At 41.1% G+C, this 57,671-nt stretch carries 44 protein-coding genes, 1 tRNA gene and 1 pseudogene (1 of these 46 running past the window's edge); 19 read left to right on the top strand and 27 right to left on the bottom strand.

Translation table 11 applies throughout. The features are described 5' to 3' along the window. The 3 genes from PARA125_RS06285 to PARA125_RS06295 all read right to left on the bottom strand — a co-directional run. Window positions 1-1,167: hypothetical protein (locus PARA125_RS06285; protein WP_213157911.1), on the bottom strand; the 1,167-nt coding region annotated here is incomplete at its 3' end. 711 nt (window positions 1,168-1,878) lie between these two features. Continuing rightward, window positions 1,879-3,126: an IS256 family transposase gene (locus PARA125_RS06290; protein ID WP_213157913.1), complete on the bottom strand. Its 1,248-nt coding sequence runs from the start codon at window positions 3,124-3,126 to the stop codon at window positions 1,879-1,881. A gap of 264 nt (window positions 3,127-3,390) precedes the next feature. After that, window positions 3,391-4,230, bottom strand: a complete 840-nt coding sequence (locus tag PARA125_RS06295; RefSeq protein WP_349305692.1) for an inverse autotransporter beta domain-containing protein — start codon at window positions 4,228-4,230, stop codon at window positions 3,391-3,393. Between the two features lie 302 nt (window positions 4,231-4,532). On the opposite strand from PARA125_RS06295, the gene PARA125_RS06300 reads away from it, so the two are divergent. The 6 genes and pseudogenes from PARA125_RS06300 to PARA125_RS09815 all read left to right on the top strand — a co-directional run. Then, window positions 4,533-4,715 (top strand): hypothetical protein, encoded by a 183-nt coding sequence (locus PARA125_RS06300; RefSeq protein ID WP_213157914.1) that lies wholly within the window; start codon window positions 4,533-4,535, stop codon window positions 4,713-4,715. 570 nt (window positions 4,716-5,285) lie between these two features. Further along, window positions 5,286-6,647 carry a leucine-rich repeat domain-containing protein gene (locus PARA125_RS06305; protein ID WP_213157915.1) on the top strand — a complete coding sequence of 454 codons (1,362 nt, stop codon included), beginning with the start codon at window positions 5,286-5,288 and terminating at the stop codon, window positions 6,645-6,647. A 320-nt stretch (window positions 6,648-6,967) separates the two neighbouring features. After that, window positions 6,968-9,046: a leucine-rich repeat domain-containing protein gene (locus tag PARA125_RS06310; RefSeq protein ID WP_213157916.1), complete on the top strand. Its 2,079-nt coding sequence runs from the start codon at window positions 6,968-6,970 to the stop codon at window positions 9,044-9,046. A 390-nt stretch (window positions 9,047-9,436) separates the two neighbouring features. Beyond that, a complete protein-coding gene (locus PARA125_RS06315) occupies window positions 9,437-11,554 on the top strand; it encodes a leucine-rich repeat domain-containing protein (protein ID WP_213157918.1) in 2,118 nt (705 codons plus the stop codon). Between the two features lie 499 nt (window positions 11,555-12,053). Beyond that, the gene (locus tag PARA125_RS06320; protein ID WP_213157920.1) at window positions 12,054-13,904 is read left to right on the top strand and encodes a leucine-rich repeat domain-containing protein; all 1,851 of its coding nucleotides are present in this window, start codon (window positions 12,054-12,056) and stop codon (window positions 13,902-13,904) included. A gap of 152 nt (window positions 13,905-14,056) precedes the next feature. Further along, window positions 14,057-14,374: pseudogene (locus PARA125_RS09815) on the top strand (transposase family protein); the annotation flags it as partial. Window positions 14,375-14,414: 40 nt separating this feature from the next. On the opposite strand, the gene PARA125_RS06325 reads toward PARA125_RS09815, so the two are convergent. After that, complete coding sequence (locus PARA125_RS06325) at window positions 14,415-15,863, bottom strand: AlkA N-terminal domain-containing protein (protein ID WP_213157921.1); 1,449 nt, start codon at window positions 15,861-15,863, stop codon at window positions 14,415-14,417. A gap of 141 nt (window positions 15,864-16,004) precedes the next feature. On the opposite strand from PARA125_RS06325, the gene PARA125_RS06330 reads away from it, so the two are divergent. After that, window positions 16,005-16,535, top strand: coding sequence for a methylated-DNA--[protein]-cysteine S-methyltransferase (locus PARA125_RS06330; protein WP_213157923.1), 531 nt, complete (start codon window positions 16,005-16,007; stop codon window positions 16,533-16,535). Window positions 16,536-16,542: 7 nt separating this feature from the next. Here the strand turns inward: PARA125_RS06330 and PARA125_RS06335 are convergent, their stop codons facing one another. The 8 genes from PARA125_RS06335 to PARA125_RS06370 all read right to left on the bottom strand — a co-directional run bounded on the left by PARA125_RS06335 (window position 16,543) and on the right by PARA125_RS06370 (window position 28,893). Further along, window positions 16,543-17,934 carry an MATE family efflux transporter gene (locus PARA125_RS06335; RefSeq protein WP_213157925.1) on the bottom strand — a complete coding sequence of 464 codons (1,392 nt, stop codon included), beginning with the start codon at window positions 17,932-17,934 and terminating at the stop codon, window positions 16,543-16,545. Window positions 17,935-18,117: 183 nt separating this feature from the next. Further along, entirely contained in the window at window positions 18,118-18,669 is a 552-nt protein-coding gene (locus tag PARA125_RS06340; RefSeq protein WP_249274239.1) for a toxin-antitoxin system YwqK family antitoxin, read from the bottom strand. A 2-nt stretch (window positions 18,670-18,671) separates the two neighbouring features. Next, the gene (locus tag PARA125_RS06345) at window positions 18,672-20,531 is read right to left on the bottom strand and encodes a motility associated factor glycosyltransferase family protein (protein WP_213157927.1); all 1,860 of its coding nucleotides are present in this window, start codon (window positions 20,529-20,531) and stop codon (window positions 18,672-18,674) included. Then, the gene (locus PARA125_RS06350) at window positions 20,528-21,565 is read right to left on the bottom strand and encodes an aminoglycoside phosphotransferase family protein (RefSeq protein WP_213157929.1); all 1,038 of its coding nucleotides are present in this window, start codon (window positions 21,563-21,565) and stop codon (window positions 20,528-20,530) included. Before PARA125_RS06350 ends, PARA125_RS06345 begins: the two co-directional genes overlap by 4 nt. Further along, window positions 21,562-24,138: a 6-hydroxymethylpterin diphosphokinase MptE-like protein gene (locus PARA125_RS06355; RefSeq protein WP_213157931.1), complete on the bottom strand. Its 2,577-nt coding sequence runs from the start codon at window positions 24,136-24,138 to the stop codon at window positions 21,562-21,564. Before PARA125_RS06355 ends, PARA125_RS06350 begins: the two co-directional genes overlap by 4 nt. 75 nt (window positions 24,139-24,213) lie before the next feature. Then, complete coding sequence (locus PARA125_RS06360) at window positions 24,214-27,225, bottom strand: 6-hydroxymethylpterin diphosphokinase MptE-like protein (protein ID WP_213157932.1); 3,012 nt, start codon at window positions 27,223-27,225, stop codon at window positions 24,214-24,216. Between the two features lie 17 nt (window positions 27,226-27,242). Further along, window positions 27,243-27,686 (bottom strand): hypothetical protein, encoded by a 444-nt coding sequence (locus PARA125_RS06365; protein ID WP_213157934.1) that lies wholly within the window; start codon window positions 27,684-27,686, stop codon window positions 27,243-27,245. 439 nt (window positions 27,687-28,125) lie between these two features. After that, the gene (locus PARA125_RS06370; protein ID WP_213157936.1) at window positions 28,126-28,893 is read right to left on the bottom strand and encodes a hypothetical protein; all 768 of its coding nucleotides are present in this window, start codon (window positions 28,891-28,893) and stop codon (window positions 28,126-28,128) included. Between the two features lie 149 nt (window positions 28,894-29,042). On the opposite strand from PARA125_RS06370, the gene PARA125_RS06375 reads away from it, so the two are divergent. The 3 genes from PARA125_RS06375 to PARA125_RS06385 all read left to right on the top strand — a co-directional run bounded on the left by PARA125_RS06375 (window position 29,043) and on the right by PARA125_RS06385 (window position 32,176). Next, the gene (locus PARA125_RS06375) at window positions 29,043-30,626 is read left to right on the top strand and encodes a hypothetical protein (protein WP_213157938.1); all 1,584 of its coding nucleotides are present in this window, start codon (window positions 29,043-29,045) and stop codon (window positions 30,624-30,626) included. 377 nt (window positions 30,627-31,003) lie between these two features. Beyond that, window positions 31,004-31,156, top strand: a complete 153-nt coding sequence (locus PARA125_RS06380) for a hypothetical protein (protein WP_213157940.1) — start codon at window positions 31,004-31,006, stop codon at window positions 31,154-31,156. A 696-nt stretch (window positions 31,157-31,852) separates the two neighbouring features. Beyond that, window positions 31,853-32,176 carry a Rieske (2Fe-2S) protein gene (locus PARA125_RS06385; RefSeq protein ID WP_213157942.1) on the top strand — a complete coding sequence of 108 codons (324 nt, stop codon included), beginning with the start codon at window positions 31,853-31,855 and terminating at the stop codon, window positions 32,174-32,176. Here the strand turns inward: PARA125_RS06385 and PARA125_RS06390 are convergent. The 4 genes from PARA125_RS06390 to PARA125_RS06405 form a co-directional block, all read right to left on the bottom strand. Beyond that, window positions 32,173-32,634 (bottom strand): type I restriction enzyme HsdR N-terminal domain-containing protein, encoded by a 462-nt coding sequence (locus tag PARA125_RS06390; RefSeq protein ID WP_213157944.1) that lies wholly within the window; start codon window positions 32,632-32,634, stop codon window positions 32,173-32,175. The two genes, PARA125_RS06385 and PARA125_RS06390, sit on opposite strands and share 4 nt — an antisense overlap. Window positions 32,635-32,639: 5 nt before the next feature. Beyond that, the gene (gene hpf, locus PARA125_RS06395) at window positions 32,640-33,278 is read right to left on the bottom strand and encodes a ribosome hibernation-promoting factor, HPF/YfiA family (RefSeq protein WP_213157945.1); all 639 of its coding nucleotides are present in this window, start codon (window positions 33,276-33,278) and stop codon (window positions 32,640-32,642) included. 125 nt (window positions 33,279-33,403) lie between these two features. Beyond that, complete coding sequence (gene rlmN / locus PARA125_RS06400; RefSeq protein ID WP_349305693.1) at window positions 33,404-34,522, bottom strand: dual-specificity RNA methyltransferase RlmN; 1,119 nt, start codon at window positions 34,520-34,522, stop codon at window positions 33,404-33,406. Next, window positions 34,518-34,591 (bottom strand) — tRNA-Arg (locus PARA125_RS06405). The genes rlmN and PARA125_RS06405 overlap by 5 nt, the downstream gene beginning before the upstream one ends. Window positions 34,592-34,893: 302 nt before the next feature. Here PARA125_RS06405 and lysS point away from each other — a divergent pair. Beyond that, on the top strand, window positions 34,894-36,471 hold the full coding sequence (gene lysS / locus PARA125_RS06410) for a lysine--tRNA ligase (protein ID WP_213157946.1): 1,578 nt from the start codon (window positions 34,894-34,896) through the stop codon (window positions 36,469-36,471). Window positions 36,472-36,595: 124 nt separating this feature from the next. Here lysS and sctJ read toward each other — a convergent pair whose 3' ends face one another. Beyond that, window positions 36,596-37,477: a type III secretion system inner membrane ring lipoprotein SctJ gene (gene sctJ, locus PARA125_RS06415; RefSeq protein WP_213157947.1), complete on the bottom strand. Its 882-nt coding sequence runs from the start codon at window positions 37,475-37,477 to the stop codon at window positions 36,596-36,598. A 372-nt stretch (window positions 37,478-37,849) separates the two neighbouring features. Here sctJ and PARA125_RS06420 point away from each other — a divergent pair, with 372 nt between their 5' ends. Further along, window positions 37,850-38,068 carry a hypothetical protein gene (locus PARA125_RS06420; protein WP_213157948.1) on the top strand — a complete coding sequence of 73 codons (219 nt, stop codon included), beginning with the start codon at window positions 37,850-37,852 and terminating at the stop codon, window positions 38,066-38,068. Window positions 38,069-38,667: 599 nt separating this feature from the next. Here the strand turns inward: PARA125_RS06420 and PARA125_RS06425 are convergent. Continuing rightward, entirely contained in the window at window positions 38,668-39,705 is a 1,038-nt protein-coding gene (locus PARA125_RS06425) for a tetratricopeptide repeat protein (protein WP_213157950.1), read from the bottom strand. An 843-nt stretch (window positions 39,706-40,548) separates the two neighbouring features. Between PARA125_RS06425 and PARA125_RS06430 the strand changes: the two genes are divergently transcribed. After that, window positions 40,549-41,115 (top strand): HdeD family acid-resistance protein, encoded by a 567-nt coding sequence (locus tag PARA125_RS06430; RefSeq protein ID WP_213157951.1) that lies wholly within the window; start codon window positions 40,549-40,551, stop codon window positions 41,113-41,115. 90 nt (window positions 41,116-41,205) lie between these two features. Here the strand turns inward: PARA125_RS06430 and PARA125_RS06435 are convergent, their stop codons facing one another. From PARA125_RS06435 to PARA125_RS06460, 6 genes are all read right to left on the bottom strand, one after another. Next, window positions 41,206-42,513, bottom strand: coding sequence for a hypothetical protein (locus PARA125_RS06435; protein WP_213157953.1), 1,308 nt, complete (start codon window positions 42,511-42,513; stop codon window positions 41,206-41,208). 538 nt (window positions 42,514-43,051) lie between these two features. After that, a complete protein-coding gene (locus PARA125_RS06440) occupies window positions 43,052-43,294 on the bottom strand; it encodes a hypothetical protein (RefSeq protein ID WP_213157954.1) in 243 nt (80 codons plus the stop codon). Then, window positions 43,295-44,761, bottom strand: coding sequence for a cysteine--tRNA ligase (gene cysS, locus PARA125_RS06445; RefSeq protein WP_213157956.1), 1,467 nt, complete (start codon window positions 44,759-44,761; stop codon window positions 43,295-43,297). A gap of 6 nt (window positions 44,762-44,767) precedes the next feature. Continuing rightward, on the bottom strand, window positions 44,768-47,506 hold the full coding sequence (locus tag PARA125_RS06450; protein WP_213157957.1) for an AMP-binding protein: 2,739 nt from the start codon (window positions 47,504-47,506) through the stop codon (window positions 44,768-44,770). A 210-nt stretch (window positions 47,507-47,716) separates the two neighbouring features. After that, the gene (locus tag PARA125_RS06455; RefSeq protein ID WP_213157958.1) at window positions 47,717-48,046 is read right to left on the bottom strand and encodes a rhodanese-like domain-containing protein; all 330 of its coding nucleotides are present in this window, start codon (window positions 48,044-48,046) and stop codon (window positions 47,717-47,719) included. 125 nt (window positions 48,047-48,171) lie between these two features. After that, window positions 48,172-49,467, bottom strand: a complete 1,296-nt coding sequence (locus tag PARA125_RS06460) for a PhoH family protein (protein ID WP_213157959.1) — start codon at window positions 49,465-49,467, stop codon at window positions 48,172-48,174. Window positions 49,468-49,700: 233 nt separating this feature from the next. Between PARA125_RS06460 and PARA125_RS06465 the strand changes: the two genes are divergently transcribed. Then, the gene (locus tag PARA125_RS06465; protein ID WP_213157960.1) at window positions 49,701-50,417 is read left to right on the top strand and encodes a hypothetical protein; all 717 of its coding nucleotides are present in this window, start codon (window positions 49,701-49,703) and stop codon (window positions 50,415-50,417) included. A gap of 67 nt (window positions 50,418-50,484) precedes the next feature. Here the strand turns inward: PARA125_RS06465 and PARA125_RS06470 are convergent, their stop codons facing one another. Then, on the bottom strand, window positions 50,485-51,057 hold the full coding sequence (locus PARA125_RS06470) for an ankyrin repeat domain-containing protein (RefSeq protein WP_213157961.1): 573 nt from the start codon (window positions 51,055-51,057) through the stop codon (window positions 50,485-50,487). 489 nt (window positions 51,058-51,546) lie between these two features. On the opposite strand from PARA125_RS06470, the gene PARA125_RS06475 reads away from it, so the two are divergent. The 4 genes from PARA125_RS06475 to lexA are packed head-to-tail and all read left to right on the top strand — an operon-like array spanning window position 51,547 to window position 54,759. Continuing rightward, window positions 51,547-52,782: an SH3 domain-containing protein gene (locus PARA125_RS06475; RefSeq protein ID WP_213157962.1), complete on the top strand. Its 1,236-nt coding sequence runs from the start codon at window positions 51,547-51,549 to the stop codon at window positions 52,780-52,782. 29 nt (window positions 52,783-52,811) lie between these two features. After that, complete coding sequence (locus PARA125_RS06480) at window positions 52,812-53,468, top strand: queuosine precursor transporter (RefSeq protein ID WP_213157964.1); 657 nt, start codon at window positions 52,812-52,814, stop codon at window positions 53,466-53,468. Continuing rightward, entirely contained in the window at window positions 53,469-54,155 is a 687-nt protein-coding gene (locus PARA125_RS06485; RefSeq protein ID WP_213157966.1) for a phosphatase PAP2 family protein, read from the top strand. Further along, the gene (gene lexA / locus PARA125_RS06490; RefSeq protein WP_213157968.1) at window positions 54,139-54,759 is read left to right on the top strand and encodes a transcriptional repressor LexA; all 621 of its coding nucleotides are present in this window, start codon (window positions 54,139-54,141) and stop codon (window positions 54,757-54,759) included. The genes PARA125_RS06485 and lexA overlap by 17 nt, the downstream gene beginning before the upstream one ends. A 12-nt stretch (window positions 54,760-54,771) precedes the next feature. On the opposite strand, the gene PARA125_RS06495 is transcribed toward lexA, so the two are convergent. Next, window positions 54,772-55,617: a CDP-alcohol phosphatidyltransferase family protein gene (locus tag PARA125_RS06495; RefSeq protein WP_213157970.1), complete on the bottom strand. Its 846-nt coding sequence runs from the start codon at window positions 55,615-55,617 to the stop codon at window positions 54,772-54,774. A 103-nt stretch (window positions 55,618-55,720) separates the two neighbouring features. Continuing rightward, window positions 55,721-56,473, bottom strand: coding sequence for an ABC transporter ATP-binding protein (locus PARA125_RS06500; RefSeq protein ID WP_213157971.1), 753 nt, complete (start codon window positions 56,471-56,473; stop codon window positions 55,721-55,723). A 105-nt stretch (window positions 56,474-56,578) separates the two neighbouring features. On the opposite strand from PARA125_RS06500, the gene PARA125_RS06505 reads away from it, so the two are divergent. Then, a protein-coding gene (locus PARA125_RS06505) for a M24 family metallopeptidase (protein ID WP_213157972.1) crosses the window boundary here: on the top strand, window positions 56,579-57,671 show its 5' portion. 113 nt of this gene lie beyond the right edge of the window; only the first 1,093 of its 1,206 coding nucleotides appear in the window; the start codon lies at window positions 56,579-56,581; its stop codon lies beyond the right edge, outside the window.

Genomic DNA, 57,671 nt, shown 5'->3' on the forward strand with positions numbered 1-57,671 from the left:
TAAGACCGTTAGCTCCTTGTTTAATGCTTGTGTTTCTTTGTCTAGGCTATGGATTAAAGTCTGTTTCTGGCTTTTTAAATGGAGGATTTGCCCATGGCAGGTCGTGCATTCTTCCAAATACTCCACATAAAGTCTGTTAAGGGCCGCAATCGGAATGTCTTGCTTGCCTACTGGGACTACATCTGATAGGCGTAGCTCTTCAATTTTAGCTTTCAGCTTTGCTAAATGGGTGTTATGTATTTTTTCTACCTCTTGAAAAATGGCTTCGCAATCCCCTTGGCAGTGTGAAAGATGGTTTTCTAAGCCTTCTTCAGGCAATTCGGAGGTAAGTATTTTGCTTAGCTTTTTCTTAACTAGCGCTTTAAACTCCTGCCACTCTTCTATTTCCAAACTGCAGCGCAAAGAAAATAAACTCGCCGCCATTTCTTGCACGTGTTTTTTGTATTTAAACTCTTTAAATAGGGCGGTAAATTCTTCTGCTGAAAAAAGCCTTTTTCCTTGAATGGAGGGGTTATTTTCTTCGTCGTGCAGAAATTTGGGATAGTTTTCTTGATCATTTACTAGAGTGTCTAGATAGGCATTTGAATCTCGCTGCGCAGCAGAAGTCATTTTAAATAGTTCTTCGGAAATGGTATAAAAACCCTCAATCACCGCATTGCTGACCCTTCCTTCAAAGTCAGGCCCTTTTGCTTTAACTCTGGGGGCCGCACGCTCAAAAAAAGAGCTTTCGCCTTTAAAGGTAGTATGGATAGAAGTGTCAATATCTGAGGTTAATTTGCGACTTCCTGGAGCTTTGATCGCAACGATACACTTGGCAGGATTTGCTAAGCCTGTAGGCAAGTGAGTGGTTTTTTGCGTGACTATAAAATGATACCAAGTGGCCTTAAAGGTATACCCTCCCTGCGACGTTTTTGCTAGAACACCCGTGGGCTCGGCGGTTAAGTTAAAATAAGCGGCAGGAAAAATTCTTAAAATCGCTTCGCGGTAGCTGGCATAATCTACGATATCGCGATCCTCTATATGCTCTTGCATCTGCTGGGTAGCCAGCAGCTGAGCTCCTTCTTCCGGACGCAAGGTCATGACATAGGTTCTTTTAAGGGTTTCCCAATCGGTATCTCCTAACTTTTCAAACCGTTGGATCGCTGGAAAATCGTGTGGAATAGACATAATCAACTCTTTGGCTAAATACTACGTTTAATGAAAAAATATGCTTTAAAAATCTGAAACGAGGGTCTTCATTCATTCCCGCTCTCTTACTCATCAGAAGCTAAAACCTAATTAAATTTTTAGTTTTATGCAAGTTTTTTAGCTAAGTTTTAAAACTTTGATAAAGTGCCCTTAAAAAAGCTCACAAAAGTCTTTGTTGTTCCCTTATCATGCTGTATCTTGATAATAATACGCGTTCGCTTGATATTTGCAGCGCCAAACAGACCGCTCCAAAGCGCCTGCTTGGTAGTCTTTTGTATATAAACTAATAGATGTCTAGTTTCTTGTTTGATTAAAGGCTTGGCAGAAGCCAGGAAGATTAAAGCTAATAGGCACGGCGTCATATACGGCGTCATATATTGACACCAACCTGTATAGCTTCTGATTTTATATTGACCTAGATCAAATTCTCTTTATAGAAGCCTCCAAGCGCTCCTAAATAGCACAACGGCTGCCTATGCGGTTTAGCCCTCTCTTATAATGCCTACTAGCTTAATGCCTACTAGCTTGGCAAAAAGCGTTATTCTGAGAGATTGTGGAGTTGCTTTTCAATTAAAATGCTGCTATTGAAAAGCCTGAATTAAAAGGCTTAACCTTTTGCGCCATGTTTCAAAAGCAACAAGAGATATTATCAAATCTTGTGGATGAGCGTTCCCCAATTTCTTGAAATTTCTAGGCTACCTGTTCTTTTTCTTTGACTTCTTCGCCATCCTTAAACTTGGTTCCATGGATAACCTTTTCTATTAATTCATGTCCTCTAAGTCTTCTCCAATGTTTTTCAGCGGTTGTAGCTAGCTTGTATACCATGGTAAGCGTACAAATCCTAGATCCGCATCCTTTAGTTTGTCGTGTGCGATGTCTGATTGTGGCAAAAGTTGATTCTATAGGATTAGTCGTGCGAATATGCCCCCAGTGCATCGCTGGGAAATCATAAAAAGCCATTAAAGCTTCTTTATCTTTCAGCAGACATGCGCAAGCTTTTGGATATTTAGCTTCATAAAGATGCACAAAGGCCTCAAAGGCTCTAAATCCTTCCTCCTTAGTAGGGGCCATATAAATCTCGTGGATCATCTTCTTGGCATTGATTTGGGCACCTTTTGGCATTTTATCTAAAATATTTGCTGTTTTATGCACCCAGCATCTTTGTCCACGAGTTTTTGGAAATTCCTCCTCCATGGCCACCCAAAATCCTAAAGCGCCATCGCCCACAGCTAGATGCGGGCCGTACTGTAATCCACGCCGCTTTAAATCCTGCAAGACTTCTTTCCAAGACAGCTTGCTTTCTCTTATCCCATCGTGAATGGCGACAAGCTCCTTCTTGCCATTTTCTAATGCTCCTATAATCACCAGAAGGCAGGGTCTTTCATCATTTAATCTCACATTAAAATAAATGCCATCCACCCAAAAATAGACATACTTTTTGCAACTCAAATCTCTCTCATGCCATTTTTTAAAATCTTTTTCCCAACTTTCTTTTAGTCTCACAATATTTGTAGCTGATAAGCCTTTAGCATTCTCTCCTAAAATTGCTTCTAGTGCCTCTCCAAATTCATCTGTAGAAACCCCTTTGAGATATAAAGCTGGAATTAGAGCATCTAAGCTGGCTGTTCTTCTCAAGTACGGCGGTAGAATCTGACTTGTAAATTTCTTGCCTTCTCTTTTGTCTCTCACCCTTGGTTGTTTAATTGAAATTTCTCCCATGCCTGTTTGAATGGTTCTTTCGGGCAGATATCCATTGCGAGTAACTACTCTTCTATTTGCTTCATCCTTAATAGATTTCAAACTCTCGATATATTCAGCTACTTCATTTTCAACTGCTTGCATTAAAAGCTTTTTTGCGCCTTCTCTCAAGATTTGCTCCAAATTATCTTTAAATGGATGCGGTGGATTTTTATTCTCAAAAATGAGATCCTCTTTCATGAGCGTTTCCTCTTTGTTTTGAAATTTTTGATTGCTATTCAAAATTTCATTGAGGTTACGCTCTTCTTATCTTAAGATCCACAACTTTTGATAATATCTCTGCACTTGTCTTTCTTAGGCATAATGGCAAAAAACCAAGATACGATACCGACGAATTTTTAGAATTTATTGTGCAAGTTGCTCAAGGAAAGAAAAGCCATCAAGAAATAAGTCAATATCTCGAGAAGCTTTGCGCTTAAATTTGCTCCGATTCATATTACTCCCCTACCAATTCCAGGTCCAATTGCAGCAACGATCGGTCAATATTACTCCATTGCGCCGCACAGGCTGCACTGAAAAAGAAGGGTCTTGGCAAAGATCGGAGGAAAAGCGGCCAATAAAAGGAATCGAAATCGCAAAAAACCCTTGAATTTGGGTGACGTAAAATTTGTCGTGGCTTGCGCGAATGCCTATAGATACCAAAGATTTCCAATCGATTGCGAGGCGGGCGTGGACGCCAGAGAAATGTTTAAAATGTTTACGGGAGAAGTAATAAGGGCCTACAGCTGCATATAAATCAAAATCTCTACAAGTGAACAAAGATTTTCCGATTTCTGCCTCTAAACCCCCATAAGAATATTCCGAGCTGCATCTGGTCGCTTGAAATCCACTGCCCAGGTTATCAAAATAACAACAGGGGCCGGGATGTACTTTTGCTAAGATAGGCAAGTAACCATTGATTCTTATATCATAACAATCGGTAAGCCATTCAAATCCTACCCCGATTTGATGAAAATTTCGTTTTAAGCGCCCTCTTAGATAATCATAGTAAGCGTTTAAGCCAATTATGCGACCTTCTGCCAAGCTTTTTCTGATCCCACCACCCACACTAGCGCCCCATTTCCCCTTATCATAGCGATAACCATTAGTATCAAGAAAAAGGCTTATATCTTCGTTTGCCAGAGGAAAAAAAAGATGAAGATCTAAATAATCCCTATCAATACTAATAAATTTCCCCGTGTGATAGCGACATTCAAATTGAGGGGATTTCAGTTCCAAGCTTTGTATTTGGAAAACCAATCCTACAAAATAAAGAAAAAGGGATAATCGATACTTAAAAGCCACGAAAAACACCACTTATTCTGTTGTTTAAATTCTAATGAGAGGGATAGGACATTTTACTTTTCGTATCTACGCCTACTCACCCGTGCTTTGGTTTTCTCGCGTAGATTTTCAGAGCGAATTTGATCGTTAGGATATATTTTTACCAGCATCCCTCATTCGCCTCTTTCAGGGATTAATTGCGTGATAGTTTTTTTCTATATTTTTGACAAGAAAAGTTTTTGAATAAGGTTTATCGAGACTCTTTTGAAAGAAATTAGACGAAATTTTTAGTAGGTGGGTGCCTATAAATTTAAAGGGGTGCCATGAAGTTTGGAAAGAGAGCCGATTTGGATGATAATAAATTTCGTTGCTTAGCGGGAGCCAAGCATTTGATATTCAATAGAATGTTATCAATATTGCAAGGAGCAGATAAAGAAGAAAAATCCAAAGATGGCCGTCAAAACAAACTGGGATTGGAGAATATGCTGCTTATGGCTTTAGCGTAGATAAGGAGCATTTGGCATATTTTCAAATAAGTCAAAGCTAGGAGATTAGTGAAAACTCGGCTTATAAAGCCGTAAAATGGTCAAAGATACTTTGATTAATCATAACGAATTTGCCCTTCCAAGGAAAAAGAGCTCTCAAAAAGTGCTACCGATTAGGAGGTTATTTTAATTGATGCGACTGAAAGCCCAAATTGAGCGTCCTAAAAAACAAAAGCGCTATTAGTTGCGAAAAAGAAAAAAGACATACTCTAAAAAACTCAAATTGTAGCGGATAAAAAACCCCAAAAGTTTATTTGCACAGCTTTTTGTAATGGCAAAGGACATGACTTTAGATTGTTTAAGGCTTTCCTTAAACTGATGGCTTTTAAAATTCTCTATGTCCTCTCTATCTAACAGAGCCTCAATTTTCCTAGCCAAGCTCTTGCTTTATTTCCAGCAACCAAGTTAAAAATTGTCTAAAAAAGAAAAAAGAATCGATCTTTTTAAATAAAAAACTAAGGCACGTTTAAAAAAGGTACACCAAGCCTATAAATTCGCTTAAATGATTTATCACCAATGGGAGGAGCTCATATGTTGCCGCCAACCACTTCTAGTACGCAATTAGACTTTCACAACACTGTTTCAGAAAGCATCGAAGATGCCGTTTCAGGAGAACTAATGACCAAAGCGGTGACTTTGGTTCCTTGCGGCCACACCTTTAATAAGAACACGGTGATTCAATGCTTAGCGCGCAATAAGCTCTGCCCCTTGGATAGGGAGCCTATTGAAAGATATGTCCGTAACTATACGGTTAGACAGTTAGCGGAAGCTGTTAAAACGCATCCTTTAGAAGAAGTTAAACAAAAGCCTAGTGAAGAAGCTCAAGAGCATTTCTCTCGAGGAAAGGAGCTTTGCGAAAAAGGCAAGGAAAAAGCATCTTTTTCTGCCAAAGAAGACTATATCGAGCTTTTATTTAACCTTTTAGAAGAACCCTCTGTTCAAGAGCAAGAGTCTTTAAAACAAATGCTAGAAAGCCATCTCGAAGGGCTCGTGAACCAAGAAAACGAAGGGCTAACAGTCAAAGAGCAAGAAAACTATAAGTGGACAAAAAACTTGCTCGGGGAAAGCAAAAAAGTGCGGCTATTTGCCGTGCAAAAACTGCAGCAAATTCAGCAAAACCCTTCGTTTCTTTCCATGCCTCCTCTAGCTAGCGCCCCTGCTAAGCAAATACAAGACTCTACTTTAGAGGCAATGGCCATCCTTTATGGCAAAATCCTTCATTTTCACTTTCCTGAAGAAAGGGAAAACCTGGCAGAAAAAGCCTTCATTTTAGATAGCATTTATGAGATTGATTCTAACCTTGCTAATGAAGCTAAAGTGCCCCTCATTTTTAAAAACCTCTTTAAAAAAGCTCAATCCCTTTCTCCTTTAGAATTTGAGGATAACAATCAGCAAAAAGAGCCTTTTACTCTGGCTACTTATGCCTCTTATCTCCTCAATATTAACCGCTTCTTACTTTGCCAGAGGATGCCTGGAGGAGAAGAGTACCTAAACCAAGCAGAGATTAAAGCTTTGCCTTTTAAGCAAAAAGGAGAGCTTTTTAAAGAGTGGATAAAGGAACAGGGGGAAAATATTGTGATGTTAGATTTAAATAATGCGGGCTTGACTTTTTTACCTCCTGAAATTGGGATATTTTCTCAGCTGCATGACCTTGAATTAAGCTATAATCAGCTGACGACTCTTCCTACCAGCATTGGGCAACTTTCTCGGCTGATATGGCTTGTCTTAAGCCATAATCAGCTAACAGTTCTTCCTGCCAGTATTGGACAGCTTTCTCAGCTGCAGCAGCTTAACTTAGACCATAATCGGCTAAAAACTCTTTCTGTAGAAATCAAACGGCTTCACAAGTGCAAAATAACGTTAAATGGAAACCCTTTGCAAAATGGAGGCTAAAAAAATAAATTTAACCTTTATAGAAAATACCTCATTTTAAAGATGAACAAATAAGAGAGGAGGGGTCCAGAGGATTATTAACCTTTTGTACCCCGCAAAATTTAATTTTATAAAAAACGCCTTATATCTCCCCTAACCACCAAAGCTTCGATTCTCAGGACCAATCCCTTGCTTTATTTCCAGCAATCAAAATAAAAATTGCCTAAAAAAGAAAAAAAGAATAAATCCTTTTAAGTAAAAAGCTAAGGCGAGTCTAAAAAAGACACGCCACGCCTATAAATTCGCTTAAATGATTTTGCCACCAAATGGGAGGAGCTCATATGTTGCCGCCAACCACTTCTAATACACAAGTAGACTTTCGCACCACTGTTTCAGAAGGTCTCGAAGATGCCGTTTCAGGAGAACTAATGACCAAAGCGGTGACTTTGGTTCCTTGTGGCCATACCTTTGATAAAGATACAGTGGTCCAATGCTTAGCGCGCGATAAACTCTGCCCCTTGGATAGGAAGCCTATTGAAAGATATGTCCGTAACTATACAGTTAGGCAGTTAGCGGAAGCCGCTAAATCGCATCCTTTAGAAGAAGTTAAACAAAAGCCTAGTGAAGAAGCTCAAGAGTATTTCTTACGAGGAAAGGAGCTTTGCGAAAAAAATGAAAATGAAGCTGCCATAGAAGCTTTGCTACACGCTTTAAAATTAAGCCCCTTTTATGAAAAAGCACAGGCTTATTTGGAGTTTTGCCTTAAATGCTCCTCAAAGCCTTCTTCCCAGCCTCTTTCTCTCTCCAAAAAAGGTAAAGAAAAAATATCTTCTTCTTCTGCCAAAGAAGACTATATCGAGCTTTTATTTAACCTTTTAGAAGAACCCTCTATTCAAGAGCACCCCTCTTTGAAACACTTACTAGAAAGCCAGCTCCAAGTATTGGTTAGCCAAGAAAGCGAAGAGCTAACAGTCAAAGAGCAAGAAAGCTATAAGTGGACAAAAAACTTGCTAGGGGAAAGCAAAAAAGTGAGGCAATTTGCCGTGCAAAAGCTGCAGCAAATTCAACAAAGCCCTTCGTTTCTTTCCGTGCCTCCTTTAGCTAGCGCCCCTGCTAAACAAATACAAGGCTCTATTTTAGAGGAGATGGCCATCCTTTATGAGGGAATCCTTCATTTTCACTTCCCTGAAGAAAGGGAAAACCTGGCAGAAAAAGCCTCCATTTTAGATAGCATTTATGAGATTGATTCCAGTCTTGCTAATGAAGCTAAAGTGCCCCTCATCTTTAAAAACCTCTTTAAAAAGGCCCAATCCCTTTCTCCTTTAGAATTTGAGGATAACAATCAGCAAAAAGAGCCTTTTAATTTGGCTACTTATGCCTCCTATCTCCGCAATATTAACCGCCTCTTACTTTGGCAAAAGTTGCCTGGAGGAGAGGACTGCTTAAACCAAGCTAAGATGAAAGCTTTGCCTTTAAAGCAAAAAGGAGAGCTTCTTAAAGAGTGGATAAAAGAGCATGGGAAGAATATCTTGGCACTAAATTTATATAATTTAGGCTTAACTTTTTTAGCACCAGAAATTGGGCAACTTTCCAATTTGAAAGTGCTTGACTTAAGACGAAATCAGCTAACAGTTCTTCCTGCCACAATTGGGCAGCTTACTCGTCTACAACTACTTGACCTAGGGGGAAACCAGCTGGCGTCTCTTCCTGACACAATTGAGCGTCTTTCTCATTTGAAAGAGCTTAGGGTAGAACGAAATCAGCTGACGGTTCTTCCTAACACTATTGAACGGCTTTCAAAGCTAGTATGGCTTTATTTAGGCCAAAACCAGTTGACAGCCTTTCCTGCTAGCATTGGGCAACTTACTCAGCTCCAAAAGCTTGACTTAGAGGACAACCTGCTAAAGACTCTTCCTGCCACAATTGGGCAGCTTACTCAGCTACAACTACTTGACCTAGGAGGAAACCAGCTGAAAGCTCTTCCTGACACAATTGGGCAACTTTCAAAGCTTTCAATACTTAACTTATGGGCAAACCAGCTAGTGGCTCTTCCCGATACCGTTGGACAGCTTTCAAAGCTGTCAATGCTTAACTTAGCGGAAAACCAGCTAACGGCTCTTCCCGATACCATTGGACAGCTTTCAGAGCTGTCAACGCTTAACTTAGCGCAAAACCAGCTAACGGCTCTTCCTGATACCCTTGGACAGCTTTCAAAGCTGTCGTTGCTTCACTTAGGGGAAAACCAGCTAACGGCTCTTCCAGCCACAATTGGTCAACTTGCTCAGTTAAGACTACTTATCTTATGGGAAAACAAGCTGAAGGCTCTTCCTGTGGAAATCAAACAACTTCAAGGGTGTAAAATACGGTTAAGTGGGAACCCTTTGCAAATAGGCGCAAAAGCAAGCATAGCGCCTTCATGAAAAATAGAGAATGAGAATATTTTCAAGCAAAAAAAATAACGCTTAGGCAAAAAGAGGCCCTTTTATTGGCTTTTAGCCACTTTAAGCCTTATAGAAAAGGCCTCATTTAAAGATGAGCAAATAAGGGAGGAGGGGTCCAGAGGATTATTAACCTTTTGTACCCCGCAAAATTTAATTTTATAAAAAACGCCTTATATCTCCTCTAACCATCAAAGCTTCGATTCTCAGGACCAATCCCTTGCTTTATTTCCAGCAATCAAAATAAAAATTGCCTAAAAAAGAAAAAAAGAATAAATCCTTTTAAATAAAAAGCTAAGGCGAACCTAAAAAAGACAAGCCACGCCTATAAATTCGCTTAAATGATTTTACCACCAAATGGAAGGAGCTCATATGTTGCCGCCAACCGCTTCTAGTACGCAAGTAGACTTTCGCACCACTGTTTCAGAAGGTATCGAAGATGCCGTTTCAGGAGAATTAATGACCAAAGCGGTGACTTTGGTGCCTTGTGGCCATACTTTTAATAAGGACACGGTGATCCAATGCTTAGCGCGCAATAAGCTCTGTCCCTTGGATAGGGAGCCTATTGAAAGATATGTCCGTAACTATACGGTTAGGCAGCTAGCAGAAGCCGCTAAATCGCATCCTTTAGAAGAAATTAAACAAAAGCCTAGTGAAGAAGCTCAAGAGTATTTCTTACGGGGAAAGGAGCTTTGCGAAAAAAACGACAATGAAGCTGCCATAGAAGCTTTGCTACACGCTTTGAAACTAAGCCCCTTTTATGAAAAAGCGCAGGCTTATTTGGAGTTTTGCCTTAAACGCTCCTCAAAGCCTTCTTCCCAGCCTCTTTCTCTCTCCAAAAAAGGTAAAGAAAAAATATCTTCTTCTTCTGCCAAAGAAGACTATATCGAGCTTTTATTTAACCTTTTAGAAGAATCCTCTGTTCAAGAGCACCCCTCTTTGAAACACTTGCTAGAAAGCCAGCTCCAAGTATTGGTTAGCCAAGAAAGCGAAAAGCTAACAGTCAAAGAGCAAGAAGGCTATAAGTGGACCAAAAACTTGCTAGGAGAAGGCAAAAAGGTTCGACTATTTACCGTGCAAAAACTCCAGCAGGTTGCGATGGCCATCCTTTATGAGGAAATCCTCCATTTTCACTTTCCTGAGGAAAGGGAAAACCTGGCAGAAAAAGCCTCCATTTTAGATAGCATTTATGAGATTGATCCCAGTCTTGCTAATGAAGCTAAAGTGCCCCTCATTTTTGAAAACCTCTTTAAAAAGGCTCAATTTCTTTCTCCTTTAGAATTTGAGGATAACAATCAAAAAAAAGAGCCTTTTACTTTGCCTACTTATGCCTCCTATCTCCTGAATATTAACCGCCTCTTACTTTGGCAAAAGTTGCCTGGAGGAAAAGACTGCTTAAACCAAGCTGAGATGAAAGCTTTGCCTTTAAAGCAAAAAGGAGAGCTTTTTAAAGAGTGGATAAAAGAGCATGGGAAGAATGTCTCGAAGCTAGATTTATTTAATTCAAGCTTAACTTTTTTAGCACCAGAAATTGGGCAGCTTTCCAATTTGAAAGCGCTTGACTTAACGCAAAATCACCTAACAGTTCTTCCTACCACAATTGGGCAGCTTATTCAGCTAACAGTACTTAACTTAGGGGGAAACCAGCTGACGTCTCTTCCTGACACAATTGGACAGCTTCCAAAGCTAGAAGAGCTTTATTTAAGCCAAAACAAGCTGACGTCTCTTCCCGATACCATTGGACAGCTTTCAAAGCTGCAGCAGCTTAACTTATGGGGAAACCAGCTGACATCTCTTCCTGACACAATTGGACAGCTTATAAAGCTAGAAGAGCTTTATTTGAACCAAAACAAGCTGACGGCTCTTCTCGATACCATTGGACAGCTTTCAAAGCTGCAGCGGCTTAACTTAGAGGAAAACCAGCTGGCTTCTCTTCCCGATACCATTGGACAGCTTTCAAAGCTAAAAGGGCTTTATTTAAGCCAAAACGAGCTGGCTTCTCTTCCTGACACAATTGGACAGCTTTCAGAGCTTTCTACACTTGACTTAGGGGAAAACCAGCTGACGGCTCTTCCCGATACCATTGGACAGCTTTCAAAGCTTTCTGCACTTCACTTAGGGGAAAACCAACTAACGGCTCTTCCCGATACCATTGGACAGCTTTCAAAGCTGCAGAAGCTTAGCTTAGGGGAAAACCAGCTAACGGCTCTTCCTGACACAATTGGGCAGCTTACTCAGCTACAACTACTCGAACTAGGAGGAAACCAGCTGAAAGCCCTTCCTGACACAATTGGGCAGCTTTCAAAGCTTTCAATACTTACCTTATGGGCAAACCAGCTAACGGCTCTTCCCGCCACAATTGGGCAGCTTGCTCAGTTACGACTACTTGACCTAGAGGCTAACCAGCTGAGGGCTCTTCCCCTGGAAATCAAACGACTTCAAGAATGTAGGATTTGTCTAGATGGGAACCCTCTGCAAAATGATGGTTAAAAAAGATAAAAGAGCCTTAAAAGTAAGCATAGCGCCTCCATGAAAAATAGAGCATGAGAACATTTCCAAGCAAAAAAATAACGCTTAGACAAAAAGGGGCCCTTTTATTGGCTTTTAGCCACTTTAAGCCTTATAGAAAAGGCCTCATTAGAGACATGGCTTTAGATTGTTTGAGGCTAAAAAATAAATTTAACCTTTATAGAAAATACCTCATTCTAAAGATGAGTAAATAAGGGAGGAGGGGTCCATCGGATTATTAACCTTTTGTACCCCGCAAAATTTAATTTTATAAAAAACGCCTTATATCTCCCCTAACCACCAAAGCTTCGATTCTCAGGACCAATCCCTTGCTTCATTTCCAGCAACCAAGTTAAAAATTGCCTAAAAAAGAAAAAAAGAATAAATCCTTTTAAGTAAAAAGCTAAGGCGAATCTAAAAAAGGCACGCCACGCCTATAAATTCGCTTAAATGATTTTACCACCAAATGGGAGGAGCTCATATGTTGCCGCCAATCACTTCTAATACGCAAGTAGACTTTCGCACCACTGTTTCAGAGGGCATCGAAGATGCCGTTTCAGGAGAACTAATGACCAAAGCGGTGACTTTGGTGCCTTGTGGCCATACCTTTAATAAGGACACAGTGATCCAATGCTTAGCGCGCAATAAGCTCTGCCCCTTGGATAGGGAGCCTATTGAAAGATATGTCCGTAACTATACGGTTAGGCAGTTAGCGGAAGCAGCTAAATCGCATCCTTTAGAAGAAGTTAAACAAAAGCCTAGTGAAGAAGCTCAAAAGTATTTCTTACGGGGAAAGGATCTTTGCGAAAAAAATGAAAATGAAGCTGCCATAGAAGTTTTGCTACACGCTTTGAAATTAAGCCCCTTTTATGAAAAAGCGCAGGCTTATTTGGAGTTTTGCCTTAAATGCTCCTCAAAGCCTTCTTCCCAGCCCCTTTCTCCCCCTCTTTCTCTCTCCAAAAAAGGTAAGGAAAAAATATCTTCTTCTGCCAAAGAAGACTATATCGAGCTTTTATTTAACCTTTTAGAAGAACCCTCTATTCAAGAGCACACCTCGTTGAAACACTTACTAGAAAGCCAGCTCCAAGCATTGGTTAACCAAGAAAGCGAAAAGCTAACAGTCAAAGAGCAAGAAGGCTATAAGTGGACCAAAAACTTGCTAGGAGAAGGCAAAAAGGTTCGGCTATTTACCGTGCAAAAACTCCAGCAGATTGCGATGGCCATCCTTTATGAGGAAATTCTCCATTTTCACTTTCCTGAAGAAAGGGAAAACCTGGCAGAAAAAGCCTCCATTTTAGATAGCATTTATGAGATTGATCCCAGTCTTGCTAATGAAGCTAAAGTGCCCCTCATTTTTGAAAACCTCTTTAAAAAGGCTCAATCTCTTTCTCCTTTAGAATTTAAGGATAACAATCAAAAAAAAGAGCCTTTTACTTTGCCTACTTATGCCTCCTATCTCCTGAATATTAACCGCCTCTTACTTTGGCAAAAGTTGCCTGGAGGAGAAGACTGCTTAAACCAAGCTAAGATGAAAACTTTGCTTTTAAAGCAAAAAGGAGAACTTCTTAAAGAGTGGATAAAAGAGCATGGAAAGTATATCTCGGAACTAAATTTATCCAATTTAGGCTTAACTTTTTTAGCGCCAGAAATTGGGCAGCTCTCCAATTTGAAAATGCTTGACTTAAAGCGAAACCAGCTAACAGTTCTTCCTACCACAATTGGTCAGCTTACTCGCCTACAACTACTTGACCTAGGGACAAACCAGCTAACGGCCCTTTCTGACACAATTGGACAGCTTTCAGGGCTAAAAGTGCTTTATTTAAGCCAAAACGAGCTGACGGTTCTTCCCGATACCATTGGGCAGCTTTCTCAGCTGCAGTATCTTAACTTAGATAAAAACCAGCTAACGGCTCTTCCAGACACAATTGGACAGCTTTCAGAGCTAAAAGCACTTTATTTAAGCCAAAACGAGCTGACGGTTCTTCCCGATACCATTGGGCAGCTTTCTCAGCTGCAGCATCTTAACTTAGATAAAAACCAGCTAACGGCTCTTCCTGATACCATTGGGCAGCTTTTAAAGCTGTCAGTGCTTTACTTAGGAGAAAACCAATTAACCGCTCTTCCTGATACCATTGGACAGCTTTCAAAGCTGTCAATGCTTATCTTAGATAGAAACCAGCTAACGGCTCTTCCCGCCACAATTGGGCAGCTTGCTCAGTTAGGACTACTTGACCTAAGGACAAACCAGCTGAGGGCTCTTCCCGTGGAAATCAAACGACTTCAAGAATGTAGGATTTGTCTAGATGAGAACCCTCTGCAAAATGATGGTTAAAAAAGATAAAAGAGCCTTAAAAGTAAGCATAGCGCCTCCATGAAAAATAGGGCATGAGAACATTTCCAAGCAAAAAAAATAACGCTTAGGCAAAAAGAGGCCCTTTTATTGGCTTTTAGCCACTTTAAGCCTTATAGAAAAGGCCTCATTAGAGATATGGCTTTAGATTGTTTAAAGAACAAAAATTTCGATTCATAATGATAGCGAAGCTTTAACAGATTCAGGGTATTTAGGGTTGCAAAAGCTTCATGCTAAGGCGAAAAACCCTAAGAAGAAGGGCAAGAAAAAACCTTTAACACAGAAAATAAGAAAATGAACAAACAGCTTATTTAGCGGGCCATTCACGAGAATGTAAGAGGCTTGCTTAAGCGTTTTAAAATTCTAGCTGATCGCTATAGAAACAGGCGCAAAAGATTTGGGCTTCGTTTCAATTCATAGCTGAAATTTATAACTTGGAGCTAAGCCAGTGAGTTTCGAAAGAGATGGATTCCAAAGCTTCCAAATATTTTTCTAGATAGCTGTTTGCCATAAATGCAAGACAGCGTAACTGCGCCACGGTCTCCAAGCTTGTGAAAGAACTTCTGCCTGATTGGGGGTGATCTTTCCTAAGCTTTTACGCAAAGCAAGGTCCTCTTTTGGAAAGGCATCGGGCCAGCGCAAAGCGCGCATGGCGATGTAATGGGCGGTCCATTTTCCTATCCCCGGAAGCGCAGTAAGCTTTTGAATTGCCTTTTCTGGGTGGGCAGAAGCATCCAGTTGTAAACGGCCTGCCATCACTTCTTCCGCTAAACGAATCATGGTTAGAGCTCTCGAGCGAATAATGCCGAGTGCTGCAAGCTCATCTACCGTAGCTAGGGCGAGCCTTTGCGGGGTAGGCGGGAGATATTGCAATTCAGAATAAGGCGTTTTAATCTTTTCACCAAAAGTTTCCACTAAGCGTCCTGCCAAAGTGGTGGCAGCTTTTACTGTAATCTGTTGGCCGAGCACTGCCCGTACGGCTAATTCAAACCCATTCCATGCACCTGGAACACGTAAACCCGGATTATGGGAGACAGCTTCTTTTAACCATTCGTTTTGCCTGAGGTGGGCTGATATCACGTCTGGACAAGCATTTAGATCAAATAAATTTCGAAGGCTCCACAGTAGAGTGGGTAAAACGGGGAGAAGGGAATAAGAAATTTCTACCATCAAAGCATGTTTTTGCGGCGCTTGGTAAGCTTGAAACCATCCTCTCTGCCTTCCAAGTTGCACAGTCCGCAAATATCGCTCCCCTGCCACCCACTCAACTCCTTTCATCGCCCGAGTGCGCAGGAAACTCAACAACCCTGCCCAATCGTAAGGCGGGCGATAGCTAAGCTGCAAAGTAAGCGTATCCCCTGTTTCAGTAAAGCTTTCTTTTAGCGTCCTTCGCAGGTGGGAAGGAGACAGCTTATAATGAATTTTGAAAGCATCATTAAACCTTCTGATACTCGAAAATCCGCTTGCAAATGCTATCTCGGTAATGGGAAGTGAGGTGTCTCTAATCAATTGTTTGGCTAATAATAAACGACGTGTCAAGACTAGTTCCATGGGGGAAACGCCAAACTCTTTTTGAATAATACGTCGAATTTGTCGCGAACTTAAGTGAAATCGATCCGCAATGGATCCTAAGCTTTCCCCCTCTTCCAGCATAACCCTCTCAAGGTGCTGAACGATCGAATTAGCTAAGCGATGGGAGCTATCCACCGGGGCTTGGCCTGGGGCAAGCTCAGGGCGACATTTTAGGCAGGGTCGAAAACCGGCTTTTTCGGCAGCTTCCACGTTTTTAAAAAAACGGCAATTTTCCTCTTTTGGCGTTTTTGCTGTGCAGACAGGCCGGCAATAAATACCAGTCGAAGTTACCCCTATAAAAAACATCCCGTCAAAACGGGAATCTCTAGCCAAATAAGCCTGATATAGCTGAGTGCTTTCTTGTTCCATTCCTCTATTATAACCGCGCCTTCAAAAATACCGCTAGCCATTTTCGGACGAGCAAAAATAAAAATTTTGGCGTCCGATAATGGCCAGCTTAAAATAAGCCCCTTCAGATATCATAAGAGAAATTAACAAGGAGGGATGCTCATGAGAAGACCCATTCACCCATTTAAAGAAGAAATCCTCTATGCGATTGGAAATTGCTGCTTAGGCCTTCTCTTAGTTGCAGAGAGTCAAACAGGACTTTGCGCCGTATTAATAGGAGACGAGGCCGATTTTTTGAAAACCGAATTAACCATCCGTTTTCCAAATACTTTTGTTGTACAAAAGGACAAAATCGCATCTCTTACCCTGGTCACCCAACTCATCGAAAAAGAAGCGGATTATTTTCATTTTCCGCTCGACGAACGGGGTTCTCCCTTTCAAAAAACTGTTTGGCAAGCTATTCGAGAAATTCCACCAGGCAAAACGGTTAGTTATACAGAGCTTGCCAAAAAGATTGGATCGCCCAAAGCCATTCGAGCAGTTGCCGGTGCCTGCGCTGCAAATTCTCTCGCAATTGTCACCCCCTGTCATCGAGTGGTCCGCAGCGATGGGTCATTAGCTGGCTACCGGTGGGGAATAGAAAGAAAAAGAACTTTGCTGGAAATAGAGCAAAAAAGGTCATTCTCAACCTAGAATAAGCTTAAGTCGTGGCTATCACCTTTCTCTCTCGCCACTTGCCAAAATAGAAGCGATATAAAGGGATCAATAACGCACTCAAGCTATAAAAAACCCAAATTCCTATCGAAACTTCCACAGAGGCTTGAGAATGGACGATAATCACATAAGAAGGGATCAATAAAAACAACCAGACAGCCAAAACACCCGAAACCATTAAAAAAAAGGTATCGCCAGCTCCCAAAAGAATGCCTGAAAAAACCATGCGAAGATCTTCCAGATATAAATAAATGCACGTACATGCCAGGCCAAAATGAAGCAAAGGCCTAAGGTTTTCTAAATCTGCCACCATTGTCGCCCCCTCTACGCTCCCCGAATTTTGCAAAAAGCAACTGATCATAAAGTCGGGAAAGAAGATCAAGGGAATACAAGTCAAAAGAAAATAGCCTGTAATAATGGAGACGCCCGACCACATCAGTTGATTCAAATGTTCCGTTTTTTGGGCGCCAATTAAATTCCCGGCTATAGCGGCAACCCCTTTTTGCACGCCACACCCTACAAAAACAAACAAAATTAAAATACTTTGACAAATCCCTGAAACGAGGATATGAGTGGGACCAGCATCTCGCATCATCATGTAAAAAATGCCCCATCCCCCTATCTCTAGGACAATAAAAAGGGTGGTGGGCAATCCAATTTTCAAGCAGTCCCTTAATAGCTTAGGATCAAGTCTCCAAGCCGAAGCGTCGAATATTTTTTGATTGTTGGCTCGGATAAAACACAGAAATAAAATTAAGCCTTGCATCACCCAACTGATTCCTGTGGCTATGGCAGCCCCTTTAATCCCCATAGCTGGAAAAGTTTCCCCCCATCCAAAGATAAGCAAAGGATCTAAAAAGACATTCGAAATATTCCCCACGATGACCACTTTAGTAATCACTGAAGTAAATCCCCGTCCAATATAAAAGCCGGAGATAGATCCAAGTAAACCGAGGGCAGGTCCAAACAAAACAAGGTTAGAAAAATATTCCTTTTCTAGAATCCCTTGGCTGGAATTTGCAAATAAAAAATCGCTCCCCCAAAAGGAAAGGGGGATAAAAAAGACAAAGGAGAACAAAGTGATCCAAAGAACCTGCCAGATAACGGGGCCAATTTGGCGATACTGTTGAGCCCCGTTGTATTGGGCGACTAAAACACCCCCCATCTCACAAAGAGTTTGAAGCCCATAAGTAAAAGCCATGGCAATAGTGCCAGAAGTTACCGTACTATTTAAAGCGCTAGTCGAATAGCGGGCTAAATATAACCGGTCTACAAATGTCATTAAAACGACAGAAAGCCATGAAAACATTAACGGCAAAGAAGTTTTCCAAACTTCTTTAAGATTGCCGGAGGTGTAGGTGATATGTTCTGGCGCCATGTTCAAATAACTTCAAAATAAGGATCTGGATTTTTAAATTTAAAAAGATAAGAAGAGGGATAATTCAAATTCTTATTAATTAGAATTTTTGCATAAGAAACACCAAACAATGATTTCACCTTAATGTGAGTTAATTAAATCAGAGTTGTTCATTAAATTTCAATAAAAATATTATTAATTGGTTCAAATCTTTTTCCCTTGGGAAAATTTTACCACTTTTTTGATCGAGCCGTCGGGGAAAAATAGACACGTTTCTCCCTCTAAATGCCCGTGTTGATAGCGGATGGTGGATTTAACCTTGCCAGATTCGTAAAAATATTCCTGCAATAAATGCCACTTACCATCCCGGTAGCGTTGAATGCTATACACTTGCCCCGAAGGATAGTACCATACACTTTTGCCTTCCTGCTTTCCTTTTAAAAACCAGCTTTTTGCTAAAAGTTGACCCGATTCCGAAAAAACACTAGAGGGTCCATGTAACACCCCCATTAAATAATAACATTCCATTTTTCTTTTTCCGTTCGGATACAAAAGAAGAGCCTGCCCATTTCTTATTTGATCCCTCTCTAAAAAGAACCCCCCACTTAGATCCATCTGCAGAGTATAACCTTGCACATCGCAGCCGGGCATAGGGTTCTCAGGAATTAAAGCAGGGCTAAAGTCTTCGTGAACCTCTAAATTTAATTCGGGATCCCGAATGATTAGCTGTTTGCCGTCAAATTGATAAATCTCCACGCTTACTCCTTTCGATCGATCTCTTCAAAACCCATACGTATAAGCTCTAAGTTGGCATTTGCCACGTCTTTTAAAAAAGAAAGCTTCTTAATAGAGATTTGAAGCAATTGTTGCTTTTTCTCCCATTCGCTCGCCTTAGAAAGCTTCAAAAGGCGCACTTCATAATTGAGTAGACGGGAATAAACTTCATTGAAAATAGCAAGAATATATTCATAAGCAGGCTCTTCGGCTAGATCTGTTTCAGCCAGAGCAGCTCGGCCACTTTGCATTTGGCGAGGAACTTCCTGTTCTTTTTCTATTTTATTCCCAAGCTCTTCGGCATCTTGGATCAAGATATCGAGATGTTCTACGCAATTTTTTAAACTCGTTTGCAATTCCCCTATCGCTTCCCTAACAGCTTTATCTGTAACCTGAGGCATTTGGCTATTTTGAATTTCTCCAAAAATGCGATCTTTAAGGTTATACCGGGTCGTCAGGTTTTTCTCAGCAATTTGAGCTAAAGGTTGATTTTGAATGCCTTCAAACCCTAGCCCTCCTTCAGTGGCGTTAAAAAAAGTTGTTTCGGGATGCTCTTTGGCAAAATTTGCAATCCAATCGGATTCTGCGACCCATTTCCACATGGTATAGATGGGTTTTCCAAAAATATCTTTTTTCAAAAAGGCCGCCTGATCAAAATCTGCTGTATCCACAATCTGCTGAGTGGTCACTTGGGCATCTTGCAGGACTCCTTCTGCATAAGCTTGCAAATCGGTATAGGCTAAATCCATTCCAATAAAGATAATCGGATTGCATCCCATAGCATGCGCAATTTGGGTAGAAAAATTCACCACATTATGCCCTTCATCAAAAAAGGTGGTGTCCAACCCAAACTTTTCTTCAAACCATTCAGAAATATCGTATCCTCCCGATCCCGTGATGTACAAACGAGGCCCATGGATTTGTTGAAAAGCCCCGTAAAACAACCGGTTGCGGTAAAAAAAGGGCACTTCATAACCCTGATGCCGGCTGAGTCTCTCATACTGCTCCGCATTGGGATCGATGCCTGCGCCTAAATGAGGAGTAATTCCTGCAGCATCTAAGGCATTTAAGGCGGAGCCCCCCGCAAAAATCAAAGCGCGATCCGATAAGCCTTTCAAAGTGTTTAAGGAGTGTTTTAAAGAGGGACCAGCCCCACAAATAATGGCAGGGATTTGATTGAATTTCCCAAAAAATTGGTTTCCATAATACGACTCAGAAAGCTTAAGCATATTCGGATAAAAATTCTTAAAAAAACCCGCCCCATACAAAAGATATTCTTCCACTAAAGCATCTTTAACGGTCGCATCGTACACGATTTTGTGCTGAAGCTCTAAATACCGCTCTGCATGCACCTTTTGGTAGAGCGCTAAGGCGGAAACTTGTAACCTGGCAAGCGCAAAATTCCAATAAAGAGCATCTAAGACTTCAGATTTTTCTTTGAGTTCTTCCATATAATGTAAAGTGACCTGTGCATCCTCAAGGAGGGCTGTCCCCCTATCCGTTTCAAGAAGCCGGTAAATAACCTCTAGGTCATCTTCTAAAAAAATTAAATGTCTCCGAGGTTGGGTGTGTAGCCATTCCTTAGCTGCTTCATAATAATAACCCAATCCCACTCCGTAGACATAGAGCACTTGAACATCTTTTTGATAAGTGGCTGAAAACCACTCCTCGGCTTCCCCTAAAGGATTAAGGGTGGAATGATAGTAAGCTTCCCCTTTTTTTAAATTTTGTAGCCCATTTTGAGCTTCGCAAAATTCCAAATTTTGAGGTTCTTGGTAGGGCAGTAAACGAGCAATACGAGGTTCCGTTTGGGCCCAAATTTCAATATTCTTATACAAATTCATAAAGTATTCACTAAATAATGCAGGGTGTGATTTAACTTCTTAAAAATAGGGGTTTCCGGGCTAAAAAGCTCTAAACGCTTGGAGGTTAAACAAGCTTTTTTTAAACAATAAATAAAGGAGTAGTAACGAATGGATGGCTCGGAAGGAAAGAACCTTCCCATGCGAGTTTGATAAATCTCTGTAAACTCCTTCTGCAGCTGTTGCAAAGTGTGTGGCTCCCACCCTGCATAAATGCCGAGTTGCCACAGAGAATTAACCGCAAAGGCATAGTCATAGGCAAAAGGCCCTCCCATTCTTTTGTTAGCTAAAATGGCAAAAATACAACGATCCAAGTCGATCATCGTGATAAAATTTCTTTCCGCCTCATAAAAAAAATGATGAAGCATGGCATCTCCATGGATCCACCCCGTAAGGGAGGGGGAAGTTAACATGTCTGCGCGCAATTGATAAAATTTTTGCGTAACAGGCTCTCCCTTCACAGGAAAAGCTTTAGGAGGACGGTCCATCCATTTTTGAAAAAAGCGCAAAGCATGCTGCTCTTGAAGCTCATAAGCAGGAGAAATTTCACCCGCAGGATTTAATGCTTGCAAGTGTAGCTCTGCTAAGGATAAAGCCACTTTTTGCATGGCCTTTTGTAAGATAGGCAGGTTTTTATTTTCTAGATAAAACCAAAGAGAATGCCCTGCTGCGGCGGGAAAAGCAATCAAATAGTACAAGCCACGCGCTTCAATGCACTCGCGCACAGCTAAAGGGAAAGGGATGACGCTCTGCTGTAATCTCAAGCGTCCTAGCAATCCGTGAGGGGAAGCTAAATGCTCGATCACGGTAAGGTCAAAGCGCTCAGAAGGATAAATTTTTATCACAAAAAGAAGTTGCCCTTGTGGATTTTTGACTTTAAAAACTCGAGACTGCATATCGGTTTTTTCTACAAAATCAACCGCTTTTTCGAGGATAATATCAGGAGGTAACGTTTGAAAATATGTCGAGGCACACTCTTGGGCAAAATCCACTACAGCCTCTCCTACCAGGTTCATGATTTTAAGGTCCCCTTGCTATCCCATTCTTTTATCTCTAGGGGGTGCCTCTTCTCCCCATACACAACCATGCGCGCTAGTTGCCCATTGCCATACCACCTTTGGGAAATGCCTATCGGAATTCCCTGCCGATAGCTCGATTCGATGAGCAGTTTTCCCGTAGGATCCCAATATTGTTCCTGCCCGTCAACTTTTCCTTTTTTAAATCCACATTTTCTTCGCAATTTTCCATTTGGATAAAAAAATAGGGCTTCTCCCTCTAACTGTCCTTCGCGATAACTCAATTGACTTTTCAATACGCCGTCAGAATAAAATTCATATTGGTTACCGTGCAGTTGCCCCTCTCTAAAGCTTCTTTGCCGGTAAAGCTGCCCGGAAGAATAATAATCGTGCGCCTTTCCTTGCTTAATTCCTTGCCAATACCAGGTTTCGTTGGAAAGAGCCCCCGTGCAGTCATATAAACGGGAAGGCCCCTGTAATAGGCCATTTTGGTAATAGGAAATCTCCTTCCATGTTTCAGCTAAGACAATCTGCTCTTTTGCAGAAAAAGGCACATGCAGATCGAGGTCCAATGCAGGGTCAAGCAGGTGCAAACTATCGCCTTTCATCTCATAATTTGCAAGAGGGCCCAGTTGGGGATTAAACAGGTCGGATTCACTTTTTTTAAGAGCAACCTGCTTGGCTAAAAAGAGTTCTACTCCTTTTTGACAGGCTTCTTGATGATTTCGGAGATGATCAAGCAGGAAAGTATAACGTTTAACTTTTAGCTGAACAAATTTTAATTTCTTCCCTTTTTCACTCTCCACGTCGGCCCGTTTTTTTAAGAGATATTCATCGCGCAAGCTAAGCTGATTAAAAATAGCATCCATCTTATGGAAAAATTCTTTATAGACGATCCCTTTTTCAAGCTGAAGTTGATGCGCTTCCCATGTCGCGCACAGCTGATCCCAGTTGTTTTTTTGAAAAAGTACCCCCTCTCGCATCTCGTTTAATGTTTCTAAAACTTTTTGACAGCATACGATGGAGCAATTTAAATCCTCTAACCACAGCCGCAAAGAGGAGAGAACTTGTTCTTTTTCTAATCCATGTTTTAAGCTGTTTTGAACGAGAGCCTGAATGCGCCCCTCTAAATTAAAGCTAGCCTGTAGCTGCTTAGAACAGACCTCTTCAAAGCGTGCATGGACTAGCTGCCAAATGGACATCCCTCCTTCTGTCGCATTAATCAGCTGCGTCTCTGGATTTTCAAGCTGAAATTCCGTATATAAAGCAGCCTCTTGAACCCAACTCCACGTGGTATTCACTTCTGGCTCAGTCGTTCCTTTAACTTTGATCCATTGCTCTTTTTTTAAACGGGAAATTTGATTGCGTTCCTTATGGCCCGAACTTGGGTGTGCTTCCACCCCTGCGGCATATTGTTTTCCCTGAGTGTAGGCTAAATCCATCCCCACGAGGATAATGGGATTGCATCCTAAAGCCTCTGCAATTTTCAGGCAAAAATGCGTGGTGCTAAGGCCCGCTTCAATTTGCTTCGAAGAATGAATCCCCCATTGCTTCTCAAACCAGTTCGTGCTGTAAAAATCGTTCCCTGAAGCTACGTATAAAGCTGGGCCAGGCAACTCTTGGAAAGCGCCTGCATTAAAACGCATGCGATAAAAGAAAGGCACGCCAAAAGCCTGATTTGTGCGCATCCGATTTTCTTGGATATCTGTCGGATCCACTCCTGCTCCAAAATGAGCTGTAACTCCATGGGTGGTAAGGGCATTTAGGGCAGATCCTGCTCCAAAAATGAGGGCCTTGTCTTGAAGAAGTTTTAAATGGGTAAAATGCTTGGATAAAGAGGGACCCGCCCCACAAATAATGGCCGGTACATTTTTAAATTGCCCATACAATGCATGGGCCCATCCCGCTTGGGCAATATAGGGGGTATTGTAATAAAAATTCGCGAATATTTCTTTCTGAGTTTCCACTCGAAAATAATTTAAAAATTCCTTTTTTTCGGCTAGATTTAACCAAATTTGATTGCTGACTTCTAAGCAAAAGGAGCGGCGATTTTCAGCATATTCTTCTAAGCCGGAAATTGCCACGGAAGCGCTTGCGAAAGCCTCAAAAATCCAAGAGAAGGTCTCTCGAAATTTTCCCCACCCTTGCTCGTGAGGAGTTTCAAAATATTTTAAAATAACTTGAGGATGAGCCAAGAGGGTTGTACCCATTTCCGTTTCAAACAATCTTCCAAATACGCGCAGATCGTCTTCTATAAAAATGACAAATCTGGCGGGATCTCTTTTAAGCCAATCTAATAAAGGTTGGCCATAATACCCTAAACCCACTCCTATCACAAATAAGGTGTTAATCCCCTCTAAATTTAAACTTTCAAACCATTTTTTGGCTTCCCACTTGGCATTTTGTTTGGAGTGGTAAAAATAATTCTTCTCTCGATTATAAAGGTTGGCTTCATTCGCCCATGTTGGACGCCATTCTAACGCTTCAAGCGAAAGGGTTTTAAGTCGATAGGTTTCTTCAGCATGCTGAAAAGAAAAAAGGGAGAGATTTTTTTCAAATAGAGTCGATTGCATACAGGTTCACTCAATCCACATAAATTGCCAAGCTAGCAACTTATGTGGGAAGACTTTCGGAGGGTTATTTTGATTCTAACTATTTTTCTTGCCAACCGCTTCTTTAAACTTATTGGCAATCAGAGAGGTGGTCTCATGGAGAAGATGCATTAACTCGCCTAGCTCATCGCCCATTCTTGCGGTAGCCTCCCCTAACATTTTTTCCACTTCTTTTTTGGAAGAAGGCGTTTTCCAAATTTGTTCTTTTTCTTCCCCCGCCTGAACTCCTGATTCGATCAGCACATTTTGTCCCAATTTCTTTAAGTGTTCCATTTCTTTTTGGATAAGGGAAAGTTCGCTTTGGATGTCTTGCGTATTGTCATTTTTTAATCCAAGTGTGGTGTCTTTAGAAACAAGGGGAACTACTTGATTGAGCTGTTGCAAAACATTTTCTAAAGAATGGGTTAAAACGTCAGTCTGTAAAGCAACTTGATCAAAATAGTCGGAGCGATTCAGCTTTTGAGTCGCAATTTCCACTCCTTTGCGATCCCATTGCTTGCCATAAATCTTTTTAGAATGCTCATCATAGGCGTACTCTTTTGAAAGCTGCCCGTCTTCTCGCCATTCTCGGGAAATGCCTACAGCTCGGTCATTTTGAAAATAGGCTTCCATGAGCAACTTTCCATCGGGGCCCCACATTTTTTCGGCTCCGTTTCGTTTGCCATCCTGATAATGCAATTCTCGCTTGAGTTGCCCATTTGAAAAATAAAGCTTCACGTCTCCGTGTAATTTTCCGTGCTGGTAGTCTAAATGCGTTTTAAGTTGCCCATTAGGATAAAAATATTCTTGGCGGCCATGTTCTAACCCATCTTTAAAACGCTGAATACTGCGCACAGCTCCTGAGGCATAGTACCAGTGCGATTTTCCCTGTTTCTTGCCATGCACATACCAATCTCTTCCAAGCAAATCCCCTGTTTCACTATAGAAAGAGGAAGGCCCCTCCAACAGGTGGTCTTTCCATGTCCATTCTTTTTTCAGCTGTCCATTTGGATAGGCCATCTGTTGAGTTTGGAAACCGCCTTCAGGCAATTTTTCTTCAATACTTAAATTTAATTCTGGATCGACGATCTTAATCATCCCTTTTTCAAACGCATAAATTTCACCTGGCACGCCCTCTCTTGAAGCAAGCTTTTCAGGCTCTTTAATCGTTCTTGCAGAATTTTTTAAAATTCTTTGAAAAGCGCGTTTAATTAACGAAATATTCACCCGAGCAGTTTCCGCTAAAAATTGATAGCGCATCGTATTAAGATCGGCTTTCTTCAAATTGGCTTTTCGCTCATCTTCTTCGCTCTGCACCCGTATCAGCTCAACTTTTTTAGCGAAAGCTTGCAAGTACATATCACTAAATACGCGCAATAAATGCACATAACCGGGCTCTTCATTTAAAGCTTGAAGAAGAGCTATCATTTTCTCATCGGTGACATCTAAATTGGTTTCTTGATTGTTTTTGATTTTTTCTGCTTGGCTGTTAAATTCTAAACTTAAATCTTGGCAATAGGTCAGGCATTTCTCCAAACTTTCAAGCATTTCATTCATCACTTTTTCAATATTCTCACGCGTCACCGTAGGGGGCAGAGGGTGTTCTTGAATTTCTCCTTGAATCCAATTCGAAAGATCGTATTGATTTTTTAGATACTCTTCAGCTACCTCTTTTAAAGTCTTATTGGGAATGCCTGGCATTCCAAGCCCCCCCTCTGTGGCGTTAATCAACGTAATGTCGGGATGACTTAAGCTAAATCTTGCAAACCACACCGATTCTGCCACCCATTTCCATAGGGTATGAATAGGTTGCCCATAAATATCCTCTTTTAGCATAAGCTCTTCTTGACTATTTTTGGTCTGAAAGTGTTGCTTTCGATCGTGCAGAGGATGGCTCATAACCCCGCTCGCATAGGATTTATCGTCTGTGTAAGCTAAATCCACCCCCACTAAAATAATCGGGTTACAACCTAGGGCGGCCGCAATAGCCAAGCTAAAATTCACCACATTGTGCCCTTCAGAAACATCCGTTGTTTCTTCAATGCCCAAATTTTTTTCAAACCACTTTGCAATATCATATCCACCGCTCCCCGTCACGTAGAGTCGTTCTCCATGAATCAAGCTAAAGGCGTTATGGTAAAAACGATTGCGATAGAAAAAAGGAACTTCATAACATTGATTCATAATAAGGCGCGTCATTTGATACCAATTGGGGTCGATCTGCACTCCAAAATGGGGGAGAATCCCTTCAGCATTCAACACGTTAACCGCAGTTCCTCCTGCAAAGATAACGGCTTTATCTTTTAATTCGGCAAGCATGCCTCGATTTTTTTCCAAAGAAGGGCCTGCTCCACAAATAATCGCTGGGACCCCTTTAAATTGATCAAAAAGTCCGTTCCCTAAATGGGAATCAGGAAGGGATAAAATGTTTTTATAAAAATTTCGGAAGAAAGATTGGCCGAAATTCATATATTCAATGGCACTGCATTCTTTAAAGTTGAGGTAGTACCTAATTTTTGCCTTAAGTTGTTGATAAATCGATTTCCGCTCGGAAGCGTAGCTTGTTAGGGCAGAAATTTTATATTCCAGAAAAGAAAGAGTGGTGAATAACTGATCGATTTCTTCATCTTCGTTGTCCACCCGATCAAAATGCAGAAGAAAGACTTGCTTGTCGCTAAGCAGTTGAGTCCCTATATCGGTTTCGAGTAGGCGGCGCAAAATCTCTAAATTGTCTTCAAAAAAAATAAGGTAATGCTGCTCATTTTGTCTAAGCCATTCTCGGGCAGCTAGGTAATAATACCCTAACCCCACTCCATAAACGTATAAAACGGTTTCATCCTCTAATTCTAAAGACTTAAACCATTCCGCGGCTTCCTCGCTTGCATTCACGGGAGAATGAAGAGGAACCATTTTCCCTCCTTCCGGAAAAAGGAGATTTAATTCTTGGTTCGGATTAGTCACCATCGAGAGGGAACGATGTGTATAGGCTTTTAAATGTTGTGCCTTCTCAGGAGAAAACTTTGCCCACCTTTCGAGGTTTTTTTGAAAAATATGATCGCGCGTTGTCATTGACTTTTTACCTTTTGTTAAAGTGGAACCCAATCTTTATCACCGCCAAGGCGTTTGAATTTTTTTTTGCGAGCTTTAGCGATATTTTTAGCTCCTTGTTTTTTACCGTAGATTTCTTCACGCCTTTTTGCAATGTGGTAGGCAATCTCGTAGGATCTGCCCATCTCTTCGACAGTCTTGCGCAGCTTTTTTGCACGCTCAAGCATGAGTGCTTCTTGTGGATTAGAAGGAAGGAAATTTTTTTGCATAGCTTGGAGATTTTCTTCCGTAACTCCAGCGGCATTGAAAGCTTGCGTGTTGAGCTTCTTGTAAAGCTGAACCCCTTCTTCAAGCCTTTCTAACTGCTCTTCTACATCAGCCGGGAACTCATCGGCGAGCTTCTTGGTCTTCATCACTTCAACCAACTCCCATAATTGGTTGAATTGCTCTAACATCTTATTGAGAGGGTTTCCTTTTTTCATGCAAAACCAGCAGTAGAGGTTTAAGGGTCAATTAAATATTTAACGCCACCATATCAAACCCCTTTTATATTTGCAAACACGCTCATTATCAACCGATTGGGATCAGGCAAATGAACTTTTTGTTTAAAGGAGAGAGGGAAGGTGCAGAGATTTTTTGCACATTCTCGCTCATTAAAACTTTGCAAAATTTGAGCTACTGACCATTCATACCTATTTTTAAACGGATAATGGCCCAAGAAATTTACTCTGTTTTCTAGAAAAACCCGAAGCTTATTTGCTTTGGGGGAGGAATGAAGAAGTGGAAGGCCTGATTCTATTGGCCCCTCAAACCCCGCTGCTGCTTGTTGTAATTTTTTTTGTTATTCTTTGCTAACCATGCATAGTCACAAAAACATTGACAAACAAGCTAGCGGGGCGTGAAAAATTCTTATCAAATATTTTAATTATTGCGATCTGCACGAGCTCGCATTAAAAGGATTCCGCCATAAGTCTCCGCCAGCTTTTTATGCGTTTTTCGGGGAGACACTCCCATCGCTATATCAAGATTAGCAGTTCTCCAGGTTGGCTTGAGTGTCTTCTCCTTTTTCTTAACTTCGTCCAACCGCTTGACTTTTTCCCTCAAGCATAGCTCATTAAACCTCCTGAATTCTTTCGTAGCTCTAATTTCCTCCAAAAGTGGATCTTCCGCTTCCTTTATTTTTTCACCTAAAGTCCGCGCACTAAGCGCTCTAAATTTTTCTCTAAAACTACCCTTAGCTAAAAGAAGAAGCTCCTCTTCCTTTGTTTGTTTATTCAAAAGGGGCTCTTCCTCTTTTTTTTCCTTCCCACAAAGGTAAACACTTCTCGGTCTTATCTTAGCTAAACGAGGGTCTTTTTCTGCTTTTACCTTTTCACTCATTGCATACAGAGTGCGGCTGGATTGGCTTTTCGCTAACGGCGGGTTTGCGTTTTCCTTCTCTTTCTTATTTGAGAAGCGTGCGCTCCGTGTTTTAAATATATGCGTGGTTCTCATTTTTTCTTCTAACGGCAGCTCTTCCTCTCTTTTTGGTTTTGCAAAGTGGACGCTGAGGGGTCGAAATCTCCCCCCTTTTTCATCTAGCGGAGAGTCTACCCCTCTTTTTTTCTTTTCATCAGTAGGACTTTTCATTTCTCGATAAGGGAAAGAACGTGTCGGAATCGGGGAGGAAATAGCGGTATAATCATTCATAAATAATCCTAAATTTTTGTTATTAACCTTTCTCTAGAAAGGCATTACCTGCTTTACCTCACGAAGAAAAATAAAGTCAAAAATAAGATCTAAAAATTGCATTTCGCTGTGAAAAGGGATACCATCAAAGAAAAAAGGGTAAAAAACACATGCGCAGCTATTATGCCCACCTTGAACAGGCCAAACCAGCCACTCAAAATGCGATCGCTTCAAAACCCGTTTATCGTTCGTCAGCTATTTTCCCGGTCATACAAGCCGAAGGGATTTCTTCCCGCCTGTTGTTTATGGGCTACTGGATTTTAAAGCGAAATATCAAAGAAATCGCTTGCGTCCTCACCTTGCGCTCTACCGAAGGAGCGATCCTTTTCCGTTCAACCCTTTCTATTAGCGAACCTAAAACTTACCGGATCGAATTAGAAGAGCAGTTGCAATTAGCAGGGTTCTCCTCCACCCAGGATTTCAAAGGCAGCCTTGAGATTGAGTTTTTTTCTTCCCAAAACCTCTTTTTCCCTTACCCTGCCGTCGTGGTTAATTACTATGGCCCCCAGTTCAGCAGCGCTGTGCATACTGCTCAGAGAATTTACAATGATTTTGACGATTTGCGAGCTAACACCCAAACAGCTGTGCCCGAATCAGGCTTTAATATTTATGCTTCAGAGAACCAAGAACCTTTTTTTACCCTCATCAATGGGGCTACAGCTTGCGAAAATACCCCTATCACGATGGAATTTTACAACTGCGATCAAGAAATCTTAACGCATACATTAGAGCTGGGCTCTTTAGCACCTTATCAAACAATCTTCTGTTTTCCCGCTCGCCTGTGCGATTTAAAAGCCTTTTTAAAAGGTCAGGTAGGCACAGCTAAGATTTCTTTCAAAGTAAATTGGGCTTTTCCAAGGCTCGTAGCCGGAAATTGGAATCATCGTTTTCAAGCTCTAACTACTACTCACACTTATTACGATTGTGAAAAAGCGACCTCCAAAACAGATTATTGGTTTTCACCTAAGTCTGGATGGCATCCCGCTTCTTTAATGATTCCAGTATGTATTGACAAAGTGCACTTTACTAATGTGTATTTTTATCCCATTTATTCCCCTACCCGTTTTTCTGTGAGCATCGAAATTTATGATGAAACGGGCCAATTATTGGGAGTTAAAACCCCCGCGAAAGAGGTAGTATCGCCTTCTTCTAAACTCATTCAAATCTGCCTTAAAGAGCTATGTGAAGAACTTGATATTCCGTTCAAAGAAAATCTGGCTGCTAGATTGATTGCAAATGAGATACACCCTCATCCCCTTCCTTCACGTATAAAAATTGGGCTAGATATGGGTTCGGCTCAAAAGCAGCTTCCTTGCAACGTATGCGTCAATCTTCAACCTTTCAATCCTGCTTATGAAGGTAAAACAAGTACCTTTAAATGGTTACCTTTTCTGGCAGATCAACCACACCCTACAGTGTGGATTATGAACTCTTCTCCTCAAAGGGAATACCAGCAGCCTGCTAAGCTAACTTTAACATTTTTTCGAGAACAGGACGCAGAAACGCTTGTCTGGCATTTAGACCTTCCTGCAAATGGATTTTTAACGTTAGAACTAAGTAAGCACCTTGATCTAAAAGCTTTTTTTGGAAGCCAGATTGGCTGGCTCACCGTGCAATCCACAAATCCCTACACAACAACCTACTATTTTACCGAATCTCTCTCTGGGATAGTGGGTGGAGATCATGGATTTTAATTAAGCTCTCCTCTTTTATACCAACCCCTCTTTTCTCCACTCGAAAATAATAAAAAAGAGGGCTAAATCAGAAAGATTTCCTTTTATCTTTTAGACTTCAGAGAGCTGAAGAATTTCTATGGGGTAAATCGTTATGAGAACGCCTTAAAGATAGATAGAAAATTATATTCTAGGGAAAAACGCGCTGGCATTCAAAAAATACAGCATTTTTTAAAGCGTTTCCGGGAAGATAAAGAAAAAATGCCTAGTTATGTAAGCTTAAGTTTTATCCTGTGGTAGCTAAGCAGCTTAGCTTTAAAAAAAGCTCTCATGTAAGTTCTTAAACATCAAGGACAAATTCGCAAAAATTTATTAAATTGTTTTAAAGGAGAATTATTATGCCCTCTACTGATAAGCCCTCGGCAGGCAATCATCGCAATTCCGCAACCTCTAAAACAGCATCTCAACCAAGCATCACAGGTAGAAAGCTCATACCTAAAGTTTTCCCCCTCTTTTGTCCCTCCTCTTATGCGCCTTCTTTATTTCTCTAGTCTTGTTGTTTATAAAAAGCCTCAACTGGATTCTTCCCACAGACTAAATCCTTCATAGCTTACCCCTGTTTTTCAGGGAATAACGCTCTAAGCTTCTTGTAGGCCTTGCCCTTTTTAAAAGAAGTTTGCAAGCCTGTTTGACTAAGCTTTCTTCTACCTGTTCTTTTTTTGCTATTTTCTCTTGAAAGAGGGTAAGGAAGGCAAGGCGTCCTAGAGTAAGGGTGTAAGCTAAGTTGTTTGAGCTTAGCTTCGCAGCGGCTTAGCGCGTAATTTTTAAAGCTTTGAGCAAAGCTTGGGTTCTAAGCTAAGGCGAGAAAGAGGTAAAGGGATTTCTGTGGAAAAAGAAGCAGCCTCGAGTATTGAATCAAATGTTTCCATAAATTCCTTACACCCTAGGGCTTCTTAAGCTGGTTTCATCACTAAAAATAGTTGGGGAGAAAGAAAAATTTAAATGTGAGTAAAAAAACTATTCCAAACAAAGGTAATGCAGCCTAATCGGATTGCTGGTATGATTTTCACCAAACTATGACCAATAGGATTACAACCTTGCTTTATTGCTCTTTTTGGGCTTGGTTTATGGCGGTCTAGCATCATAGCAGGATTTTCTTTGGAGAAAGCAAACCGCTATTTATAAGGAAAACAACAAAAGGCTAATAAAGCCCTAAATTTCAAGTATTATCTAAAGAGTTTTAAATCATGAAAAAAAAAGAAAATCAAGGCGGCGTTAAATTAGCTTTAGTCTCTGATATCCCTGAAGGTAAGTCAATCATTGTTGAGGGGCCAGAAGGATTGTGCATTGCCTTGTTCAAATTGAAGGGGGAAATTTTTGCGCTTAACAATGCCTGCCCCCACATGGGAGGACCTCTAGGGGAAGGCTGTATTGAGCAGGAAACTGTAACTTGCCCCTGGCATGGTTGGCAATTTAATATTCAATCAGGTTATTGCGATAATATGCAAGGTAACACCACGCGCAAAATTTCTATACGGATCGAACAAAATCTTATTTACTTAGTGAATTAACCCCGCCCTTGGCACACCTTCAGCAGCTCTTGAAAAGGAGGGAGAAAATCGATAAAAGTATATTCTTTTTTTAAAACATCTCGCCATCCAAGTTTAAACTCTCGTTGGTTAGCTAAAGCGATAAAATAAGCTCCTAAAAAATGGTTGTAGCCTACCACTTGATTAATCACTTTCGAGGTTAAATTTACCGCCTTACACTCAATCACTAATAAAGGATACAAAGCATGCTGCGGATGGATTCCTTGAGCAAAACACACAATATCCGCTCTTCTTGCAGGAATGGCTTTCACTTGGGAAAGATGGGGCATAAGACTTAGCTCTCTTTCTACTCCCATCAATCCGGAAGGAAATCCTAATTGGCTAACCATCTTAGTGATTAACGATTGCCTCACATATTCTTCAGGTAGGGCTATCACCCATTCTTGACGAATGGGGCAATAAATTTTTTCCGCTGTCATTAACTTTAAGCTTCTGGTTCAATGATCCCGTAATTTTGATCGCTCTTGCGATAAATGACTTTCAGTTTCATATCATTCTCTGAGCGGAAGATTAAAAATGCATCGCCCGACAATTCCATTTTCATAATGGCCTCGTTATGCGTAAGAATTTTTAACGGCAAGGTTTCTTTGCTGATAATCGTGTGAGGTTTATAACTTTCTTCTAAACGGCGTTGGCTCTCATCTTCAATTTGTTCATTAACTTCGGCTAGTTCTGTTTGAGACGGAGCTTGGTAAACGTTGACATTCATGTCGACAATGGCAAGCTTTTTAGCTTGGTGGTCTTTAATACGGCTTCTGTATTTCAAGAGCTGTTTTTCAAGCTTATCCACTGCCATGTCAATGGAAGCATACATGTCATCGGTAGCCGCATGGCTCTTGATTTTAAGATGGTCCACTTTTAAAACGATGTCCACACGCTGTTCTTGTCTTTGGATGTCCATGGTGATCACCACATCAATAATTCTGTGGCTGAAGCGATCAATTTTAGAGATTTTTCCAATCGCATAGTTTTTCATCGCCTCAGTTACGAGGACATGCCGACCTGTCACGGTAATGTTGTATGGCAGTACGGATTCATCTGTATTCATATTGCTGCGATTCATAGGCCACCTCTACTTTGGATTTTCCTGTTAAAAAGCTTAAAGTGCGAGTTAACTCTCTTTATCCAAAGTCTACCGCTTAAAGCAAATATTGAAAAGGAAGAAGTTTTTTGTTTAAAAATGGAGGCTTAGCAAGAGTTTGCAGGAAGGGTGATGAGTGAATCTCTTTGATTTTCAAAGAGTTGCTTACGGAGCTTTAAGTTGCCCAATTGGCCACAGGCGGCCATGATATCTTGCCCTTTGGTCAAACGAAGCAAAGTATAATAGCCATGTTGGCGCAAACACTGCGTAAAAGCTTCGATGGTTTTTACTTCGGGTGCTTGAAATCGATCGCGACTTTGGGGATTATAAGGAATTAAATTAATTTTAACATTTAATCCTTTCAAATACTCAGCCAATTGTACGGCATGTTCCATTTGATCATTTTGTCCCCGCAAAAGCACATAAGCAATTAAAATCTGCCGACCCGTTTTGGCACAATATCTGTGCATCGCTTCATATAAGGTTTTAAGATCATACTGACGATTGACTGGCATGAGCCGATTGCGCAATTCATCGGAGGGGGCGTTAATCGAAACCGCCAAATTAGGAGCTTGTCCTCCCTGATTGGCCAGTTTATCAATCCCTTCCACACACCCACTGGTTGAAATGGTCATGCGTCTTCTCCCAAATCCAAACCCTTTGGAATCGTTAAACACGCGGACAGCCTGCATAACTGCTTCATAGTTATCCAATGGCTCACCCATGCCCATGAAAACAAGGTTTCGGAAGGAAAACTGATTGTGATGCCTAGCAAGGTAGACCTGAGAAACAATCTCTTCGGTTGTTAAGTGGCGTAAAAGCCCCATTTTGCCAGTTTCGCAAAACGCGCACCCCATTCGACAACCTACCTGGGAGGAAATACACAGCGTCCCTCCAGACTGCATAGGGATTTGAACAAACTCAACCTCTAAACCATCGTGAGTTTTTGCCAAGAACTTTCCTGTTTTGCCCTCTTCTTTTTTCTCTCCTAAAGAGAGCAGCGAAACATCCACGTTTTCTAAAATAGCTGCACGGATACCTTGAGCGTTTTTAAACGCAGGGCTTGCCGCAGTTAAGCGGCCTAAGCGGAAAAACTCTTGATAAACCAAAGAAGCGTGCACCCTTCCTTTGCCTAAACGTTCAGCCATGGCATGCGAAAAGGATTCTGCTGTATGAGCTAAGATGGAGATTTTTTCTGTCACGGAAAACAGGGATAAAAAACGCACCGAAGAGGGGTCGAACCTCTAACCACCCGGTTCGAAGCCGGGTACTCTATCCGATTGAGCTATCGGTGCAGATTCATGTAGTTATTAAATCGAAAATATTAAACGATCGGGGAAATAAGCTGCAAGCATGAAAAAATGTTTTAGCGCAAATCCCTTTCGACTAGCCTCCTCTACCCTCTCCTATTTAGCAGGCCATTTAGAAAATTACATCTCAAATGGAATGCTTTATGATCAACCGGGTCATCTATATGATTGCTATTATTGCGCCTACCCTCTATGCTTATGGACGCCTTGTTTTTATCCAAACCGACAATTACCAAGGTTCTGAACCCCCTTAGAAACATAGAAACTCGTTGAATATTGGTTAGATTATGTCAATTACCCCTGAATATCTCCAGCATGAAGAATATCAAAATCGTAAACGAAAGCTTGGAGAAATTCGAGAACTAGGAATCGATCCTTATCCGGCTTCTTATAAACCTCAGGATACCGCCCAAAAGCTTCAAAAAGCTTATGCTCAAGCTGAAGTTGGGCATAGCGATGATGCCGCCGCGGGATCTACACACAATGTCACCATAGCTGGACGCTTAATCTTATTTAGAGCCATGGGAAAGAATGCTTTTGGCCACATTCAGGATGCCTCCGGGCGAATCCAAGTCATGTTCAACCGCGATTTGACTCAAGTGGCAGGCTATAAAACTCATGGGGAGGAGGCCTTAAGCGCTTTCAAATTGATCGAAAAGAAAATCGACTTAGGCGACATCATCGGCATCGAAGGCAATCTTTTTCACACAAACAAGGGAGAACTCACTATTTTTGCCAAAAGGGTGACTCTGCTTTGTAAGACACTCCTTCCCCTGCCTGATAAACATGCAGGCTTAAGCGATAAAGAGCAAAGATACCGAAAACGATGGCTTGACCTTATCTCTAACGATCACGTTAAAAATACCTTCCTCATGCGCACGCAAATTTTACGCTTTGTGCGAAAATTTTTGGACGACGCCCACTTTACGGAAGTGGAGACCCCCATCCTTCAAAGCGTGTACGGGGGTGCAGAAGCTCGCCCGTTCTTGACTAAGCTGAATGCGCTTGACCAAGAAATGTTTATGCGCATTTCTTTAGAGCCTTCTTTAAAAAAACTGATTGTAGGAGGCATTGATCGGGTCTACGAAATTGGAAAAGTGTTCCGCAATGAAGGCATTGATCGCAGCCATAATCCTGAGTTTACCTTGCTCGAAGCCTATGCCTCTTACTGGGACTATAAAGACATGATGGTTTTCTGTGAAAATCTTTTCGAAAAGATGGCGCTTCATTTATACGGGACAACAGAAGTGCCAGCTCTTTCGCCTGAAACTCAAGAACCTATTAAAATCGATTTCAAAGCTCCTTGGAAAAGAATGACCATGAAAGAGAGCTTAATCGAATATGCTAGCCTCAATCCTGACACGCTGACTGATCAGGAAATGCGCGAACAGCTCTTAGCGAGCGGAAAATGTGATCCTAAAAAAATTACACCTCTCTCGCGCGGTCTTTTAATTGCCGCCTTGTTTGAGGCTTTTGTTGAGCATCATTTGATTCAGCCTCATCACATCACCGATCACCCCATTGAAACGGCCATTTTATGCAAACCCCACCGCGATTCAAACGCGCGGGAAGAAGGATTGATTGAGAGATTTGAAAGTTTTGTTTTAGGTGGGGAAATATGCAATGCCTACTCTGAGCTTAACGATCCTGAACTTCAAAGAAAGCTTTTTGATGAACAAGCCAAACGGAGAGATTCGGGCGATGAAGAAGCAAGCCCGGTGGATGAAGAGTTCATTGAAGCCATTCACCAGGGAATGCCACCCACAGGGGGCATTGGAATAGGGATTGATCGCCTTGTCATGCTCTTAACCAACGAGCATTCTATCCGGGATGTCCTCTATTTCCCTTGGATGAAGCCTCACTAACCCCATAAAAAAGGCAAAGACTTCCCCTTTGCCTTTTTGAATAAAATTTGTACAGGGGGATAACCCCCTTCTTCTTGGGCAAAATGCCCCTCTTGCTCCCTCAGCCCTACGATTGCATGTTTTCTTATTTGTTTTTGATCGCTTCTTTTTCCTCTTCTTCTATCTTTTCTTTTTGCTTGATATCAAGCTGTTTAAAAGATAAGAAATCTGGATAACCGAATTTTTTTAGCACAGGATATAGTTTCCATATCAACCCGATTAAAAAGGTTAGAAGAATTAGATTTGAGAATAAAAACGAGAAAAAAATCGAGCGAAAACGGGATACCGATTCTTTTGACAGGTTGATAGACCATATATTAACTAAGGGGTTACTTGCATCCGTCCTAAAGGGGCGTTCCGAAATAGCAGCACGCTCACCAATCACCGTGACATTCTCATATTTTAGGCCTGTAACGCTTGCTGCCACGAGCTCCTTAATTTTTGTTCTTAAGTGACTGTTGGGATCGTCTAAAATTCCGTTATGCTTGATATATACAGAAGCAGTGATAGATCCAGTCGTCTCTCCTGTAAGGGGGTTTTCTTGGGGAAAGGAAATCATCACATTTGCGTCAATGATCCCATCTATTTGTTTAATGGTGTTGGCAATTTGTTGGGCTAAGCCTGCTTGATACCGAATTTTTTCTTGCATCTCGGAGGGCATAAGACTTGAAGAACCAAAAATATCGAGCAAACTTTCTTGGTGTTTTCTTGGAAGCCCCTCTTGATCGAGAAAATCCATCGCCTCAATCGCTTTGTTGGCTGGAACAACCACATCCCAAAGAACAACTTTTTGAGGCCCAGACCCGCTGCTCTCAGTGCTTTGAACCTTTGTGGATTCAATGTTTTTGCTGCTTAAGAAAACAATAATTTCATTGGCATCTTGTTCTCGAATTCCATGCACAATTGTTTTTTCTGAGGAACAACTTGCCAAAATAAACAGAAGAATAACTAGGTAGAAATTTTTCATTTATGACTCTTTAAGAGGGGTTGGGATCCTTTATTTTATCACATCATCTTTAAAATTTTTGGCGAACTTACACGTCAGCAAACTTTGCAGCAAGAGTCAATCCAAGCAAGCTGCTAGGCCTAATTTTATCATACAACCCCTCTCTTTATTATCAACTTATTTTTTAACGATTTTCCCATAAGTATTTACAAATAAACCCAAAACTGTGTCCGGTACTGAAATAGAGTGAATCAAAGAGGTTGAAAAGAAAGAGCAAGATCATCTGCCCTTCTTTATGTCATGCGCCGATTTTTTCTATTTGGTGTTGGCTCAAGCAAAAGCCCTAATCACAGATCAAATCAGAAAAACTTCTAGGCAACAAGAAAGCAACAGATGGAAGATACAGCTGCTTCTTCCGCTCCTATCTATTTCTACGAATTCGAAACCCAGCAGTTTGAAGGCGCTCAAAACTTCCTAACTCAAGCAAATCCAAAAGATATTAGGATTGAATTTGACAGCAAGAAGGCTCCCCTTCCTATTAATTCCTATTATATTTATTGGGAAACAGGGTGCTTTCTGGCTAAGACCTGCATACTATGCTTTAAAATTTGATCTACAAGACATGGAATGGACTCTACTCGTATTCAAGGGATGCTCCTTAAAAAAAGAATTCGAAAATCTCTTATTTAGCTTTTGTTCAAAATAAAAGCTTTGAATTTTCTAAATTCCCTTCCCACTCTTGCAATCGCTAAATGCTTCCTCAAGGATCTAACCGGATTTTCTTTGGGGAGCAGGTTACTTCCCGTAACGTAGCCCATATGATTACAGCTAGAGCTTTCCAAAGAAATGACTAAGCAGGAGACGCTCGGAAGTTTTTTTGAGAATACCCGCTATTGCCAGATATAAGTGGGACTGCCCTCAAAAAGCCTAAAAAGTTAAGGCAGTAAAGGCGCGTAAGCGACTCCTTAATTACAGAGCCTTTAAAGGTATAAGCTAGATCCTTATTCCCAACTTATCTCATCGCCTAAGCAGGGATCGCGCAGCTAAGAATCGCGATCCCTTACTGGTTTGGGACGTCCTCATAAATGGCCAGCCCAGCCCGAGAGAGATTGGCAGGCCTAGCCGTAGAGGGCCATCTGTGCATCCATGAAACTAGCTAGGGTAATACTTAACAGTTTCTGCCGCAAAATGCTGCCACTTCTCTCTTTTCATCATGCAGACGAAGTTGTATCAGAGCGCTGTGCTAGGTGAGCCATAGCCTCCTTATACCTTCTATCTGCAGCTCGTTGAAAATATTCGGCAGCTTTTGCTGCAGATTTTTGTACCCCTTTCCCTTGTTCATATAAGAGGCCGAGATTATACTCAGCTTCCGCATACCCCTGGTCTGCAGCTTGCTGGAAATATTCGGCAGCTTTTTTATCGGATTGCGGTACCCCTCTTCCTCCTAAATGCATGCGTCCGAGATGACATGCAGCGCCCCCATGACCTTGTTTTGCAGCTTGCTGGTAGTAGTTAGCAGCTTCTTTATCGGATTTTGGTAAACCCAACTCTCCCCACTTATAGCATTGGGCGAGAACATACGAAGCTTCCGCATGCCCTTGTCTTGCAGCTTGTTGGTAACAGTCGACAGCGTCCTTAGCGGATTTCGGTACCCCCAGCTCTCCCCATGCATAGCAATTAGCAAGAGTATACAGAGCTTCTGCATGCTTTTGCTCTGCAGCTAGGCGAAAATGCTTAACAGCTTCCGCGTCAGATCGCTGTACCCCTATCCCTATTGCATACATGCGACCGAGCTTATATTGAGCCGCCGCATGCCCTTGGTTTGCTGCTAGCTGATAGTATTCTACCGCTTTTTTATCACAAACTTCTTTATCAGATTCCTCCACCTCTCTCTTATCATACATGCGACCGAGATTATATTGGGCCGCCGCATACCCTTGCTCTGCTAAAAGTTTGGTAGATGCATGGGAAGAGTCGTTATAAATGATTACCGCTCTTTTTCCGGTCCAACAAACCTTCCAGTCATCCCTAATAGATTTAGAGAAAAGCGCAAAAAATAAAGAAAATACCGTTTTAGCAAAAGTCCGGACTAATAGCCACATTCTAGGTTTGAAGGGGTAAGTCTTTTCTGATCTTCCAAGCAAGGTGTATTTTTTTCCTTTGTATTCTGTAGTATGCTTTAATCCCTGAACAAAAGAGGGCGCTGAATAATTGGAAGAAATTTTTGAATCTATATATTTTGTTTTCATATTATTCCTAATCAAGTTAAAAAATTAGCTGCATGCTCATTTACTGTTAAGTATTATAATATATTTTATTTTATTCTTCCATCATTTTTCCAAGCTGTTAGTCCTAAGCATGTCAGGCTTTGTTACTATTGCACTTCCAAATAAAAAACCTAACCTTTCCCCACTACGGTTTGCTAGCTTATTTTAGAAAGAGCAAGCTTTTTTAATAGCTTGTCCTTTAACAGGCGGGTGTTATGCCTAAGAAATGACTTTATAATATTCGCAAAATTTAACTCTATACTAGAGAGTTTTGTAAGCCTTCAGACAATTCTTCATAAATATTTAGCCGCTTGTCATGCCCGCTTTCCCTCCTGTATCCTAAACTCCCTTGCGCTGCTCAATGGGAAACAAGTCAAAGCTCTTATGACGACCCCTCCTCCCTGCATAACTTCTTTACCCATCAGCTACTTCACCCCTCCGCATAGCTTATAGCGCTCAAATTCTTTGGCAATCTTTCAACCATTTCCTCAATGTAAGGCCAGACCCTATTCCTATTAAAATTCCTGCAGCTTTCTTCTCGATAATGAATACCACCCTGTTTTGATAGCTGCCGATTTACAGCTTGGGTGTATTAATGCCCTTTTAGGCCTCCATAGAGTAAGCTTTAATAAGTAAACTTGAAAATCCAAAACAAATGTAAGCGTAAGCTAAAACCTAATTTATTTTGCGCTAAATAAAGCTTTTCGGAAATTAATTTTTTAGCCTAATCATAAGCCATATTATTAAAACTAGATTTTTAAGCTTGTAAAAAATAGTTAATTTATAAATAAAAAAAGAATAATCAAAGCATCTAAGGGGGATGGTATGGATGAAAAATATGGAGTAGGTTATAGATTTCAGCAATTTGATCAAATTCGTCGAAATTGGGCCAGCTTTATGGCAGTGGGCATTTTGCTCATTATTCTTGGTAGCGCAGCTATTGGATTTTCCGTTTTCACAACTCTTTTTTCAATTTTTATTCTGGGATCTCTCCTAACGAGTACAGGAATTCTCCAAATTGTTCAAAGCTTTTGGGCTAGAAAATGGAGTGGCTTATTCCTTTCAGCCGCCCTCGGGATCTTATATCTCGTAACGGGCGTTATTTGTTTTGCTAGGCCAGCTGCCAGTGCGATGGCACTTACTCTTTTAATTGCCGCCTTTAGTTTGATTAACGGGCTTGTCAAAATGTTCAATGCCACCCTTCTTCGCTTTTCCCAGTCGGGATGGGTTTTCTTAAATGGCTTGATCACTTTTATTTTGGGAATTTTAATTTTAGCGGATTGGCCTGTATCAGGGCTATGGGTGATCGGATTATTTGTGGGAATCGACATTTTACTGCTGGGCTGGACATGGGTTCTCCTTGCCTTATCAGCAAAAGAAAATGAGCCCTAAAGGCTCTCAAATAAGGATGGGCTAACAGCTATCCTGTTAGGCCTTAGCTTTAAGCAGAATAGCCTGTAACCATCCTTGTCCAAAATTTTGCTAGGCCAAGTAAATTTTATGGCAGGTCAAATTTAAGTCTGTGCCAAAGTGCCATCGATATTTGTAATCATCACTCCAACTCACCACTAGGCCCTGCTGCTTAAAAAGCTCCAAGACACTGATGAAGCGGCTATAAGTGTAAACGTTTATATAGATCGAGGGTTGAAGATTCAAATAACGGTGGCGCCTTATTCCTCTATAGGCTTTACTTTCCGCTAAGGTCTCGGCTATCTCTTTTAGCAGCAGCTCTGCCAATTGCTTTTCTTCATCCGCTAAACTTGTCATTCCCTTTAATACAAATTTACTGGCTGGTAGATACCCCTTAGCATCGTAATGTTGTACAGCTTTCTGAAGGGCCTCTAACTCTTCTGCTCTTTCTTGGATAATAAAACGAAATTTTTCCATCATTTTATCAGAGTTTGGAGCAGGAGGAAGGCGGTCACCATGAGGATACCATCTCTTATTCCTTTCATAATCTTCTAATTGTTTTTGAAATAGCACTGAAATTGCTTGATAATATCTTTTGTCAAGTTTTTCCACTAAGGTAGGAAGGGGAAATAAATAAGCCAGCCGTTCAATCCCCTCGCTTATGTTAGAAGGATCTTCACAAAGATTGCCAAAATCTGTCCCACATACTCCCATCCCATCCAAGCGAACTTCTGGTAAATTGTGAAAGCCAATATCCCAAAATCCCACTTTTTCAACTAATAATTGAATTTGATTAACTAAATGGTGAAGGTTGGTTTTAAATCTGTCGGAAGCGGCATTAGATTGATAATGCGAGAGAATACGCGCCCAGAATTCTTCTTGTTCTACTATATTTAAGCCTAGCGGAAGACGCTCTTCTACATAAATGCTAACTTTCTCCGCAGTCATAAAGGTAGCTCTAGGAACCTGAACCCAGCAATTTTTGATTTTTTGGGTGATGGATAAAACCTTGCGCCCTCCTTGCTCTTGTTTACGGGTATCTTCCCTATCGGTTATCTTGAACACTAAATGAGGATAATGGGGATGGCCCCAGACACGATGGTATTTTCCTCTGCCCACTAGAAAGAAAGAAGAAGATGCTTGGTTTGTGCTCAGATTATTTAACTCTACTGAGGAAAAAGTTTTCAAAAAAAGCCCTTTGTCTTCGTCGGACATTAAAGGTAAGCTTTTCGTTACCGCCCAATCAGGGGCTTCGCGCGTACTAAAGTTGCGTATAAATAGCTCTACAACCTGTTTTACTTTTTGGGAGTTCTCTTCCACAGGTTGTAAAGTTAAGGAATGAAAAGTGATTTTTGGAATAAGATGAGCGGTTGATTGCATTTTCACACTCTCTGATTAAAAGATTTTCAATCTAAATGGAATGTAATTATTTATCTGCCTTGAGAGGCTTTAATTTCTTAAGTAAGCTAAGCATGGGAAAGCCACCTTATTCTAGCAATTTGGGCCCTTTGCAGCGGCTTTATTCAAACGAAAGAGTGATAACAAACAGGCAAAGTGTAAAGCATATTTTTAAAGCCTTCAGTAACTCCTATAGCGACTAAAGTCATCTACCTCTTAAAAACTATCCTATGCCAAGGCCAAATTTAGGCCAATTTTTAAAAAAGCGCCTAAGATGCATACCTTGTAGCACAAAGTTCATCGATGCAATCTAGGCAGGGGTATTTTTGGGATATAACAAACCGAGCACAATTCTTGAAAGGCTTTTTCTGACAAAAGAGCCAGAGGAGCGAGCTTTATGAGTTTCATCCCCGCCATAGCTTCCTATTGTTTTAGCAAGGTATAGGTGACCTTCGGCCAAGCTTAAGCTGTTGGACACTCTTTCTTAAGCCCATAAGCAAAAAAAGGTACCATTCCGTTCTTATTCTTGAAGCACTCTTAAGACCAGGTTTTTTCCATTCTCTGTCAAGGAGACGGTCGAAGAGCTTCTTTTTTTAAGAAAATTCGCTTGTATCAGCATATTGCAAATGGCGTCTACGCCGCGGGCTTGTAAACTAATCCTATTTCCCATCTCATAGCGATCCACTTCTCGATCGTAATCTTCTTGTACCTCTTCATACACCGCAATCATGAAGCGTTCATCTTTTGTTTTAGCTCGGCTCATTTAGTCGACCCTATTTATTTTTTTTAACCTTGCTCCTTTTACGGAATCTTCTATTATGTATCCATGAGATTGGATAAAGTCTCTCAAGCGGTCCGCTTCAGGCCAATTCTTAGCTTGTCGAGCTTGATTGCGTTGCTCAAGCGCGTCTTGTAATTCTGGCGGAATGAGATCTAGGGGGGTTTCAAAAGAGAAAATTGCTAAAACTTGATTGATTTTCTGCAAAAGCAGCAAAATTTCCGCGGCTTCCGATTCCCCCACCTGCCCCTTATCACACAATGTGTTGACTTCCCGAATCATTTCAAATAAAGCTGCCAATGCCACAGAAATATTGAGATCATCCGCTAACGCTTTAGCAAAAGCATGTAGCGTGCTTTCTACCACTGGGGAGACTAGCCCGGAATCTTTAGTTCCTTTGATCTCTTGAATACGTCTAATGAAATCTTGCACGCGCCTTAAGCTGTGCCGCACGGCATCCAGCCCTTCAAAAGTAAAATTTAGCTGCGTTTTGTAATGCGTTTGCAATAGCATGTAACGTACTTCTACACCTACATACCCTTTTTTTAACAAATCCCTTAGCGTATAGAAATTCCCCAAGCTTTTCGACATTTTCTTGCCATCTACAACCAAGTGCTCTGCGTGCATCCAGTGCTTGACAAAGGTTTGTCCCGAGCAAGCTTCCGATTGCGCAATTTCGTTTTCATGGTGAGGAAACATATTGTCTACTCCCCCCACATGGATATCGATTGTATCCCCTAATAATTGCATAGCCATAGCTGAGCATTCTAAATGCCATCCTGGACGCCCAGGACCAAATGGGCTTTCCCAATAAATTTGCCCGTCTCTCACCGAATCATAATTTTTCCACAAAACAAAATCTGAAATATTTTCCTTATCATATTCATCTGCCGCCACACGCTCTGATGCCCCCACTTTTAACTCATCCAATTTTAGATGGGACAAGCACCCATAGCGAGGAAATTTGTGGATCGCATAATAAATGCTGCCATCTTGCCCTTTATAGGCAAATCCTTTCTCAATCAGCTTTTGTATCATTTCGATCATGGGCTGAATATAATCAGTGGCGGCTGGATAAACTTCCGCAGGCTCGATATGTAAAGTTGCTAAATCCTGAAAAAAGGCCTCTTTATAGGGTTGGGTGAATGCATTGAGCGTTACCCCTTTTGTAATGGCGCCTTTAATGGTTTTATCGTCCACATCTGTCAAATTCATGACTTGCTTAACTTTTAAACCAAAAAATTTCAAAGTCCTCCTCAAGAGATCTTCGAAAACATACGTTCTAAAGTTTCCTATATGGGCAAAATTATAAACGGTAGGCCCACAGGTATATAGCCTAATTTGCCCGTTTTCTATATTTAAAGTTTGTTTGGCCCGTCTTTCCGTGTTAAACAATTGAATGGGACAGTTAGTAAAATTTAATGATAAATGCTTAGTATCCACTGGTGTCATTGTTCCTTACTCAGATGTTTCTGGTTGCGTATTCATATATGCGGCTTCCAGTTCTCGATAATGAATTTTTCCACTTCCCATTAACGGAAGTTCGGGTAATTGTATTAAGTTGGAAATTCTAACTAAATTGCTAAAACCAGCTTCACGTAAAGCTTGATTCACTTCATCCAAGGTAGTAGGAAACTTGGTAAATAAGAAGAGTTTAGCTTTCCCTCCGTCTTGTTCTTTAGCGTTAACTGCAAGAATAGGCCCCTCTTCTGTAGACCACCCCTTTTTTAGAGCGGTTTGCAACAGCACATCTTCAATGGCTGGTAAGCTAACCATTTCAGCCCCAATTTTAATGAATCGCTTCATTCTTCCCGAAATAAACAAGTTGCCCTCGGGATCAAGAAAGCCTAAATCACCTGTCTTATACCATTTTTTTCCCTCAATTTCGACAAAGGGGGAGGCAAGCCCTGGATTTAGATACCCATGAAAAACATTAGGGCCTCTGGCAAGGATGAGTCCTTGCTCACCTTGGGGAAGAAAAGCGTAAGTTTCAGGATGCGCAATCGCAATTTCTATGCCTGGAAATGGTTTTCCTACCCCTCGATTAGGCTTACCCACTTCATTAGCGGTTAAGATGGGAGAACATTCCGTGATTCCATATCCTTCCAGAAGAGCATCGAGCTTTCCGATTTGTTCCATTTCACGGAACAACTGAGGCGGAGCCTTTTCTGCTCCTGTTACACACAGGCGCAATGAATCTAACTGCCCAGGTTCTGTGGCTTTAATCATTCCTCTCAAAAAGGTAGGAGCCCCGCACGTAATAGTTGCTTTCCATTTTTCCACATTTCGAGCAAGCTCCTTGCCGTTAGTGGGGTCTGGGGAGTATACCACCCTCACTCCTATCAAAAGGCATAAAATCCCACAGATGTTAAATCCAAACGCATGAAAGGGTGGCAAAAATCCATAAAAGATATCATCTGAATAGATTTTGATGATACTGAAGATCTCTCTTTGGTTACTTAGCAAATTCTCATGCGTTAAAGGAACGCCCTTAGGAAGGCTTTCTGTCCCACTTGTAAAAAGCAAGACGGCCTCATCATCTTTTTTCACATTTTGCGTATTAAATTTCTTTAAGATTGCTTGGGTCCCTCTTTTTGACAGCCAAAGAGCTTTTAATTTGTCAGTTAAGCTAAACTCATGCCGCACATCTTCGAGTAAGATTAATTTATTTTCTATAGGAGCTAAATCCGCATTTTGTAACTTATCGATAAAAGCCCAGGAGCTTAAAACCACTTCTAAATTCGCTAACTGCAAAACAGATTCTAAATGGCGAGCTCCTACTGTCCAATTGATCAAAACAGGAATTTTCCCAGCAATCTGAGTGGCTAAAATGGCCACATAAGCAGGTACACTGGCAGGAAGCATAATTCCAATACGTTTACCAGGCAGTTTTTGAATATAGGATGCTAATAACAACGCGCGCATTTTTAACTGCGAATAAGTTAAAATACCTGAACGCTCGTCAGCACAAGCAATCGCCTTTCCTTGTTTTGCACATTGATTGAGAAAGACTTCTGGAATAGTCTCGCCAGGCGCTAAATTCACCTCGGCTTTAGGGACCTTCTTATTCCATTTTGAGAAATCTTTATATTCCTCTTGAACTTGCTCTTTGCAAACGATTTGCTTTGACGCTATGGCCATTAACTTACGAACTGTGGTCAATTCTTTAAAAGGCACAGCATCTACACTAAACTGGTCTTTTAAATAAACTTGGATTTCGGAAATATCTAAAGAATCCAGCCCTAAATCGGATGATAAAGCCATGTCTGGATGGATTTTTTCAGCCTGAATATGAGTCATCTCTTGTAATTTGTTCAGCACATTTTTTTGAATTTCGGGGGAAATGGCATGCATATCAACGTCTAATTCATCTTTTGTCTCTTCCGCAGTGATTTTAGGATAAACTTCTCCCCACATACTTGTGGAAACAAAAATTAAAGAATCACCCGGATACTCTCCCTCTTGCTGCGTAAGGCCATCTGGACGATTGTACCAATGCTCCAAATAGCGATTGAATTCCAAGCGGCTCCCCTGAATAGGTAAATCTGCTGGGGCTACTTCATATTCAATGATAACCTGGCGCCTAGGAGTAAAAAACAAAAGATTTTTGAGTACGCTTTTTATTCCCTCTGTGACCACTTTAAACATATTGGGGGTGGCGCCTGTCAACGCGCGGGAGAAAGAGCTTCCCCACAAACCTTTAACGCGCACGAGCACCACATTCGTTTCGGAAGCCCCTTGTAAAATGCGATAAACCCCTGAATTCCCCCCTAAAACTTCGCGCGCGGTTTGCTTCAAACCGCCGCCGGGATAAATTAAGAAATTATCTTTCTGTTTTAAGCCTTCAACGACAGTCTGTATCGCTTTTTCATTCTTACTGCGCTTTAAGCTATTTCCAGAAGTTTCAAAATTAGGAACAGGGATGGCTTTCACAAAACGCATTAGCCAATTAATAGCGGGATTGTAGTACATGTACTCGATCACCAAGGGACGAATAGGAAATTTTCCTATAATACCCAACGTTGTTAAAACAGGATCTACAAAAACAGCTGGATGGTTGGGTAAAAAAAGAACGCCGCCAGGCTTGTTAAGAGTCTTTGCATTTAAGTTTTCTAAGCCTTTGTAAGTAACCTTATATCTAAACCAAAGGATAAAACGAAAAAAATACCCAATTAAAAACTCTGCAATAAATCGCACGATATGTTCTCCTTTTAATGAAACATCCCTGAAATACTTTAGTTCATATCTCTTGAATAAAGAGAGAAATATAAACTTTTTCGAGTTTTTATTCCATCGTTTAGAAAAACCTGTTTCTCCCTGCAAGCAAGAAAGGATGAAATTTGAAAAAGCTTTGTCCTCTTCGGCGAACAAAGCTAAAATAGAGCGAAAAAGGAAGCAAGACTTACCTTAACCTTTTTCTACTGGTAGGCCTTTATGTTGCCAGGCAACTAATCCACCTGCCAAGTTATAAGCTTCGGATCCTTGTTTTTCAACGCTCCAGCAAGCTGCCGCATAAGCAGAACGATGCCCCGATTTGCAATAAAATACAACTTTTTTGGCTGATGGAGCAGAAGGAACCTTGTCAGCTTTAAATTGGGAAATGGGTAAGAGAGTAGAATTTGAAATTCTTTCTTCTTGATACTCGCATTGCTCGCGAACATCCACTAAAATAACTTGGGAATCATCCATCCACCGCTTTAAGGTGCAAGGATCAATTTCTTTAATTTTTTTTCCCATACAATGGTCCTCTCCATTTTTCAATTTCGCAACAAGTAAATAAAGTTGCTACTTTTTCTTCTTATTTATTATCCCACGTTTATGCTAACGAATAACCTAAAAAATCTTTTTTATTTTAATTGTTCCTACAAAATTTCCGCCGCGAGAGCCGCAAGCTCAGATCTTTCTGTTTTTTCTAAGAACATATGGCCATAAATTCTTTGATCTGTAAACCTACCGACAGCGTAAGTTAACCCATTTGAATCTTTATCTAGATATGGATGGTCGATTTGGGTGGGATCTCCAGTTAAAATGACCTTTGTCCCTTCCCCTGCCCTAGAAATAATGGTTTTTACTTCATGCGGCGTTAAGTTTTGCGCTTCATCTACAATAATATACATTTTGGGCAATGAGCGTCCCCGAATATAAGCGACAGCTTCCATTTCTACTTTTTTACTTTCCATTACCCAGCGCAAAGTGTCTGTGGCTTGGCCTGAAGGGGATTCGCACAAAAACTCTAAATTGTCATAAATAGGTTGCATCCAATGAAACAATTTTTCTTCCTTGGTACCCGGTAAATACCCAATGTCTCTTCCCAGAGGAACAATAGGACGGCTAACTAAAATACGGGAATAAATTCCTTCATCAAAAACTTTTCTCAACCCGCAAGCTAAAGCCAGCAAAGTCTTTCCTGTTCCAGCAGGACCTAGCAAAGTCACTAATTTAATATCATCCCGCAATAACAAATCAACAGCACACCGCTGTTCAATATTGCGAGGTTTAATTCCCCACATGTTGACAGGCTTTAGAAGCGGCTCAACTTGTTGTCGCACAGAGTCATATTTCCCAGCCATTAAAGAATTTTCAGGCGATGTCATCAGCAAGTATTCATTTGGACGGCAATCTAAATCAGGGAACTTTATAAAACCATCTTTGAGAAAAGTGTCCGCCTCATGTTTAGTTACTGTTACCCGCCGGCTTCCCCGATACATAGCCTGATAGGCGTATTTTAAATTTTCATAATCTTCTGCCTCCAAGCCTATTGCTTCAGCTTTGATGCGAGCCGCAAAATCTTTTGAAACAAACACGACTTTTTCCGATCTTTCAAAAAGCAAATAAGCTGCCATAATGATTTTATTATCGGTGGTAGATAAAGGAAAATCTCCCTTGTAATCCTTTTTTATCTCTAAAGCAATACGCACATCCGATTCATTTGACAAAGGAATTCCATTGTGCAAATCCCCCTTTCCTTGCGATGATAAAGAATCAAGAAAACGAAAAAAAGCACGCGAGTTTTTTCCTAAATCATTGGGTAACCGCTTCATTTTGTCGAGTTCTTCTAATACTGCCACAGGGATAACCACGCGATGGCGAGGGAATTTGATAAGAGCTTCAGGGTCATGCAGGATCACATTAGTATCCAAGACAAATGTTTTTTTCACAAGTACCTCCTTTACCAGAATGTTTTTAAAGGGGACGCCTTTCGTATTTTAAGCCTACGAGCCGAAGCTTACGAAAGAAAGGAAAAAAGTGCGAATCAAAAATGCAGAGGAAGCCTTCCATTTTTGGCTAATTCAGCAATCAAACCATTTGACTGCTAATTTAGTTTGACAAGAAGTCTTCTTTTAAGCTAATATATGAAATTCAGGTAGATAAAGAAGTTAAAGGAGCTTATATGAAAATAACAGATAAAATTTTAAGTATCCCTCCTCATATTTCAACCACTTGGGCTAACATTTCTTCCCTTCAGATGAAAGGACTCCTCTTAGTAGTCACTCTTATGAGCGGTGAAAGTGTAAATATCCCCGGTTTGTCTTTAGAAATCATCGAAAAAATCTTTTCTACCCACGCCACCTTTCTAGAGCAAGAGACCCTTAACCCCTCAGCACCTTCACCCTTGCTTTCTTCAAAGGGAACAGTCAATGAGATTGAACTTCCTTTTCGAATGGGTTTTTCCACTCTAGATGGGATAGGAACAGCCTTACAGCACAACCCAGCCCATGCTGACGCACCCGACTTACCGGAAGAAATTCTTGGAAAAATTGGAGCGATTGCAAAGATTATCTCGCCTGAGACCGAAGCAGATATCCCTCAACCCGAACCACACTGCAATTGTATGCATTGCCAAATTGCTCGAGCGATTCATCAACATCTCATAGACCACGATGAGGAACTCGAAAGTGCAGAGTCTCAGCCCGCAGAAGAAGTAGAAGTAACCGAAGAAGACCTCCGCTTTTCTGATTGGGATATCGTTCAAACAGGCGATAAGCTATTTTCTGTGGTCCGACGCCTGGATCTTCAAGAAAAATATAGCGTTTATCTTGGACACCCCGTAGGCTGCACCTGCGGTCAATCGGGTTGTGAACACATCCTAGCAGTTTTAAAAAGCTAAATTAAAAAATAAGGAAGAACTCGAGTGTTCTTCCTTTTGCACTTATCCTCGATTGCAAAGCAAAGTCTCAGATTGCTCGCTTTTCCTTCGCAAGTTCTAAGTATGCTCGCCTCAAAAAAGTTTTAACCTCTTCTGAAATAGGGGGATGCAAGACTGCGCCATGCGAGAGAAGCAACCTGACTAATTTTAAATTTCTCGCCTTTTCAGCAGCCACATACAAGGGGGTCGCATTTTCCGGCACAAGACCTGGATATGAAGCAAACGCATTCGTCGCAATATTTGGATTTGCTCCATTAGCCAACAACAGCTCTGTAACCTTGTGCGCCGTTTGTTTAGGACCTTTTGCAGCAAAAATCAAAGGTGTCCATCCATCTTCATCTCCCACATTTACCAAGCGCTTGCCCTCTTCCTTCTGTAAAATATACCGAACCAAAGGCACATTTCCTACAAGAGCGGCTCGACTTAAGGCATGAGAACTCAGGGCCGGCGCGCAGTATTCAAGCTTATAATCTGGGTTATCTGCAAGGAATTGTTTGAATTCTGCTTCGGTAGTCTCTTCGTTAACTTGAATCAGAAACCTCCCAGAAGGATGAGCCGCGCAAAATTCCTCACACCTTATAAAATTTTGTAGAGAATTCATTTAAACCTCCTTTTTTATGTCAAAACCCACTCGTGGCCTGAAGCTTTATCTGCCTTTAAAATCCTTAAAAAGAAGAGGCTTATCTGCTTATTCCATGGTCATCCTCCCCTAAATCATGAAGACAAGCCCTTTTTCTTGAAGAAGAGTCATAACAAGCCTCACAAACTTTTACGGGTAAACCCCTTCTACTTTTTCACCCCACCCTTATTTAAACCCTTATATGCTATCTTCTTTGACTTAATAAAATCATAAGCTGAACTTTAGATGGATCTTTTTTAACTTTGCTCCTAGCTTATTTTCTTAATCCCCTTAATTGTTTTTGTCAAAAGTTTCTAAATTTTCGCCAATAAAAGCTTCCTTTTAAGCGAATATTAACTTTCTATAGGCTTTAGCAAAGAGTGATTTTTTCCTTGATCCTTACTTGTCTTAAAACCTCAAAAGTCCTAATATCTCTTTTTACCCACTGTCTTTATTACCCTGGAGCAGACCATGTCCAAAATCTCCGCCACCCTTGTTTTCGTTTGTTCCACTTTAATTGGAGCTCTTCATTCCCCTTTGCTAGCAGCCAACCCGGCAGGGCTTTCTGCCCACCCTTTTTCTGCTTTTACGGGTAAAGTGATGCGCGATAAGGTGAGAATAAGACTTGAGCCATGCACGGAAAGTCCCATTTTAAAGGAAATGGTAAGGGGAGAGATGGTTATTGTAACAGGAGAAACGGATGAATTTTATGCGATCCTTCCCCCTGAGGAAACGAAGGCCTACATTTTCCGCACTTTCGTATTAGATAATATCGTCGAAGGGCATAAAGTGAATGTACGTTTAGCTCCCTCTTTAGAAGCCCCCACTATTACCCAATTAAATACAGGGGACCAGGTTGAGGGATCCATTAGCGCATCTAACCCCAAATGGCTTGAAATCGCCCCTCCTAAGCATGTCCGCTTTTATATTGCAAAAGATTACATAGAAAAAATAGGTCCTGCCGATTTAATGGCTAAAATTGAAAAACGAAAACAGGAGGCCACCTCCGCCCTTAGCCAAACAACGCTAGCCCTCCAAGCAGAACTGCAAAAAACTTTTGAAAGCATGCATGTTGAGCCTTTATTTCAAAACCTTAACCAAATCTCGAAAGAATACACAGATTTACCTGAACTCGCAGCCCAAGCACGAGATTTTCTAAGACACAGCCAAGAAATCTATCTGCGTAAAAAAGTGGCTTACCTAGAAAGCAAAACCCCAGATCCTTCTCAAAATTGGCAAACTAAGCATTACCAACTCGCTTCTGAGTTAGAAGAGAAACAGCATAAACTTGCTCAACTTGAAAAAGAATTAGCCACCCAAAACCTAGCACCAACTCCCATCACCCCATCAGCCAATCAGTCAAAAGTTAAAACACCCTCTTTACAGTGGGCTTCCATTGAGCAACAAAGATTTGAAGAGTGGATGGCAGAGCGAGGTGAGGAAGGAACTCTGGATGAGTTTTACGAAGAACAAGAAAAAAGCCACGTACTTTTAACTGGGATTGTTGAACCTTATGCTCGCTCTATTAAAAATAAACCGGGGGATTTTATCTTGATCAATCAAGCAACCCATCTACCGATAGCCTATCTTTACACCACTGACACCTCTCTTCAGGATAAGATCGGGCAAACAGTGACCATTCACGCCTCGCCAAGGCCTAATCATCACTTTGCTTATCCAGCTTATTATGTATTGTCCTTTGAATAGACTTCAAACTAGTAAATTTTAAAATCATTATGAAAGAAAAGTTTTATATAGGAATTGTTTCATTTTTTTGTCTGGTTGTCGTCCTTTCCACCATTTTATCCGCTAAGCTCTTTCCGGCTCCATTTAGCTCCCATTTGTACTTGCCAGTTGGAATGATTTGTTACCCCTTTACATTTTTTGCGGGAAATCTGGTCACAGAAATTTATGGATCGCGCGAAGCGCGCTTTATGATTTATCTGGGGTTTGGCTTAGCTCTTGTCACCCATTTTTTTATTGATTTTGCCATTTCTCTTCCTGCTTTAAGCCATGAAGTCCAAGTAGCTTTCGAAACGACTTTTGGATTAAATGGAATTACTATTTATGGTTCGCTGCTAGCCTATATTGTCTCCCAAAGCCTTGAGATCAGGCTTTTCCTCTTTATAAAAAAGCTGACTAAGGGAAAATATTTATGGCTTAGAAACAATGGAGCCATTGTTGTTTCTCAATTTATTGACACATTTATTGCAAATTGGATTCTTCTCTATATGGGAATGAAACTAGACATCCCTCAAACCATTCAGATTATCTTAGCTTGCTATGTGTACAAATTAATGCTTTCCTTTTGTATCACCCCCTTGTTTTACGGAATGGTTTATTTGCTTAAAGACAATTTGCCACAGCCTGAACCAGCTTCTATTGAAGTTTAAATGCACTATTTTAAAAGACATAGACGTTGGCTCTGGCCTTTGCTGATATGGCTTTGCCTAACCCCCTTTACCGCCCACCTAGACTTAGCCATTAGTCGCTATTTTTACTCGGTTAAAGCAGGGCATTTTTCTTCAAACTTGGTTTATCAATGGGCTTATTGCTATGGAACCTGGCCAGGGCTTTTTCTAGCTATGGTTGCTCTGATTGTCTGGGCTCTCTCTTTTTTTACTCCCGCCTGGAAAAAATGGAGATCCAGTGCTCTTTTACTTGTTTTAACATGCGCTATCGGATCTGGATTAATCGTTCACGCCATCCTAAAAGACAATTGGGGTAGACCGCGACCGCGCCAGACAACTGAATTCGGGGGACAACTTCATTTCCGTCCCTATTATCTTCCTCACTTTGCCAAACAAGCGGAAGAGGCAAAATCTTTCCCCAGCGGGCACAGCTCGATGGGATTTTATTTTGTGGCGTTAATAGTTTTAGGCAGCGCTTTAAACAAAAAAGTTTTAGTTTATACAGGGATCGTCTGCACGCTTATTTTGGGAACGTTGCTTAGCCTCACCCGCATTGCACAAGGAGGGCATTTCTTTTCGGACGTTCTTTTCTCTGGCTTAATCATGTGGTGGTGTACTCTCAGCATTAACTGGTTATTACATGGGAAAAATCATGAAAGGACTTACTAAGCGGCAACAAGAGATTTTGGAATACATCCAAGAGTTTATCCGTTTGCATCGATTTTCACCGAGCTATCGAGAAATCATGCATAAATTTGGGTATTCTTCACTAGGCTCAGTTTCCAAACATTTGCAAGTCTTGAAGCGAAAAGGGCTCTTAACATCGGAGAAAAAATGCAGCCGCTCTTTAAAACCCGTAGAAAATAACCACCCTTCTCCTTGTCAAAATGAAGTAGAGCTCGCTTTTATTGGGCATATTTCGGCAGGATTTCCGGTAGAAATTTTTCCAAAAGCTCAAAAACTTGCAGTCCCTCGATATCTAGTCCAAGATACAGAGGCGAGCTACATCCTTCGGGCGCAGGGAAATTCCCTAAATGACGAAATGATTAGCGATGGCGATCTTTTAATTGTGGAAACGGGCAGAGAGGCTTGTTCAGGAGAGTGGATTGTCGCCTTGCTAAATGAACAGGAAACATTCATTAAGCGCTATTATCCAGAAGGCCAATATGTTCGCTTAGTAGGGCAAGACTCCACGCAATCCCCTATTATGATCCATTTGGAAGACCTTGTTATCCAGGGAATTGTTGTCGGGCTTGTCAGATTGTATGATTAACGCCGCGCTTCTCTACTCATGCCAATCTGTTTCCTCTGGCTCGGGCTCAAAATCCTCTAAGGTTTTTGATTTTTTTCCTGAAATCAAGCGGATAAGAGAAAGCGTCCAAGCAATTAAAACATACGTCCAGGACAACACAAAAAATAAAAGGGAAAAATGTTGAACGATTCCATAAAAAATCAAGACCGCAGCCACAACAATGTAAAAAACTAATTGAAAGGAGGCGACTTTTACATCCAAACTTTTAAAACTGGGAAATTTCCATCGGCTAATCATAAAATAGCCTAAAACCACAAAAGCGGAGACAAGAAACCCTATTCTTGTTTCGAGGCCCATGGAAAATAAATGATTAAAATCGTCCGACACTAAAAAGAGATTTGCCGACACCATAGCCGCGGCTGCCGCAGGAATAGGTAAACCTGTAAAGTTTCTTTTATTAGCAGCCAAAAGCTCTTCATCGCCTCGAGCTAGCTGTGCAGATGCATTATAACGCGCTAATCTTAACACTCCGCATACGGAAAAAATCATAGCGGCAATTGTTAAAAAAGCAGATAATTCCGAGCCCTGTTCTAGGCTAGCCGTCTTCAATACGATCACGGCAGGCCCCACGCCAAAGGTGATGGCATCAGCTAAAGAGTCAAAAATGCCCCCAAATTCACTTTCAGCTTTCATAGCCCGAGCCACCGCCCCATCTAACAAATCTGCTAAAGCTGCAAGAAGCATAATCCCGGCTGTCGCAGTCAAAATGTGCTGATCAACTTGGCCAAAGTTAATCATGGTCATTTTAAAAATCACAAACAGCCCACAAGTTAAGCTAAATGCCGTGATAATATTGGGAAGCAAGTAAATTTTCTTCATTTTTCCTGGAAGGTGCTCGCATTCTTAGGATCCAATTAAGCTTAATATAAAACATTGGCACATTTACTGAAATTTTTTAGGAAACAACCGATAGACACTTCACTTAAAATGTAGGTAAATCTTGAGACTGCTCCACTTGATGTAAAGCTTGCCGCAATTGATGCATCAAATATCCTGCGCGCTCAGGATTGTGGCGATCTTCGGGATGAATGGTCCATTCCTGGGAAATTTGTCCTTCTCGAAGCAAAAATACACGGTCTGCCATCGCGAGTGCGTCATGAAAATCATGCGTCACCATCAAAATGGTTGTTTCAAATTGCTGCTGAACGTTTCGCAAAAAAACATACATCTGCTCTCTTAAAACGACATCGAGAGAGGCAAAAGGTTCGTCTAAAAGCAAAACAGGTCTATTTAAAATTAAAGCGCGCGCTAGCGAAACTCTTTGGCGCATTCCCCCTGACAGCTCATCCGGAAATTTTTCTTCGCAACCGGATAACCCAAACAACTGCAATAAGCGGCGCGCTTCTTCCCTTACTAACGGAATAGAACCGGATGTTTTTTTTCCAAGTTCTGCACTCAGCGTCATATTGCGTAAAACTGTGCGCCAAGGAAGAAGCAAATCTTCCTGCATCATGTAAGCGATCAGATCATCTTTTTCAGATAAAGGTTGGCCATCAATTAAAACCTTTCCAGACTCTGGAGAAAGGAGGCCTGTCAATACTTTAAATAAAGTTGACTTACCAGATCCAGAAGTCCCTATCAAGGCCCCGCTTTCTCCTTTTCTCAGCTTCAAAGAAAGATTTTTAAGGATTTTCTTTCCTTCATAGGAAAATGTGAGATTTGATATGTTTAGCATTCGAAAACAACTTTTACGTCTTATTATAGATGAGATCTTAAAATCTCATTTGTTTTTTGTAAACCTATTTTCACAGCAATTATTATTACTTTATGCTGAGGTCGCATGCCATTTCAGAAGGCTTTACTGGATGTTCAACGCAAACTTAAAAATGACGCCTTAGATGGTTGGCTGCTTTATGATTTTCGACGCTCAAATCCTCTCGCCTGCCAATTCCTCAAAATCTCCTTGGAAGCCAATTTAACAAGGCGCTTTTTTTATTGGATCCCCCAAACGGGCTTTCCAATTAAAATCGTCAGTGCCATCGAATCTCATCTTTTAGAACATTTGCCAGGTGAAAGCTTAGTCTATCATTCATGGTCTGAACTGGAAGAAAAATTGGCTAAGCTTCTTTTGAATAAAAAGAAAATTGCCATGGAGTATTCACCTAAAAATGCTATTCCAGCGGTATCTAAGGTAGATGCTGGAACCCTTGAAATGATTCGTTCTTATGGCGTGGAGGTGGTTAGCTCGGCAAATCTTTTACAAGCTTATACAAGTACCTGGACACCTTTTCAACTTCAAACACATCGCCACGCTCTGCTGGTTTTAGAAAATAGCGTAAAATTAGCTTGGGAAAAAATTGCAAAGAGCCTTAGAACAAGCCAAAAAATGACAGAATTTGATGTGCAACAATTCATTTTGGAAAATATCAAGGAGCAAGGCTGCATTACCTCTGACCCGCCAATTTGTGCTGTCAATGCCCATTCTGCCAATCCTCACTACTCCCCAGATGCTAAGCATTTCGCTGAAATTCGACCTGGCGATTTTATACTGATCGATCTTTGGTGCAAACAAAACCTCCCTCATGCCGTGTATGCAGATATTACTCAAGTAGGCGTCGCTGCCGCCACTCCTACTGATAAACAACAAAGGATTTTCAATATTGTCAAAGAAGCTCGAGATTCCGCCACCCACTTTATTCGAGAAAATATTGAAAACCGTCTTGCTGTTATGGGATGGCAGGCAGACCAAGCCTGCCGAGAGGTGATCACAAAGGCAGGCTTTGGGTCTTACTTTATTCACCGGACTGGACACAATATTGGAGAAGAGGACCATGGCCCAGGCGCTCATTTAGACAACTTTGAAACCCAGGATCAACGATTTTTGTTACCTCAGACTTGTTTTTCTATTGAACCAGGCATTTATCTGCCCAATG

The organism is Parachlamydia sp. AcF125, from assembly GCF_018342475.1.
Classification (GTDB): Bacteria; Chlamydiota; Chlamydiia; order Chlamydiales; family Parachlamydiaceae; genus Parachlamydia.

What these genes read in the sequence shown, in the direction of transcription:
- hpf (WP_213157945.1), bottom strand. Translation starts at nt 33,278, where the DNA reads ATGAATCGCAGCAATATGAATACAGATGAATCCGTACTGCCATACAAC.
- PARA125_RS06425 (WP_213157950.1), bottom strand. Translation starts at nt 39,705, where the DNA reads ATGAAAACAAAATATATAGATTCAAAAATTTCTTCCAATTATTCAGCG.
- PARA125_RS06360 (WP_213157932.1), bottom strand. Translation starts at nt 27,225, where the DNA reads ATGACAACGCGCGATCATATTTTTCAAAAAAACCTCGAAAGGTGGGCA.
- PARA125_RS06320 (WP_213157920.1), top strand. Translation starts at nt 12,054, where the DNA reads ATGTTGCCGCCAATCACTTCTAATACGCAAGTAGACTTTCGCACCACT.
- PARA125_RS06375 (WP_213157938.1), top strand. Translation starts at nt 29,043, where the DNA reads ATGCGCAGCTATTATGCCCACCTTGAACAGGCCAAACCAGCCACTCAA.
- PARA125_RS06480 (WP_213157964.1), top strand. Translation starts at nt 52,812, where the DNA reads ATGAAAGAAAAGTTTTATATAGGAATTGTTTCATTTTTTTGTCTGGTT.
- PARA125_RS06325 (WP_213157921.1), bottom strand. Translation starts at nt 15,863, where the DNA reads ATGGAACAAGAAAGCACTCAGCTATATCAGGCTTATTTGGCTAGAGAT.
- PARA125_RS06350 (WP_213157929.1), bottom strand. Translation starts at nt 21,565, where the DNA reads ATGAACCTGGTAGGAGAGGCTGTAGTGGATTTTGCCCAAGAGTGTGCC.
- PARA125_RS06310 (WP_213157916.1), top strand. Translation starts at nt 6,968, where the DNA reads ATGTTGCCGCCAACCACTTCTAATACACAAGTAGACTTTCGCACCACT.
- PARA125_RS06440 (WP_213157954.1), bottom strand. Translation starts at nt 43,294, where the DNA reads ATGAGCCGAGCTAAAACAAAAGATGAACGCTTCATGATTGCGGTGTAT.
- PARA125_RS06455 (WP_213157958.1), bottom strand. Translation starts at nt 48,046, where the DNA reads ATGGGAAAAAAAATTAAAGAAATTGATCCTTGCACCTTAAAGCGGTGG.
- lexA (WP_213157968.1), top strand. Translation starts at nt 54,139, where the DNA reads ATGAAAGGACTTACTAAGCGGCAACAAGAGATTTTGGAATACATCCAA.
- PARA125_RS06335 (WP_213157925.1), bottom strand. Translation starts at nt 17,934, where the DNA reads ATGGCGCCAGAACATATCACCTACACCTCCGGCAATCTTAAAGAAGTT.
- PARA125_RS06390 (WP_213157944.1), bottom strand. Translation starts at nt 32,634, where the DNA reads ATGACAGCGGAAAAAATTTATTGCCCCATTCGTCAAGAATGGGTGATA.
- PARA125_RS06370 (WP_213157936.1), bottom strand. Translation starts at nt 28,893, where the DNA reads ATGAATGATTATACCGCTATTTCCTCCCCGATTCCGACACGTTCTTTC.
- PARA125_RS06475 (WP_213157962.1), top strand. Translation starts at nt 51,547, where the DNA reads ATGTCCAAAATCTCCGCCACCCTTGTTTTCGTTTGTTCCACTTTAATT.
- PARA125_RS06470 (WP_213157961.1), bottom strand. Translation starts at nt 51,057, where the DNA reads ATGAATTCTCTACAAAATTTTATAAGGTGTGAGGAATTTTGCGCGGCT.
- PARA125_RS06300 (WP_213157914.1), top strand. Translation starts at nt 4,533, where the DNA reads ATGAAGTTTGGAAAGAGAGCCGATTTGGATGATAATAAATTTCGTTGC.
- PARA125_RS06290 (WP_213157913.1), bottom strand. Translation starts at nt 3,126, where the DNA reads ATGAAAGAGGATCTCATTTTTGAGAATAAAAATCCACCGCATCCATTT.
- PARA125_RS06330 (WP_213157923.1), top strand. Translation starts at nt 16,005, where the DNA reads ATGAGAAGACCCATTCACCCATTTAAAGAAGAAATCCTCTATGCGATT.
- sctJ (WP_213157947.1), bottom strand. Translation starts at nt 37,477, where the DNA reads ATGAAAAATTTCTACCTAGTTATTCTTCTGTTTATTTTGGCAAGTTGT.
- PARA125_RS06315 (WP_213157918.1), top strand. Translation starts at nt 9,437, where the DNA reads ATGTTGCCGCCAACCGCTTCTAGTACGCAAGTAGACTTTCGCACCACT.
- PARA125_RS06500 (WP_213157971.1), bottom strand. Translation starts at nt 56,473, where the DNA reads ATGCTAAACATATCAAATCTCACATTTTCCTATGAAGGAAAGAAAATC.
- PARA125_RS06435 (WP_213157953.1), bottom strand. Translation starts at nt 42,513, where the DNA reads ATGCAATCAACCGCTCATCTTATTCCAAAAATCACTTTTCATTCCTTA.
- PARA125_RS06430 (WP_213157951.1), top strand. Translation starts at nt 40,549, where the DNA reads ATGGATGAAAAATATGGAGTAGGTTATAGATTTCAGCAATTTGATCAA.
- PARA125_RS06385 (WP_213157942.1), top strand. Translation starts at nt 31,853, where the DNA reads ATGAAAAAAAAAGAAAATCAAGGCGGCGTTAAATTAGCTTTAGTCTCT.
- PARA125_RS06365 (WP_213157934.1), bottom strand. Translation starts at nt 27,686, where the DNA reads ATGAAAAAAGGAAACCCTCTCAATAAGATGTTAGAGCAATTCAACCAA.
- PARA125_RS06465 (WP_213157960.1), top strand. Translation starts at nt 49,701, where the DNA reads ATGAAAATAACAGATAAAATTTTAAGTATCCCTCCTCATATTTCAACC.
- PARA125_RS06495 (WP_213157970.1), bottom strand. Translation starts at nt 55,617, where the DNA reads ATGAAGAAAATTTACTTGCTTCCCAATATTATCACGGCATTTAGCTTA.
- PARA125_RS06485 (WP_213157966.1), top strand. Translation starts at nt 53,469, where the DNA reads ATGCACTATTTTAAAAGACATAGACGTTGGCTCTGGCCTTTGCTGATA.
- PARA125_RS06380 (WP_213157940.1), top strand. Translation starts at nt 31,004, where the DNA reads ATGCCCTCTACTGATAAGCCCTCGGCAGGCAATCATCGCAATTCCGCA.
- PARA125_RS06355 (WP_213157931.1), bottom strand. Translation starts at nt 24,138, where the DNA reads ATGCAATCGACTCTATTTGAAAAAAATCTCTCCCTTTTTTCTTTTCAG.
- cysS (WP_213157956.1), bottom strand. Translation starts at nt 44,761, where the DNA reads ATGACACCAGTGGATACTAAGCATTTATCATTAAATTTTACTAACTGT.
- PARA125_RS06345 (WP_213157927.1), bottom strand. Translation starts at nt 20,531, where the DNA reads ATGAATTTGTATAAGAATATTGAAATTTGGGCCCAAACGGAACCTCGT.
- PARA125_RS06420 (WP_213157948.1), top strand. Translation starts at nt 37,850, where the DNA reads ATGGAAGATACAGCTGCTTCTTCCGCTCCTATCTATTTCTACGAATTC.
- PARA125_RS06305 (WP_213157915.1), top strand. Translation starts at nt 5,286, where the DNA reads ATGTTGCCGCCAACCACTTCTAGTACGCAATTAGACTTTCACAACACT.
- lysS (WP_213157946.1), top strand. Translation starts at nt 34,894, where the DNA reads ATGTCAATTACCCCTGAATATCTCCAGCATGAAGAATATCAAAATCGT.